Genomic DNA, 42,081 nt, shown 5'->3' on the forward strand with positions numbered 1-42,081 from the left:
AAGGATGACTAGAACTGAGAAAAGCTTGATTTAATCGCCTTCTCAGTTTAGTCCGCTACTGCGAATTCGCAAAATAGTATCACTATATTATTGCTGTCACAGGCTCTTTTTAGTTTGCCAGTTATTAAACTATTATAGAATACTAAATGCCATCAACATGTTAAGAACCTAATCCCTTACAAAAAAACTCGCCACTATGTGACGAGTTCGTACTTATAATTCAATTTTTTCGCCACTTCGAATTTTATCTGCAAGTTCATTTAGCTTTCTTAAGCGGTGATTTACTCCAGATTTCGATATAGCACCAGTTGAAACCATTTCTCCTAGTTCTTTTAAGGAGATTTCTTGATGCTCGACTCGAAGTTTTGCAATTTCTCTTAAGCGATCTGGTAAATTATCTAGTCCAATTTCTTGATCAATTAATTGAATGCTTTCTACTTGTTTCATAGCGGCACTTACCGTCTTATTAAGATTTGCAGTTTCACAATTCACTAAACGATTCACTGAATTTCTCATATCCCTAACAATTCGCACATCTTCAAACTTCAATAATGCTTGATATCCACCTATTAAACTAAGAAAATCAGATATTTTTTCGGCTTCTTTTAAATAAGCGATGCTACCCTTTTTGCGTTCTAAGTGTTTAGCATTTAAGCCATAGCTATTCATTAACTTAGTTAAACCTTCAGAATGATTCTCATATTGGGAGAATATTTCTAAATGATAGGATGATGTTTCAGGATTATTTACAGATCCTCCAGCTAAAAATGCGCCTCTCAAGTAACTTCTACGCATTTCATCATCTTTAATCATGCTAGCATCAATATCATGAACGAAAATACCATTTTTTAAAATACCTAGTTCGTCCAGAATTTCTTTCGCACGTACTTTTGTACGACAAATATAAATATTATTTTTCTTTAATTTCATTTTTTTACGCACAAGAATTTCAACTTCTACATTAAAAATGCGTTTAATTAATGAATAAATTCTTCTAGCAGTCGTAGCATTTTCTGTTTGAACATTAATTACGAATTGTTGATTAGATAGGCTAAGTGCACCGTTCATACGAATTAATGCGCTAAGCTCTGCTTTAGCATTGCTTTCATCAACTTCAATGCGTGTTAATTCATTTTTCATATCTGACGCAAAACTCATCACATTTCCCCCTCTAATCAAATTTATATATACATGTAATTAACATCCTATATTGTTACACGTTATTCTACGCATACATGATTACACATATGCTCTTTATCATACCATAGTTATACTGCCGATTAGAAGTGTTATTTTTCCGGTCTAAATTGAATCGTACTTGTCAATTCAAGGGCTAAATCATAGATTAATTTCGCTAACACTTTCGTATTATGACGCACTAAATGGTCATCTAAGATTTCAACTAAATTCGATGACGTAATGATCTTAATATTATGATCCGTTATTTTATGTTCATCCATAACAACTGGTTTGGCATTACGCTCTTTATAACGTTTTAAAACATTATCATCGTATTTATCATTACTACAAATGACATAATCGATAAAGTCACTGCCAGCATGATTATGTATCGCTTGAATATGATCCATAACATCGTAATCCGATGTTTCTCCAGGTTGAGTCATAACATTAGATATATATAATTTAGGCGCATTTGAGCGTAAGATAGCATCCGACATACCTTTAACACATAAGTTTGAAATCACACTAGTATATAACGAACCAGGTCCGAGTACGATTAAATCTGCATCTTCTAGTGCGTCAATCGCTTCTTCCATAGGCTCAACATTTTCAGGCTCTAAAAAGACACGCTCAATACGTTTGTTTTTCTTTGGTATTTGAGATTCACCGCGTACAATTTCTCCATCTTCTAACACTGCATTTAACATCACATTCGTGTTCGTAGATGGAATCACTTTGCCTTTAATATTTAATATTTTACTTAATTCTTTTACCGCATGACCAAAGTCATTCTTAATATTGGTTAAAGCAGCTAATAATAAATTGCCAAGTGAATGTCCTTCAATTTGATTTTCTTTGAAACGATATTGAAATAACTCTTCTATGACTGGTTCTGCATCACTTAATGCTGCAATAACATTTCTAATATCGCCTGGTGCCGGTATATCCATTTCACTACGGATTTTACCAGTACTACCACCGTCATCCGCTACAGTAACGATGGCTGTAATATCGATGGGGTACTCTCTTAATCCCCTTGCTAATACTGATAGACCTGTTCCACCGCCTATAAGTACAATCTTTAATTGTTTCATTTTTTCACGCCACTTTCGATATGTGCATCTCTATGATGAACATAAACATTATAATCAAATATGTCTGTTAATTCTTCACTAATACGTTTAGCTAACGCAACAGATCGGTGTTGACCTCCTGTACAACCTATTGCAATCACTAATTGAGATTTACCCTCTTTTTTGTAACCAGGTATCATAAATTTCAATAAATCCATTAATTTTTCGAAAAATATTTCAGTTTCTTTCCATTTCATAACATAATGATAAACGGGTTCGTCTTCTCCCGTCATCGGTCTTAAGTCTTCAACATAATAAGGATTTGGAAGGAAACGAACATCGAACACTAAATCTGCATCTTTTTGTATGCCATGTTTAAATCCGAAACTTGAAACATTAATACTAAATGATTTAAAATTGTCATCTTGGAATTTTTCTTTAACCTTTGTTTTAAGCTCTTTCGTCTTCATTTGTGTTGTATCTACGATGTAATTAGCAATTGAGCGAATATTACTAAGCAATTGCTTTTCTTCTAAAATTGAATCTATTAATGACATTTGACCATTTTCATTCAAAGGATGTGCACGTCTAGATTCTTTATATCTCGAGATTAACTTTTCCGTTTCCGCTTCTAAAAACATGACATCTACAATAACATCATTTCTACTTTTAATTGCATCAATTTCTTCCACTAACGACTTGAATAATTCTTTCCCTCTTAAATCAATCGCGATTGCTACTTTTTGCAAAGAAGGATTTCCTTGTTCCATTAATTCAACAAATTTGGGAAGTAATATCGGAGGTAAGTTATCAACACAGAAGTAACCAATATCTTCTAAACATTGGATAACTACGGATTTACCAGCACCTGATAGACCTGTTACTACTAATAGTTCACTTTTACTCATTTCATTTTCATTATGGTTCGTCATTTTGACACCGCCTAGTTTATCTTTTTAACGTAAATATACGTTCACGACTATAGTTAATTTACCTTCATAATATCATATGAACGACTTATCGTAACGATTAATGCGATATAAGTAGTTAGTAGTTTGCGCACCCATAAAAAAAGGCTAGAACCCATGTTTAAATCACAATCAAATGTGATGACACGTTCTAGCCTTACTTAATTATGCTTCTTCTTTATCTTTTAATTCTTCAATGTAATCAATAGCGCTCTGAGCTGCTATACTACCATCACCAGTTGCTGTTACAATTTGTCGTAAGCCTTTATCTCTTACATCTCCAGCAGCAAAAATACCTGGTACTGTTGTACTCATATTGTCTTCCGTTACAATATAGCCCATGTCGTTTGTAATTCCTAAATTAACAAATGGTGCTGTTAATGGTTTCATACCAATATAAATGAATACACCATCTGCATCTAACGTTTGTTCTGAGGCATCTTTAGTTGAAACAAGTGTTACAGAGCCTACTTTACCATCTTTTTCGTTAATAGATTTTAATGTGTGGCTCCAAATAAAATCAATTTTGTCGTTTTTGAACGCACGATCTTGTAAGATTTTCTGCGCTCTTAATTCATCTCTTCTGTGTACAATGGTAACTTTGTCCGCGAATTTAGTTAGGAATGCTCCTTCTTCAACTGCAGAATCACCGCCACCTATTACAAATAAGTTTTTATTTTTAAAGAAGGCGCCATCACACACTGCACAATAACTTACACCACGTCCACCTAGTTCTTGTTCTCCAGGGACACCAATTTTTTTGTATTCGGCACCTGTTGAAATAATCACAGCACGTGCTGTTATTTCTTTATTACCTAGGTTAATTTCTTTATAGTCACCTTTATCTTCAATAGATTTGATATCTCCATATTGATATTCGGCACCAAATTTTTTAGCGTGTTCAAACATTTTGGTAGATAAATCCGGACCTGTAATCATTTCAAATCCTGGGAAGTTCTCTACTTCTTCTGTGTTAGCCATTTGGCCACCAGGCATGCCTCGTTCAATCATTACTGTGCTTAAATTTGCACGTGATGCATAAACTGCTGCAGTCATACCAGCAGGTCCTGCGCCGATAATTGCAACATCATAATTTACTTCTGTCATTTCTATGCCTCCTACGTTTTTAATATCATGCGCATTATATATTATTATTTGAAATCTTTAAATTTATATGCTCAATAATTGATTAATCGCACTATCTAACTTGTAACGCGATACATTAAACAATGTCATGATTTTCTTTTTAGTTACATGACTATGATAATAACGATGATATAAATATGCATGTGCAGCTACATATCTATCAACTTCGCTTAAATCAACTTCATTCGCAATTAATCCTTCGCCTTTATCAATCCAACTTATAAATAATTCCGTATCCTTGTGTATTTCATCCATTTCATACAAACGCACTAAACCTTTATGAATGAAATCTAATTTGTTTAAATGTAAACCTTGAACTAAATACGTAAGGTAAAGTTTCTCATAGTCATTCATTTTTTCTAAAATAGACCAAATCTCTTGCGTCATTAATATTTCTTTACCATTTAATTGATTTAATAAAAAGACACCATAAAGTCTATAATGACTATCATCATCTAATAACAATGGTAGTATCTTTTGATCAAAAGCTTGTTTACTCTCTTCTAGTACCCAAGGTGCATAACCAACATCTACTTTAGATATTTGAAGTAATTTATCCCAAAAGAATTGACTCTGTTCTTTATTTCCAAGGTAATAATAATTAAAACTCAATGCGTTAAACATTTGAATTGAAGCGAATTTCCCCTTCTTATATAGAGGTAATAATATTTGTTGAGACGCTTCATATTGTTTTAAATAACTTAGTACGATACCTAATTTAAAACTTTCATCATCGTTCATAGGCATAACTTTACTTAATATTTTAAGATATTTATGATATTTGTCTTTTTCATTGGTATTGTAAAGTAGCAATGTATAGTGACATAACGCGTGTACATCTGAATTATCTTCAGATAGCAATGCTTCAAACATGTCTTTAGCAATATCATATTCACTTAAATATAAATAGCACATGGCTAGTAAGTTGCGAATCACTCTATGCTCTTGAATAACATCATCTTGATTCAATATATACGTACGTGCATCTTGCAATCGTCCTTGAGAAAATAAATATTGGAATAATAGTTGTGTAGCAAAAAGCTGTGCTTCGAGTTGAATTTTTTCTTCACTCATATATGACACTTCGAAGGTCTTTTCTAATTCTTCTCTGAAATCTTTATCATCTGTTAAAATCACATAATTAATACCAAACAAGAAGGCCTTGTTTGGCTCATTAAGGTCGATGTTTAATTGACTAAGCTCATAATAGCTATCTGCTACATTTTGCCCTTCAATAATACTGTCATAAAACAAATGCTCTGCTCGTCTACCTAAATGAAGTTTATTTAAGCAATGGGCATACTTTAACTTTATATCAAAATCTTGCGGTGACAAATCAAGCACTTTTTTATAGTATTCTGCTGCTTTATTGAAATCTTGTGTTTTATATTTTTGATTCGCCATTTTACGATAAAATGGTTCATCAAATTTCATTGAAATAATTTTATCATTGTTTTGCGCCATTCTTTGTCACCTCTCTTTATTTATAATGAATGTGCATAGGATTGCCATATGCAACGGCATCATCTGGTATATCTTTCGACACAATTGTGCCGGCTTTCACAACCACATGATTACCTATATTTACACCTGGTAATATTGTCGAATTCGCACCAATTAAAGTTTGATCACCTATTCTAACTGGACCATAGCGATATTCATCTACTAATACCTCATGCGTTAATATTGTTGTATTATAACCAATTACTGTATTATTGCCAATGGTTATGAGTTGGGGATAAAACAAGTCTGGCATGACCTTATAGGCTATAGCTGTATTATGGCCAATGGACATGTTCAATAAATGGATGTATAGCCATCTTTTCCAACTTAAATTCGGTATAAAGCGACAAATTTCAATAATCATAGTATTCCTAAGAACTCTCGGGAAACGTACAAAACGATAAATTCGCCATAATGGATTAATCTTATGATGACCATCTTTCGTTAATCGTCTCATTATTTTACTTTACCCTTAGGACTAGGCCATGATAATGGGCCTGCCTCTTTATATAATGGTGGTTGATGTTTAATACGACGATAAATCATTAGCGCTAATCCAATCACAATCAAAATGACTGAAACAAGTTGGGCTACTCTAATGTTACTTGTTAACATCAAACTATCAGTTCTTAGACCCTCTACGAAGAAACGTCCAATGGAATACCAAATTAAATATAATGTGAATGTTTCACCCACACGTAAATGCTTTCTAAATGTAATTAAGATGATAAAGCCTAATACATCCCATATTGATTCGTATAAAAATGTGGGATGGTAGTACACACCTTCTATATACATATTACGGATAATGAACTCTGGAATATGTAAGTTTTCAAGAAATGTTCTTTGAACTGGGCCACCATGAGCTTCATGATTCATAAAGTTTCCCCAACGCCCAATACCTTGAGCTAATATAATACTTGGTGCCACAATGTCACCTATTTGGAACGGATTAAGATTTTTTACTTTGCATACAATTATACCGGTAATAAATCCGCCTAGAAGACCACCATGTATTGCTATACCACCATGCCATATCATTGGAATTTCAATAGGGTTTTGCATGTAATATGGCCATTGAAAAATCACAAAATAAATTCGAGCAGTGATGAATCCAAAAATGGCACTATAAAAGATGACATCAACAAGCGTATCTTTATGTAGTCCAACATATTTCAAACTTTCTTGAGCTATAAAATATCCAATGAGAATACCTACAGCAATAATGATACCGTACCATTTTATTGAGAGTGGTCCTAAATTAAATGCAGTAGGGTCAATATAATTCAAATTTAAAAGCATGATCTAGCTCTCCTTGCTTTGATGACCTTTTTTTAGGATTTCTTCATTTAATCGTTGGTTAAACTCTTCTGCAGTATTAATGCCCATTATATTCAGGCGATAGTTCATTGCTGCAACTTCTATAATAACTGCCACGTTTCGTCCTGGACGTACAGGAATCGTTTTTTTAGTGATTTCTGTATCAAGAATTTGTAATGTTTCTTCATTTAATCCAACTCGGTCATACAATTTATCTTTATCCCAATTTTCAAGGTTGATGTTCAAACGAATTTGTTTCTGTGTAAGTATAGAGCCTGCACCAAACAATGTCATAACATTGATGATACCAAGGCCTCTAATTTCGAGTAAGTGTTCAATCAATTTGGGTGGTGTGCCTATTAATTCATCTTTTGTTATTTCACGAATTTCGACATTATCGTCTGCTACAAGTCGGTGTCCTCGTTTCACTAATTCAAGTGCCGTCTCACTTTTACCTATACCAGAATCTCCGGTGATTAATACACCAACACCGTAAACATCGACCAATACACCATGTAATGATGTCGTCTTAGCTAATTCGTGTTCTAAGAACGTTGTTAATCGACTCATCAAACTTGTCGTTGCATCTTTAGATACGATCAGTGGTGTATCCATTTCTTGAGCTGCTTCTATCAACTCTTGTGGCGGTTCTAATCCTCTAGTCACTATGATTGCAGGTGTTTCGGGACGACATAATTTTCTCATTCGTCCGTGACGTTCCTCATCAGGTAATAAATTATAAAACGATAATTCCGTTGTTCCTAATAGTTGGATACGATCTGCAGCATAATGTGAAAAATAGCCAGCCATTTCCAAACCCGGTCTTGATATATCTGTATTTTTAATCGGTTTATGTAATCCTTTTTCACCTGTAAATAATTCTAATTTAAGTAATTTGACTAATTTCTCTGTCGTTAACATGAGTTCACCTCAAAATTTTCACTTGAATTCATTCATCTATTATCATATCAAAAATAAAGACAAGATTAATATAAAAAAGAAGAATTCCTAAGATATTTGTTTCGTTCACATTTTACAACACACTCAAAAGGGAGTGGGAGAGAATTCTTAATAAATTCGTCGTCCCACCCCCGCAAGGGTGACTAGAACTGAGAAAAGCTTGATTTGAGCGCCTTCTCAGTTCAGTCAGCTACTGCGAATTTGCAAAATAGCTTCATTAGATTATTTTTGTCCCGGACTCTATATGGGTCTCGAGTGTCAGGAAAACTTAATTTGTAAGTTTTATGATTTAATGCCCCATTCCCAAGCCTACTCATCTTGTAGATTTTGTAGTTAAAATTTAATAACTAAGCCACCTTGTGCATTACTAATCATTCTTCGTCTTTATAGTTTCCTGACGCTAGGTTTAGTTATTCAACTTTATCGCGTTCGAGTACTGTTTTTAAATATTTACCTGTGTATGACGATGATACATTAGCAATCTCTTCAGGCGTACCTGTGGCAACAAGTGTACCCCCACCATCGCCACCTTCAGGTCCTAAATCGATAATGTGATCTGCTGTTTTGATGACATCTAAATTATGTTCTATGATGACAACTGTATCGCCATTTTCAACTAGTCGATTCAATACTTTTAGCAATCGGCTAATATCATCAACGTGTAGACCCGTCGTCGGCTCATCTAGAATGTAGATAGAACGTCCAGTTGAACGTTTGTGCAATTCTGATGCTAATTTAACACGTTGTGCTTCCCCACCTGATAAAGTTGTAGCTTGTTGGCCGAGCGTGATATAACCTAAGCCAACATCCACAAGTGTTTGTAATTTACGGTGTATTTTCGGGATATTTTCAAAGAAATATGCAGCTTCTTCCACCGTCATTTCAAGTAATTCGGCAATATTTTTACCTTTATATGTTACTTCTAATGTTTCACGGTTGTAACGTTTACCATCACACACTTCACAAGGGACATACACATCAGGTAAAAAGTGCATCTCAATTTTGATAATGCCATCGCCTTTACAAGCTTCACAACGTCCACCTTTAACATTAAAACTGAAGCGTCCTTTTTGATAACCACGAATTTTAGCTTCGTTAGTTTGAGCGAATACATCGCGAATATCATCAAATACGCCAGTATAAGTAGCTGGGTTAGAACGTGGTGTTCTACCAATTGGTGATTGGTCAATATCTATTATTTTATCTAACTGGTCAATGCCTTCAATGCTATCATATGCACCTGGCTTAACTTTAGATTTATTTATTTTTTGAGCTAAAGATTTATATAATACTTCGTTTACTAATGAACTTTTACCGGAACCTGATACACCAGTCACAACGGTCATTACAGATAACGGAATATCAACGTCCACACCTTTTAAATTGTTACTTCTTGCACCTTTAATACTGATTTTGCGATCTGTCACTTCTCGACGATGTTCAGGGACATCAATACGTTTCTTACCGCTTAAATATTGACCTGTTAAAGATTTTTTGTCTTTCATCACTTTGCTTGGTGTACCACTAGAAACAATTTCTCCACCGTGATTCCCCGCACCAGGACCGACATCTACAAGGTAGTCCGCAGCACGCATCGTGTCATCATCGTGTTCAACAACTATAAGTGTGTTACCTAAATCACGCATTTCTTTCAGTGTACTTATTAATCGGTCATTATCACGTTGATGTAGACCAATAGACGGCTCATCAAGCACATATAGCACACCTGTTAAGCGTGAACCTATTTGTGTGGCTAATCGAATTCGTTGTGCTTCACCACCAGAAAGTGTACCTGATGCACGATTAAGTGTTAAATACTCTAATCCAACATTATTTAAAAATGATAATCTTGAAATAATTTCTTTTAATATTTGATTTGCAATTGCACTATCTTGTTCGGATAGTTCAATATTTTCGTAATAATTTAATGCATTTTTAATAGAATATTCCACTACTTCACCAATGTTATATCCACCAACGTAAACAGATAGTGCTTCTTTGCTTAGGCGTTTACCATGACATGTTTCACATGGCAATTCTGTCATATATTTACTCATCATTTCACGTGTATATTCCGATGGTGATTCATGATAGCGACGGTCAATGTTGGCAACAACACCTTCGAACTTCATTCTTCGATGACGTGTACCTCCATTTCGACTGTGGAAAGAAAAATCAATTTCTTTATCTCCTGAACCATGCATTAATATATTTTTCTGTCTGTCAGTTAATTTTTTATAAGGTTTATCCATATTTATTTTATAAACGTCGCATACGCGTTTTAATAATGTTGGATAAAAATCAGAACTTGTTGGTTCCCAAGGTTCAATAGCACCTTCATTCAAAGTTTTGTTAGGGTCTGGTACCACTAAATCAAGATCGACAGTCAGTTTTTGGCCTAGACCGTCACAAGTTGGACATGCGCCAAACGGACTATTAAAACTAAACATTCTAGGTTCTAATTCACCGATAGAGAATCCGCAAATTGGACAAGCGTGATTTTCAGAGAATTTAAGATCTTCGCCATCGATCACATCGACAGTAATATTACCTTCCGCTAATTCTAAACCTGTTTCTATTGAATCTGCTAAACGTGTTTCAATGCCTGATTTTACGACTAATCTATCTACAACTACCTCGATAGTATGATTTTTATTTTTATCTAATTCTGGCACTTCATTAACATCAACAATTTCGCCATCGACTCTCAGACGTACATAGCCCTTTTTACCAATATCTGCGATAAGTTTCTCATGGCTACCCTTTCTATGAGATACAATGGGTGCTAAAATTTGAATTTTAGTACGTTCCTCAAGCTCAAGTATACGGTCAACCATTTGTTGAACGGTTTGTGATTCAATTTCAATATTATGATTTGGACAATATGGCTTGCCTATTCGTGCGTAAAGTAAACGTATATAATCATAAATTTCAGTTACAGTCGCTACAGTAGAGCGAGGGTTTTTACTTGTTGTTTTTTGATCAATTGAAATTGCTGGAGATAATCCTTCGATGGTATCCACATCTGGTTTATCCATTTGACCCAAAAATTGGCGCGCATATGCACTTAATGATTCGACGTATCGTCTTTGACCTTCAGCATAAATCGTGTCAAAAGCTAAAGATGATTTACCTGATCCTGATAAGCCTGTCATAACAATAAGTTTATTTTTAGGAAGTTCTATATCTACATTTTTTAAATTATGTGCGCGTGCGCCTTTTACTACAATACTTGGTCCCTTCATTTAACTGTCACCCTTCTGCTTTTAATTCAAATAACATATCTCTTAATTCCGTTGCTCTTTCGAAGTCTAAATCTTTAGCTGCTTTTTTCATTTCTTTTTCTATATTCTCAATCGTTTTTTGTCTTTCTTTTTTAGTCATTTTCTTAGGTAGTTCAGTTTGTTGTTTGTCATTTGTTTCATCATTATCTACGGTAGCACTAATAACATCATGAATCTTTTTGTTAATTGTTTTTGGCGTGATACCATATTTTTCATTATGTGCCATTTGTATATTACGACGTCTTTGTGTTTCATCAAGTGCATATTGCATTGAGTCGGTGATTTTATCAGCATACATGATAACTTCACCTTTCTCATTACGCGCCGCACGACCAATGGTTTGAATTAATGAACGGTTTGAACGTAGGAAACCTTCTTTATCCGCATCTAAAATGACTACTAATGAAACTTCAGGTATATCGATACCTTCCCTTAGTAAGTTAATACCTACAACAACATCATATGTTCCCATTCTTAAGTCACGAATGATTTCAATACGCTCTAACGTTTTAATTTCTGAGTGCAGGTAATTCACTTTAATTCCCGCTTCTTTCATATAAGTGGTTAAGTCCTCACTCATTTTCTTAGTTAATGTAGTGACTAGGACACGTTCGTCCCTATCAATGCGTTCTTGAATTTCACTAAGTAAATCATCAATTTGATTCTTAGTTGGTCTCACATCAATCTTAGGATCTAAAAGACCCGTTGGACGGATAATTTGTTCAACCATCTCATCAGTATGTTCAATTTCATATGGTCCTGGTGTCGCTGAGACATATACTAATTGATTTGTTTTTTGTTCAAATTCTTCAAATTTTAATGGTCGGTTATCCATCGCACTTGGCAAACGGAAACCATGATCAACGAGCACTTGTTTACGTGCGCGGTCACCATTGAACATGCCTCTAATTTGAGGTAATGTCACGTGAGACTCGTCTATCATGACTAACCAATTATCACCAAAGTAATCTAGCAATGTATAAGGCGTTGAACCTAAAGGTCTTAATGTTAAGTGAACAGAATAATTCTCTATACCCGAACAGAAGCCCATTTCTCTCATCATTTCTAAGTCATAATTTGTGCGTTGCTCTAAACGTTGTGCTTCTAATAACTTGTTCTCATCTTTTAATTCTTTTAATCGTTCTTCTAATTCTTTCTCGATACGCTCTATTGCGATTTTCATTTTTTCTTCACGTGTTACGAAGTGAGAAGCAGGGAAAATAGCGAAATGCTCGCGTTCACGAATGACTTCCCCTGTTAAATAATTGACTTCTCGAATGCGATCAATCTCATCGCCAAAGAATTCAACGCGAATACACATCTCTTCGCGTGAAGCTGGGAAAATTTCGACAACATCACCACGTACTCTAAATGTACCACGTTGGAAATCAATATCATTTCTAGAATATTGTACATCCACAAGTTTACGAAGAAGTTCACTTCGGTCCATCTCCATACCAACTCGAACACTTACTACTAAATCTTTATATTCTTCTGGGTTACCTAAACCATAAATACAACTTACACTGGCAATGATAATGACATCATCACGTTCAAATAATGCACTCGTTGCAGAATGTCGTAGTTGGTCAATTTCATCATTAATTGAGGCATCTTTCTCAATAAATGTATCGGTTGAAGGTACATAAGCTTCTGGTTGATAATAATCATAATAACTAACAAAATACTCCACCCTATTCTCCGGGAAGAACTCTTTAAACTCACTATAAAGTTGTCCTGCTAGCGTTTTATTATGTGCAATGATGAGCGTTGGTTTACCCACTTCTTTAATTACATTACTCATCGTGAATGTTTTACCTGTACCAGTCGCACCTAACAGCGTTTGATGACGCTTACCTTCTTTAACACCTTCCACTATTTTCTCGATTGCTTGTGGCTGGTCCCCTTGCGGATCAAACTCAGAATTCAATTTAAACGGGTAATGTTCCACCATTTTGACAAGCGCCTCCTTGAATTAAACATTCATTTCTATTACTTTTTTAAAGGTTTTATTTACTTATATTTATGTACTAAACCGAAGTTTTGATCTTTATAAATTGCATAGTATATTACAATCATATTGTAATGAGATTAACAGTGACACGCACACGTCGTACTTATAAATTGATATACTTATTAATTACCTATTATTGAAATAATATGCTCACTTAAGGTTATTTTATCAAATATACAAAGAAAAATACAAACGTTTGTTCGCTTACGTTTGTATTTTAAAAAATGTATCGCTATTTTGTATTCCACTCATGTATGTGATTTATTCATATCTCATCTATTGATGCCACGCACTTATATATATTTATTGTCTTTACGCTTCAATGTACATATTGTGTATTTACACTATAAATCAACTGACTTTTACATTCAAAAGTTCTGTTTCATAATGTTTATTCTTGATGCTTATGAAATTCAAGATTATCTATGATGACGTATCCAGCTAATAAAGAAACGACATCAATAAAAATAATCCACTCATTATGAAAGAAACCTTTATAAATAGAAGCTGCTATCAAAATAAGTGTAACAATCACACCAACCCACTTGCTTCGTGTTATGACACTAAACAACACAACTAGTACACATGGAAAAAATGCAGCTAGCGCGTACCAAATCATTCAACTCACCCATTTCTTCGATTTAAAATCGCCATTGTAGTTTCTCGCAATTCTGCACGAGGAATGAAATTCTCTGTCAACATTTCTGGTATTACATTTTCAATAAAGTCATGAACAGAACTTAAATGATCAAATTGCATAATTGTTTCTAAACTATTTTCATAAATTTCAAAGAATAAGTCTTCAGGATTACGTTTTTGAATTTCTCCGAACGTTTCATATAGTAAATCAATCTTGTCGGCCACAGATAAAATTTGACCTTCTAGTGAATCATCTTTACCCTCTTGAAGTCGTTTTCGATAAATATCTTTGTAAGGTTCAGGTATTTCTTCATTAATAAACGTGTCCACCATATCTTGTTCAACTTGTGAAAATAACATTTTCAATTCTGTTTTAGCATACTTAACTGGTGTTTTGATATCTCCAGTAAACACTTCCGCAAAATCATGATTCAATGCTTTTTCATATAAACTTTTCCAATCAATGGTATTCCCATGATATTCTTCTACAGTTGCTAAATATTGGGCAATCTTAGTGACTTTGAAAGAGTGCGCAGCAACGTTATGTTCAAAGTATTTAAATTTACCTGGTAAACGAATTAATTTTTCTAAATCTGAAAGTCTTTTAAAGTATTGATGAACACCCATATTACCTTACCTCCATGCTTTATTAAATAAAGATTATACTTACATTTATTATATCAATCAACATTTCTATGAGAAGTGTCAATTCTTTATACATTGTAGAAGGTTAAAATAGTATAAAAATAAGACGCCTCAGTATTGTTCACGCTTAAATGAACGATCGAGGTGCCTTATGTATACAATTTATCAAATGGTTATATTGTGGTGTTTTAAATTGAATTTGAGGCTTTCATCATTTTATCGAATACTTTGGTTAGCAATATAGCATGTAAAAACACAAGGGGTTTAGCTGCAAAGCCTATTAGATAACGTGGTTTCGGTTTATTACTATCTATGGCTTTTGAAATCGCTTTTGTAACGACCATTGGATTTGAAAGCAAATTAGAATGATATTGCTTCTTCATACTTTCAGCCACTTTCATCGCAGTAGCTTCATAGGCACCGCCTTTTGCAGAATCAGCTAATTTATCAGCGGCGATGATACCCCAATCTGTTTTAATCCCACCTGGTTCAATAATAGATACTTCTATCCCGAATGCTTCGACTTCCATTCGTAAAGCATCGCTAAAAGCTTCTAATGCATATTTCGTAGCATGATACCAAGCGCCAAAATATGTTGTAAGTCGTCCACCCATCGATGAAATGTTAATGATATGTCCTGACTGTTGCGCTCTCATATGTGGTAAAACAAGCTGTGTAATACGTGCTAAACCAAATAGATTTACTTCAAATTGCTGTTTCGCTTCTTCAATTGTGACGTCTTCGATTGCACCATATGAACCATAACCGGCATTATTTACGAGAACATCAATTCTTCCTTCGTTTGCGATGATTGTATCGATGGCCGTTTTCATCGATGCTTCATTTGTTAAATCTAATTTTAAAGGGGTTACTTGTTTTAAATTTTCAAGGCTTTCTATTCTACGACCAGCGCCATAAACGATATTACCCTGTGCTGCTAGATATTCAGCCGTTTTATAACCAATACCACTCGTTGCTCCTGTAATTAAAATGACTTTTCTCACCATTAATTCCACCTTATTATTTTATTTTGAAATTACGATTATGCGTAAAAAATCGCAAATCAATTATTAAAATAGTCGCTTACACTAAGCGTACTTCAATACATAACAATTATTTCATTTTCTTTTATTATCCAATATATACTAGTTACATAGAAATGTATTGTGATAAGTATTTTAATTAAAGATTAAATTGGTTTCCTATACCTCGTTCATTCATTTAATCGTTCTATTATTTTCTAGGAAATGACATTACTTATAAAATAAAGAGTTCAATGACTATGCTAAATCACATAGCCATTGAACTCTGACGACTGAATATATTAAAAATAGTATCTAAACATATTTATTAGTGAATAAAGTTATAACTTGAAGTATTGGTAATTGTTCTATTAGTGACATGGTTATAGTGTCCGTTCCAGTTCATTTCTGAAACATATACCGAACCATCTTGATTCACATGTTCCACAACACCTACATGACCATAATAACCTGCAGTTGTTTGGAAAATTGCACCTACTTCAGGACGATTATCTACTGTTAATCCAGCATTTTTCGCTGAGTATGCCCAGTTATTTGCGTTACCCCAATAACTTCCAATTGCGCGCCCTAATTGTTGGCGACGATCAAATGCATAGTATGTACAATTTCCGTAACTATAACGGTTACCTTGATTGGCAGTTGTAATATGTTGATATGATACTGGTGAATTTACTGATGATTGGTATGTGTCATTCGTTGTAGGCGCAGGTGCACTTGTAGGTACAACATTGTAACTAGACACATTTGTTGTGCTAGCACTTACTGATTGAGCTACTACATCTGCTTGATTATAGCCTGTTGTTTCTGTATACGTTTGTGCATAATTAATCTCTTTATTTTCTAATTTTGCTGCACCTTTGTCACTTACCGCTATTAAATCACCTGGATAAATTAATGACGTTACACCTGGATTAAGGCTATAGAGTTGTTCTAACGATAAATGATGTGATAAAGCAATTTGATATAACGTATCGCCAGCTTTAACTTTAACGATATCTTTATCTGTTAACCCTAAGTTTGTTTCTTGTGCCACTTGGCCATCATAAGCATTTGCTTGGTGTGATGTTGTATGTGTTGAAGTTGTATGTGTCGTTTCTTGCGCATTAGCTAAACCACTTAAACCTGCTAAAGCCGCAATTGAAGTAAATGTTACTGTAAGCGTCTTATTTATCATGCTGTCATTCCTTTGTCGTTTTATATTATTCTTAATTTATACTCTAGCACACCGCATTTCGTGTGTGTTCAATGTTATCGGCTTGTAATATAAAGGTTAAAAAGGACTTCAAGAACATGTAAAAAGACGTACTCTAGTAATAATTAATATTACATTTTACATTTATTTAGCTACTATTTATGTTTTATAAATAATTTGAGCCTGGGACATAAATAATATGATGATTCGCAGTAGCTTACTGAACTGAAAATGCGCTTAAAGCAAGCTTTTCTCAGTTCTAGTCATCCTTGCGGGCGGGGCCCCAACAAAGAGAATTTCATCAAGAAATTCTACAAGCTAAGCAAGCTGGGGTCGGGACCCCAGTACTGAGTATTTCATCAAGAAATTCTACAAGTTAAGCAAGCTAAGAGCGGAACAACGATATAAATTTTGAAAAAATTATATTTTTGTCCCGCTCCCTAATCTATCATTCAATTTTATTAATTATCGCTATGATTCATTGCTTGTCTTAAGTATGCTTCAATAAATGGTTGAATTTCTCCATCCATAACAGCATCAACTTTACCAGTTTCTTCATTAGTTCGATGGTCTTTCACCATAGAATACGGATGGAATACATACGAACGAATTTGACTTCCCCATCCAATCTCTTTTTGTTCACCACGTATTTCAGCCATTTCACGTTCTTGTTCTTCCAATTTTAATTGGTATAATTTAGCTTTCAACATTTTCATAGCTGCTTCACGGTTTTTTATTTGTGAACGTTCGTTTTGGTTATTGACTACAATGCCTGTGGGATGATGGGTAATTCGGATGGCAGATTCAGTTTTATTGATATGCTGACCCCCAGCACCAGACGCTCTAAATGTATCTACAGTAATATCATCAGGATTGATTTCAATTTCGATTTCATCATTATTGAATTCTGGAATGACATCACATGATGCAAAAGATGTATGACGGCGTCCTGATGAATCAAAAGGTGAAATTCTAACTAATCTATGAACACCTTTTTCTGCTTTCAAGTAACCGTATGCATTGTGACCTTTAATTAATAGCGTTACGCTTTTCACACCAGCTTCATCACCCGGTAAATAATCTACGGTTTCAACTTTGAACCCTTGTTGTTCACCGTAACGCTGATACATACGCAGTAACATACTAGCCCAGTCTTGAGATTCAGTACCCCCAGCACCTGGGTGTAATTCTAAAATTGCATTATTAGCATCATGTGGCCCATCTAATAATAATTGTAGTTCAAATTGATCAACTTTCTCTTTGAAGTCGTGTACATTCTGTTCTAAATCATCTTTTACATCGTCATCTAACTCTTCTTGCAACAATTCCCAAGTTGCAGTCATATCTTCAACTTCTTCATCTAATTCATGGTAACCATTTACAACTGATTTTAATGCATTATTTTTATCAATAATGTCTTGTGCTTTATTTTGATCATCCCAAAAATCAGGTTCAGTCATCATTTCTTCATATTCTTGTATATTTGTCTCTTTATTTTCTAAGTCAAAGAGACCCCCTAATTTGCGTTAAGTTCTGACGATATTCATCTATATTTCGCTTAATTTCAGATAATTCCATTTTTATCTCTCCTATTCTTTGTCCTTTGCACTTTTTAAATGGATATGTAAAAAGTAGGAGCGTAGATTCAGTTCCACAACTCCCACTTATTATTAAAAATTAAAGCTATTCTTCTTTACCGTGGCAATTTTTATATTTCTTACCACTACCACATGGACATGGGTCGTTACGGCCAACTTTATCACCTTTAACAATTGGCTGTTTCTTAGCTTTTTCTTTGCCATCCTCAGCAGAGACATGTTGTGCTTTTCCAAAGTCAGTTGTTTTTTCTCGTTCTATATCTTCATCAACTTGAATTACTGATTTAAGAATGAATTTAGATGTATCTTCTTCAATATTTTGCATCATCATGTCAAATAGTTCATGACCTTCATTTTGGTAATCACGAAGTGGATTTTGTTGTGCATATGAACGTAAATGGATACCTTGACGTAATTGGTCCATTGTATCAATATGATCCGTCCAATGCGTATCGATTGAACGTAATAATATCATACGCTCAAATTCTGCCATCTGACCACCGATTTTTGCTTTTTGACTTTCATAAACATTTTCGATTTTAGCCCAAACCACTTCGAAGATATCTTCAGGATCTTTGCCATTAATTTCTTCTTCTTTAAGATCGCCTTCTTGTAAAAAGACATCATTAACATAGTTAATAAATGGTGCATAGTCCGGATTGTCATCTTCTTCACTAATGTGATAGTTCACACCACGCTGTAATGTTGAACGTAACATAGCATTAACTAATTGTGAGCTATCTTCAGAATCGATAATATTGTTTCTTTCGTTATAAATAATTTCACGTTGTTTACGTAACACTTCGTCATATTCAAGTATACGTTTACGTGCGTCAAAGTTATTACCTTCAACACGTTTTTGAGCTGATTCAACAGCACGTGATACCATTTTAGATTCAATAGGTGTTGAGTCATCCATACCTAATCGGTTCATCATTTTTTGAAGTCTTTCAGAACCAAAACGAACCATCAATTCATCTTGAAGTGATAGATAGAAACGACTATCCCCTCTATCACCTTGACGGCCAGAACGACCACGTAATTGGTCATCAATACGTCTAGATTCATGACGTTCAGTACCAATAACAGCTAAACCGCCAATTTCTTCTACACCTTCACCTAATTTAATATCGGTACCACGACCAGCCATGTTTGTCGCTATTGTTACAGCACCTTTTTGTCCTGCATTGGCAACAATTTCAGCTTCACGTTCATGGTTTTTGGCGTTTAATACATCATGTCTAATGCCACGTTTTTTTAATAAATTAGAGATATATTCACTTGTTTCAACTGCAACAGTACCTAAAAGAACGGGTTGGCCCTGTTTATGTTTTTCAACAACATCTTCAACAACTGCATCAAATTTGCCTTTTTGGCTAATGTAAATTAAATCTGATTTATCGTCACGTTGAACAGGTTTATTCGTAGGGATTTGAGTAACCGTCATATTGTAAATATTACGGAATTCTTCTTCCTCTGTTTTCGCAGTACCAGTCATACCCGCTAACTTATTGTACATACGGAAATAGTTTTGGAAAGTAATAGATGCCATTGTTTTAGATTCATTTTGAATTTTAACGCCTTCTTTGGCCTCAATAGCTTGGTGAAGACCTTCTGAGAATCGACGACCAGGCATCGTACGTCCTGTAAATTGGTCAACAATAAGTACTTCTCCATCGACAACCATGTAATCTACATCACGTTGTAGTGTTACGTGTGCTTTTAAAGCTGTATTAATGTGACTAATAACTTCCACATTTTGCACGTCATATAAATTTTCTATTTTGAACATGCGCTCTGCTTTGTCTGCACCTTGTTCAGTTAAATGAACTGCTTTTGTTTTTTCATCGTATTTATAATCATCTTCTGCTTTAAGCATTTTAGCGAACACATTAGCTTGCGTGTAAAGTGATGTTGATTTTTCCGCTTCACCAGAAATAATTAAAGGTGTTCTAGCTTCATCGATTAAGATCGAGTCAACCTCATCAATAATCGCAAAATGTAAAGGTCTCATTACGCGCTCTTCGGCATAATTCACCATATTATCTCTTAGATAGTCAAATCCTAGCTCGTTATTCGTACTATACGTAATATCTTGTGCGTAGGCCTCACGCTTTTCAACCGTTGACTTACTGTTTAAGTTCAATCCAACTGTTAAACCTAAAAATTCATATAGCTCTGCCATTTCCTCACTTTGAACACTAGATAAGTATTCATTAACTGTGATAACGTGTACACCTCGACCTGCAAGTGCGTTTAAATAGGTAGGCATCGTAGCCGTTAATGTTTTACCTTCACCTGTTCTCATTTCGGCAATATCGCCTTTATGAATTGCGATACCACCCATTACTTGTACTTTATAAGGCGTCATATTGAAGACACGTTTTGCCCCTTCTCTTACTAAGGCATAGGCTTGTGGTAAAATTTTATCTAAATAGTCATTTTGTTTTTTTACATCTTCAATTTCTTGTAGTTCTTGTTGAAATTGTTTTGTTTTATTTTTAATTTCTTCATCAGTTAAGATAGCCATATCTTCCTCTAGTGAAAGTACTTCATCGGCTATTTTACTTAGACGTTTAGTTTCTTTTTTATTGCCGTCAACAATTTTTGATAAAAATCCCATTACGTCCGCTCCTTTAGCTTAAAAACTGTTTGGCTTACAACAATTTATCATATCATTTATACTTTTAAATTTATACTTAAATACTCATATAAGCACAATGCTTAATTGCGTACAACTTAAATAACTTACTTTCTATTCCCTCTATTTTGAATCGCTAAGCCTAATTTTTCAAATATCCAATTACTTCATTACATTAGCACAGCATGATAATAGCGTCCACGAATTACTATAATATAAGTTACAAAAAGAGTGGAACAGAATCCTTATCGAATTCACTGTCCCACCCTTATCACAATGACTAAAGCTAAATAGCTCATTTTATGGTCACATTTTTAACCAACCAATGACTACAAACCTAGATTGTAAATTTTATAATGTTATTGAATTTATAGTAACTTAAAGTTAATCAACTGAGTAAAAACCAATTATTCAGTTGTTTCAATTAATCCATATTTACCATCTTTACGTTTATAAACAATGCTTGTACCATCTGTATCACGATCAGTGAAGATGTAGAAATCATGACCTAATAATTCCATTTGTAATACAGCTTCTTCAGAATCCATTGGTTTTAAGCTAAATTGTTTAGAACGGATGATTTCAATATCGCTATCATTTGTAGCTTCTGCATTAGCCTCACCATTCGTTTCTGGTGGTGCCTCTTGAACTTCTGCTACAAACGCTTCTGGTTCTCCATGCGTTTTATGCTTACGATTAACACGTGTTTTATATTTACGAACTTGACGCTCTAATTTGCTTGTCACTAAATCAATGCCTGCATATAAATCATCGTGTCTTTCTTCAGCTCTTAATGTAACATTCTTCAATGGAATTGTTACTTCAATTTTAGTTGTTGAATTTTGATACGTTTTCACTTTAACATGTGCGACTGCATTTGGCACATCATTAAAATAACGTTCAAGTTTACCAATTTTGTCCTCAATATAGTTGCGGATGGCATCTGTAATAGTGAGGTTATCTCCATGAATTTCAAATCTAATCATAGCTATCTCTCCTTTAACCTCTTATGTTGGTAATTCTTACTATTATAATACCACGTTTAACCTATCTTGAAAACGTAAACACTTTGAATTTTCTGACATTTTTGTCATATAATTTACACCCTGCGTGATGAATTGTTAATCCTGTTGTATAAATATCATCAACGAGTAAAATTTCTTTACCCGTTAAATCTATATCCTCTTTTATAAAGAAAGGATTCATCGCTTTTGCTCGTTCTACCTTACCTAGTTTTGATTGTTTAGGACGCAATTCAGTCCCTAATATATCTACATAGTTGACGTCCATCTTTTCTAGCACTGTTGCAACTGGATTAAAAGTCCTTAGTTTATCACGTGCTAATGGTGATGGTATAGGAACAATTAGATCATACGTTGTCTGTGGTAATTGAAGTTGTGACGCTAAAACCTCAGCTAAATAATAATCTCTCATAAGCTTGTATTGGTGTATGATGTCTTTCATTATGCCAGTATATTGATAATCGCAATAAAGTTGATCCATTAATGTAAAATTCTTAGCTAAAAATTGACAATCCAAACATTTGCCTTCTTTATTGTTATTGTCATTTAAACACTTAGGACAACGTTGCTCATCTTTAATTAATCGTACGCTCTCCCACATTTGTAGACATGCCTGACATAAGCGTTGAGGTACACGATAGAAGTTGAATACACTTAGTGGTTCATCTAGATGTACACCACACTGTATACACTTAGGCATTCACCCACCCACGTTGGATACCTAGTCGATTCATTTTTTTAATTTCTCTTTTTGCTTGTATCATAGCGATGCTCACACCTTCATGCATAAATACCACGTTTCCAGTGGGCGCTTCCTGTTTACGTCCCACACGTCCAGCAATTTGTATGAGGGCAGCCTGTTCAAAAGTATGTGCATTGATAACAATGACATCTAATGTCGCCATAGTGAATCCTCTTTCTAAAATTGTTGTAGTAAAAACAATGGTATGTTCACCATTTCGAAGTGCCTGAACTTTATCAAATCGTAACGCATCTTTACTTGAAACACATATTAAATCCGGAAAATAATAGCGATAGCGTTTATATGTTTCTGTCATTAATTCAATATTATTAAAGAATACTAATGTATAGCGGTTTGCATTGATTTGATTGATTAACATTTTCTTTAATTTAAACTGTATATGTTTAACGTTCAATTTGAAATATGAGAACCTAGGCACGGGTAGTAGGTGTTTATGAAAACGTGCTGGTAAAGTGATGATTTGCGCAGTTGATAAACGCTTGATTAGGGATTTAGGAGGGGTTGCCGTCATAAAAATGTGGCTATGCTTTTGTTTGGATGACAGTTGGATTGCATTCATTAAGTGCGGATCCATAGATAAGGGAAATGCGTCAACTTCATCGATAAAGATAACATCGAAATGGGATTTGAATCTAAACAATTGATGGACTGTTGCAATAATGAAATGACCATTATAGTGCTGTTGACTACTTTGATGTAAGACGTCAATTTTTTCTGAAATAAATGCCGCTTTAATACGTAAACTAATTTCCACTACAACATCTACTCTTGGAGATACTATAGCAATGTTATAACCACGTTGACGCGCCACACGAATGCCTTCAAACATCATTTCAGTCTTCCCAGCGCCAGTAACAGCATACAATAATAAAGGTTGGTGCTGATTAATTGCTTGTACAATCGCATTTGACGCATATTGTTGTTGTTCTGATAGTTGAAAGGGTAACTCATAATATCCATCAGAAATCGTATGCTCACTTTGCGTAATTCTAAATTCTGTAATATTGTCCATACGGCCTAACTGTATGCAATACCTACAGTATATAATACGCTTGTCTGAAAAAGATGTTTCATATTCGCACATATCATGGATATTAGTATTACCACATTGAAGACAGCAATACCCATTGTTTGTAGCGATTATACCAGGCGTGACTTTGATGACTGTTTCATCAGTCAACGTAACGTCAGGGCCTACTAATTTTCCATATGATTTGATTGACTATCACTCCTTATTTCATATAAAAAAGCCTAAAAGCATTTAGAATTCGGATATAAGACATGACGCGTTTAATTAAAATAGAACCCCCCACATGCTTTGTTTGCTGATTTCCATTTCTGAAATACCTTTCAACAAAGGAATTCTATCTTAAGCTTCTGGCGGTATGCCGTAATCTTGCTACCACCAATGCACATCAATGCTCATTGTCTTAATCCTTATTTACTCAACACTTTTAGACTTGAATTGTTATTAATTAATTTCGATTTTTCTTGGGAAGTATCCTAAACCTAATCCACCTGACCCTAGATGAGATGCAATAACTGGTCCAAATTCTGAATATTGCACATTGATGTTTGGATACGTCTCTTTTAAATGGTTATAAAAGTCTTTGCCTTCATCAATTTTGTCACCATTGATTACAAAGACAGTCACGTCGTCGATGTCTTGAATAATTTCAAAGATATTATCTTCTAATGTATTAAATGCACGTTTTTTTGTACGTACTTTTTCAAATGGATGAATTTTGCCATCCTTTTCAAAACATAGTACAGGTTTCATTTTCAATAATGTTCCAACCCACGCTTGCGCACCAGTGATACGTCCACTTTTTTGTAGATTCTTAAGATCATCAACAATAAAGTAAGCACCTGTTTGCTCACGGATTTCTTCTAATTCTTCGATAATTACTTCTGGCGTAAATCCTTTGTCAATAAGTTCTTTCGCGTATATTGTATAACTTCCTTCAATCATCGCTGCTAATTTAGTATCAAACGTATGAACATTGACACCTTCTACCATTTCTCCAGCTTGCGTTGCCGATTGATAACTACCACTTATACCACTTGATAAAGTAATCACAATAATATCTGTGTAACCTTTATCTCTTAATTTCTCATAGTTCTCAATCCATTCTCCAATAGCCGGTTGGCTTGTTGTAGGGAACGTCTTAGATGAGGCCATTTTATTATAAAAATGTTCAATCGGTACATTATCATTCTCAGTAAACGTTTCTCCATCATCAAATGCGACACTTAATGGTGCGATAGGTATCTCATACTTGTCCATAAAGTCTTGTGGTAGATACCCTGTTGAATCTGCCATTACTGCGATTTTCATAGTAGTCCTCCTCAATTATACTCAAAGTTATTATAAATTATTTTTATTGAAAAAGAAATTCATAATCAGATATTTATTCATTTAAAAATTAGCGTGTATAATGAAAGTTAAACATCTGTTCTTTTTATTGGAGGTGAACAACTTTGAACGATCCTATTATTACAATCAAACAGGAACATATCATTGAAAATGTCATTAATAAATCTAGATTCATTGCACATATAAAACCTGTCTCATCGGAGGATGAAGCGAAAGCTTTTATAAATGAGGTTAAACAACAACATAAAGAAGCTACGCATAACTGTTCAGCTTATACAGTTGGCGATCAAATGAACATTCAGAAAGCAAATGATGATGGCGAACCAAGTGGGACTGCTGGTGTACCAATGCTAGAAATATTAAAAAAATTAGACGTCCATAATGTTTGTGTTGTCGTTACACGATACTTCGGAGGCATTAAACTTGGTGGCGGTGGCCTTATTCGTGCATATAGTGGTGCCGTAAGGGATGTAATTTATGATATTGGACGCGTAGAATTGCGCGATGCCATCCCCACTACCGTGACCATTAATTATGATTTAACTGGAAAGTTTGAATATGAATTAGCCTCTACAACGTATTTTTTAAGAGATACTACGTATACCGATAAAGTCAGTTATCAAATTGATGTCGTACAAACGGAATATGATGATTTTATTGCATTTTTGAATAAGCACACAGCTGGTAATTTTGAATTGCATGAAGCAGACGTTAAAAAGTTACCCTTTGATATACCTACAAATTAATAAAAACCTTGTTTGTGTAACACTACCTAATCATTTAAGTAGCCTCACAAACAAGGTTTTATTTTTTATGATGTTCATCAATGTCATTATTGACATGATGTGATTCATTCTTCTTTGTAATTAAATTGAGTATCGGGCGATAACTATCATCAATCAATCCCGTAAATTCAACAATCAATTCAATTGTAATCACGATTAATATGAACATTAGGAGTACACCTAGAGGTTGTGACAAGTATAAAATAATACTTGATAAACTAAATAATATCGCTATTGAATAGATTAACAATACCGTTTGTCTATGGCTGTATCCCAATGCTAGAAGTTTATGGTGCAAATGAGACTTATCCGCTTGCATAATGTGTTGGCCATTACGCATTCTTCGAATCATTGCAAACAATGTATCGATAAATGGTACCGCTAAAATTACAATTGGGAAAAATAGCGAAATGAATGTAATGTTTTTAAAGCCAAGCAACGATAGAAAACCAATAATAAACCCAATCAATAGCGCACCACTATCACCTAAAAAGATCTTAGCAGGGTGAAAGTTAAAGCATAAAAATCCTAATAATGAACCTATTAACACACTACAAATCATGATAATGAATACATTCGCTTGTAAAATTGCAATAAACGCAATCGTAATAAGACCAATTGCGGATACGCCTGAAGCTAATCCGTCTAATCCATCAATTAAATTAATGGCATTCGTAATCGCCACAATCCAAATAATTGTAATGGGGATACTCAATATTCCAAAATGAATTGTTGGCCCCATCGGAAAAGATATGAAATCAATCGTAATACCATAAAATGCAACGATTGAAGCGGCGACAATTTGTCCAATTAACTTTAAAATAGGCTTTAAATCATAAATATCATCAATTAATCCTACTAAATACATTACAATAGCCCCTAAAACTAAGGGCTTAACTTCTCTTTCAATAGGATGGCCAAGCCAAATTCCTATTAAGAAAGAAAGTAGTATAACAGTACCACCCAATACTGAGACTGGCTTTGTATGTACTTTTCTGAAATTTGGCCTATCTACTAAATCGAATTTAATAGAGACCTTTATAATAATAGGTGTTAATATTAAACTGATTACCAATGTCACAGCAATAAGTAGTAAAGTATACATCAGTTCACCTTCAATAAATCTCTTTTTAATTTGTCATATTTGCTAGTTATCTATTCATTCTATTTAAACAACTTTTAATTCATTTTTGTATTGGACTATAGTTGTAAATTACTGACACATCATCATAATGTTCAGTAAACTCCAACTATTTTACCCTATTTCTCTATGTTTATCCTTAATTTTCAATTGAATGTAAATTTTTTGTAAAGATATTATAACTTATATCATATCATTTCATTATTCATTTGAATACGAAAGTATATATATTCTATCTAATTTGTTTGTTATATCTGATACAACTTAATGACAAATGGTAAGTTTTCACTTACAATAACTAATGGTTAAATTAAAGGAGTCGATTCCAATATGATTGAATCTATCATTTACAATATTGCAGTTATGGTAGCGGGAATATATTTATTCCATCGGCTACAATATTCCGAAAATAAAATCATGGTCTTTTCTAAAGGCTATGTCACGGTGTTGATGACTATTGTTGCCCTACTACTTGCAGCTTACCCAATTCCATTCCATCAAGAATATTTAGTTCATTTAACGTTTGTCCCATTATTATTTCTAGGTCGTTTTACGAATATGGGTTATACCTTAGTTTCAGCAGTCATTGTTGCCCTAGTTGAAGTATTTGCATTTGGAAACTCACTTCTTTATGGCGTAGTACTAATCGTAATAGGTATCATCGTCAGTATGGTTGGCCCATTCTTGAAACAAAATGATATTGTGGCTTTAGTTGTTTTAAATTTGATTAGTGTCATTATTTTACTTATTTTATCCATCTTCAGCCCACTATATGACCTTACTGAAATCGCATTTTTAGTTCCTATTTCATTCGTTTTAACCATTGCTTCAGCAATTACATTTGTTGATATGTGGCACTTCTTTTCATTAGTTACACGCTACGAAAATGAAGATAAGTATGACTATCTTACTGGTTTAGGAAATGTGAAAGAATTTGATAGACATTTAAATCATGTATCACAAATCGCCGAAGAGAAAAAAGAAAGTCTTGCCTTATTATTAATTGATATCGATGGTTTTAAAGATGTTAATGATACGTACTCACATCAATCTGGAGATGCTGTGCTCAAACAAATGTCACAGCTATTAAAGAATTATGTTCCTAAACAATTCCAGATTTTCCGTAATGGTGGTGAAGAATTTTCAGTTGTTATCCGTGATTATTCATTGGATCAAAGCGTTAAATTAGCTGAAAATATACGAACTGGTGTTGAAAAGTCTTCATTCCACTTACCTAACAAGGAAGTTATTAAATTATCTGTCTCTATTGGTGTAGGTTACTTAACGCAAGATGATCATAAATCGCAACGCAAAGTCTTTAAAGATGCCGATGATATGGTCCACGTTGCTAAAAATGAAGGTCGTAATCAAGTAATGTTTAATCCAATCATTAAATTATAAAACTAAAAGCAGTCAACATATTAGATAATCAAAGTAGGATTCATATAGGTTATCTCATTATGTTGACTTTTTTATGATATCTATCTTAATGTTGCGTTATTTTTCATGTTAACAGGGATTAGATGTGGTAGGAATACGAAGCGTACTATTGCAAGTTGCGTGTGCAAGTTGTACACTTCAAATTGTCTATGAAATTAAATTTAATTATCTAAAGTACTGGAGGTGCCGTTTATGTCAGATTCAATCACTATTATCGATGAAAATAAGGTGATTGATGTAGTTTTAATAGCTGGTAGAATCCTTCTTGAAGCTGGTGCAGAAACGTATCGTGTAGAAGATACAATGAACCGTATTGCACATAGTTACGGTTTAAATGATACATATAGTTTTGTAACGTCAACAGCCATTATCTTTTCACTTAATGACCGCACGAATACAAGACTAATTAGAATTCGTGAACGTACAACGGATTTAGAGAAAATTGCACTAACAAACAGTTTATCTAGAAAAATTTCTAGAAATGAATTAACCATTGATGAAGCAAAATCTGAATTGATTCATTTACGTCGTGCATCGTTACAATACTCATTTCTATTAAACTTTTTTGCAGCTGCAATTGCCTGTGGATTCTTCTTATTCATGTTTGGTGGTGTAGCTTCAGATTGCTGGATTGCTGTTATAGCTGGTGGGGCCGCTTTTTTAACGTTTAGCTTAGTACAACGATTTATTCAAATTAAATTCTTTTCAGAATTCGTTGCCTCAGCGGTCGTTATCACAATTGCAGCCACCTTTACTAAGCTCGGTATTGCAACGAATCAGAATATCATTACCATTTCTAGTGTAATGCCACTTGTACCCGGAATATTAATCTGTAATGCGATTCGAGATTTAATGGCTGGTGAATTGTTAGCCGGAATGTCTAGAGGCGTTGAAGCTGCATTAACTTCATTTGCCATCGGTGCTGGTGTAGCCATCGTTTTATTAATTATTTAAGAAAGGCTGTGTATAAATGTTATTTTATTTATTCCATTTCACAATTAGTTTCATTTCTACAGTGCTCTTCTCAATTATCTTCAATGCACCGAAGCGACTACTCGCAGCATGTGGATTTGTAGGCGCTGTTGCATGGACCATATATCAATTCACTGTAGATATGGATTTAGGAAAAGTTGGCGCCGCATTTCTTGGAAGTTTAATACTCGGATTATTAAGTCATGTTATGAGTCGTCGTTACAAACGTCCTGTGATTATTTTTATAGTGCCAGGTATCATTCCGCTTGTACCTGGGGGTACCGCATATGAAGCAACACGTTATTTAGTGTCAAATGATTATACACAGGCAGTAAACACTTTTTTAGAGGTAACACTTATTTCTGGTTCTATCGCGTTCGGAATTTTAGTAGCTGAAATCCTCTACTATATTTACACACGCATCAAGCAGTATTATGATAAAATTAAAGGTAAAACATATAGAAAATCATACAATATGAATAATAGAATCTAAGGGGATGTCTTGCTATGAAAGCACAGATTATAGACAGATTATCACGTTACGTCAAAATCGATACACAATCTAACCCAGAATCGTCAACCACACCTTCAACTGACAAACAATGGGATTTATTACATTTATTACAACAAGAACTTGAAGCCTTTGGTCTAGAAACAGACCTTGATGACAATGGCTATTTATTTGCGACGCTAGAAAGTAACATTTCTTCCGACGTTCCTACTGTTGGATTCCTAGCACATGTTGATACGTCACCTGACTTTAATGCTAGCAATGTGAATCCTCAGATTGTAGAAGCCTACGACGGTAGTGCAATCAAACTTGGCGATACGGGTCGTGTATTGAGCCAAGAAACTTTTCCAGAATTAAAAAAACTTAAGGGCCATACACTCATGATTACTGACGGCACATCATTGTTAGGCGCAGATGATAAAGCTGGTGTTGTGGAAATTATGGAAGCAATTAACTATTTAATCGAGCATCCTGAAATTCAACATGGCCGTATTCGCATAGCATTCACACCTGATGAAGAAATTGGGCGTGGTCCGCATCACTTTGATGTTGAACGCTTTGATGCAGACTTCGCTTATACAATGGATGGCAGTGAATTCGGTGAGTTACAATTCGAGAGTTTTAACGCTGCAGAGGCAAAAATTACGACACATGGCGTCAATGTACATCCAGGGTCAGCTAAAAACATCATGGTCAATGCAATATCATTAGGCCACCAATTCCATAGTCTTTTACCTGCAAGTGAGGTTCCAGAACGTACAGAAGGTTATGAAGGTTTCTATCATTTAATGAAATTTGAAGGTAATGTTGAAAAAGCGACATTGCAATATATTATTCGTGATCATGATAGAGATGCCTTTGAATTGCGTAAAAAGAAATTATTAGAAATTCGCGACGATATTAATATTCATTACGAAGATTTCCCAGTCGAGGTGACAATCGAGGATCAATATTATAATATGGCTGAAAAGATTAAACCACACCCATATATTATTGATATACCTAAAAAAGTGTTCAAAGATTTAAATATTGAACCTAATACAGCACCTATTCGCGGTGGTACTGACGGATCACAATTATCCTATAAAGGTTTACCAACACCTAACATTTTTACAGGTTGCGGTAATTTCCATGGACCTTTTGAATATGCATCAATCGATGTAATGGAAAAAGCAATACAAGTCATTATCGGTATTGCACAAGAAGTCACACATCATCATAAATAGATATCACAAATTAGGGAACCATGATGACCGTATGGGTCATTGTGGTTCCCTTTTGTTAGCATTTATTCATTTATCCATGGTTCAATGTCGTTTTTAATAATCTAAGTGCCTGAACAGTGAAATGTCTGATTTGTATGCCCATTTTAAAGTCTGTGTAGCTTTCTGGCATCTCAATAAATGTATTAAACATTGCTGTAACATGATATTGATCAAAGACATTAAATTTGTCGTCCGTCGCGCAAATAGCAATTGCTGGTTTATGATGTTTATGTGCTAACTCCGCAATTGTTAAAGTCGTTGTTTCAAGTAAGTGGTCTTCCTCTTTTACACCTTCACCAAAGATAATTAAATCAGCTTGAGATACGAGATCATCTAAATGCGTGATTTGATTGACTAATTCATGACTTGTTAATATCTCAGCATCATACAATCCACTTAATAATGCTGCAATACCACCGCCAGCGCCCCCTCTTTCGATTGGACCCATGGCAATTTTCATTTCATTTTTAACCAACTCACTAAAGTACCAAATTAAATTATCGATTTCAGCGGCCTTTTCTCGTGTCATTCCATAACCTTCATGCGTCTTCATAATTTCACTATGTTTACCATATAATTTACTAGAAAAGTCAGACATCACCTGAATATGTGCATCTTTAAAATTTTGAGGTATCTCATAAAAGTCAATACGTCGAATAAATTTGATAATTTGAGCCCCTTCGCGCGCATCCAAAAGTTCTCCTTCATCATTATAGAATTTCGCACCTAAGGCTTGCATCATACCGATACCACCGTCGAAACTATCGATACCGCCTAGTGAGATAACAATGTTCGCAGCGCCGTTATTCAATGCATCTAGAATAACCTCTCCTAAGCCATAACTTGAGCGTTGTTCGATTGGCTTTTGACCTTTAACAAACAAATTACCTTCAATTATAGTTAATCCTTGTTCAGTTTGACCATAGATTGTTTCAACTTCATTCATATCTGCATCATGGACATTCACTCTATATTTTGTACCTGATTGCCACAAGAATACCGAATCCATAAGTTCATGGCGACCATTAAATAATGGCACTTGTACAATATCAGCATCTTCAATTTGACTGGCAACCGCTTCTTCAACGAAACGATTTGCTTGATAACTCGAAATGATACCGTTAAATTCATCCATTGCTACTAATACTTTCATCTGTTAATCACCTCATGCCATTTTCTTTATTTATATATTGATTTAGATGTTATATATTCGACTTCACTTTCACATTATACATGGGTTGTCTCTACTTTTCATAATAATAGCAGTTATAATAACATAAATAAAAAACAGGGGTGACGCAGAATTCACTTTGAATTCATGTCCCCCTGTAAGGATGTTGCGCACTAAGAGAAGCCTGATATGGCCATCTTCTCAGAGTCGCCGGCTACTGTCCTTTTAAAATATAGCCTTAAACGATGATTGTTATTTGAATTTAATCTTTACTTTCTTAATTCGTAATCTATTATTCTTCAGCTTGCGCTAATGAAGATACGTTAATATCACTATGACTCGCGTTCCACTTTGCTTCTCCATCAATAAAATAGAATGCTTGTGGAGATTCATGTTTCACATGGGTCTTTTCAGCGATATAGTCAGAAAGTTTTCTTTCTTCTTGAACGACTAAGTAATAGCCATCCATATCTCTTTCATATAAAAACTTGTTAAATTGATCGTATGCATCTGCTGAGATTGGACAAGTATCACTATGTTTTAATACAAATACATATTTATTGTCTTTAAGTACTTGTTCAAACTGGTCAATCGAACTCAGCTTTATAGCCATTCTATTCACCTCTAAAATTATTTATGTCCATATTGCATTTTATAATCATTATAAACTACTCAATGGGTTCAATTATACACATTTCATTGTCCATTGTTAACCAAAAATTTTAATTTTAATAACTGTGTCTACTTATTGCTTTTTTAACTTTTTCAATTCTTCGTAAAATCCACTATTATCCTTACTTAATTCTTTACCCGTTTTCGGTAACTTTTCTACATCAATTTTAGAAAGTTTTTTCTCTATCTCGATGGTTGTTTCTCGCGTATCATAATAATTCAATAAATTATAATACATTTCAATAGCATTTTTACGCGCACTGTTAACTTTTGGATCAGTAATATTCGTTTGATTCAATTCTGTTATTTGCTTCTCAATCAATGGCTTAATATGATCATCTATTGCTTTATTAGAAGTCATATCATCACGCTCTAAATATTTTTGTGCTGCTTCTTTCAACTTCTGATTGTTATTTTCAATTTTAGATGTTAATTGATTTGCATCTTCTTGGTTCGTTGCTTTTTGAATTTGTGTTTCTACCTGTGAGCGATTGCTTTCAAATAGTTTAGTATAATCCAATATATCCTCATTCGCCTTGATTGATCTATTACATAAGTCTACAAAGGCTTTAATGTCATAGATGGATTGTTTTTCTTGTTTCACATTTTGCAAATACTTGTCTTTTAATTCTTTAACATCATGATGTTCAGCAGGTAATTGTTTAGCCGATTTTTCATATTTCTTAAATTCAGGAATTAAGTGCTTGTTTATATCCTTCTGCAACGCTTTAAATTCTCTTTTATTCTTATCAGTGGTGTCCGTCTTGCTTAATTGGTCTAATTGTTTCAAATGAATTTTATCCATTACTGTTTTGACGTCTTTCTTCTCATCTTCAACCTTATTTAGTTGTGTTTGGAAATCATTTAAATCTGCACGCTTTTGATTACCACACGATGAGAGTAATACGCCACATATCAACATTATAGAAAGTATTGCTAATTTCTTCATAAATGCACTCCTATCACCACGTATTATACCTAAAGCTATTTATATTGAAAATGATTTGTGTTATAGTATTTCAGAATTTGACAAAACTTACCATTTAAAGGAGATACGTATGTACGCAACCGTTCAACCTTTTATTCAAGATGACGCACAAAGCGAGTATGATACATTATATCAAACTACGAAAGCATCACTATTCAACTTGCTAGATTCTCCTGTAAAATTCACACAACATATCGGAGGTACACGTCATTTTAATTATGCAACTGAACCTATTCTAGATGTTTTAGTGGGTGTAAATAACTTACATGATATCACAGCTTTAGACGAGAAACGATTGAATTATTTAGGCTTTTATCGTCTCCATCATCCTTATAAGAAGAAAGTGATGATGGCAAAGTTTAATAATATGATTGATTTGAAACAAACCATTCGCCTACATATCATTCAAATGGATACCCTGTTATTCAAACAGTACATTGATGTTGACAATGCACTTGCAACATTGCCAGATATTGCGCATCATTTTTCAGAAAAAAAACATTCTATCATTCAACATATTAATTATATAAGACCCTATGAAAATCAAAAACAGAAATACTTCGAAGACATCTATCAAACGTTATAAAACGTTGTCGTCTTCGCAAATCATCTACAAAATTGCTATAATAAAAGGTAGATTATAGAAGAGAAGAAAGGATGTACTTATGTTAAAGCAAGAAGACATCTTACAAGATTTAAAGTCCTTAATATCTGAAGACATTATTAAAGTTAATGAACCACTCAAACGCTATACATACACTGAGACTGGTGGTAATGCTGATTTTTATTTATCACCGACGAAAAATGAAGACGTGCAAGCTATTGTACGCTATGCCAAAGAGAAGGCTATCCCTGTTACTTATCTTGGAAATGGATCAAATATTATTATTCGTGAAGGTGGCATTCGTGGCATTGTAATTAGCTTATTGTCATTAAATCACATCAATGTATCTGACGATGCTATTATTGCAGGAAGCGGTGCGGCAATTATTGATGTGTCACGTGCTGCTAGAGACCACGTGTTAACAGGATTAGAGTTTGCTTGTGGTATTCCTGGTTCGGTTGGAGGCGCCGTTTATATGAATGCTGGTGCATATGGTGGCGAAATCAAAGATTGCATCGATTACGCGCTTTGCGTTAATGAACAAGGTGATTTAATTCAATTGACTAATAAAGAATTAGAATTAGATTACAGAAATAGTATTGTTCAAAAACAACATTTAGTCGTACTTGAAGCTGCATTTACACTTGAACCAGGTCAACTAGACGATATTCAAGCTAAGATGGATGACTTAACTGAACGTCGTGAATCTAAACAACCGCTTGAGTACCCATCATGCGGAAGTGTATTCCAACGTCCACCTGGTCATTTCGCAGGCAAATTAATACAAGATTCAAACTTACAAGGCCACCGAATTGGTGGTGTAGAAGTTTCAAAAAAACATGCCGGATTTATGGTTAATGTAGACAATGGAACAGCTACAGATTATGAAGATTTAATTCATCATGTTCAAAAAGTAGTAAAAGAAAAATTTGATGTTGAACTTCATCGTGAGGTTCGTATTATCGGAGAACATCCTGAAGAATAACAACATGGTACGTTGATAGGAGACGATGAATGATGCCAAAGGTCTATGGTTCTCTTGTAGATAATGAAACACGATGTATACACTATCATACATTTTTAGATGTAATCGCTATTAAATTTAAATGTTGTAATACATATTACCCGTGTTATCAATGTCATGAGGAACATGCGTCACACCCCATTAAACGATGGTCAGAACAAGAATTCAATGTAAAAGCGATTATGTGTGGTGTATGTAAACATGAGATGTCTATTCAAGACTATATGATGACAGAGCTATGTCCGAAATGTAAGGCACATTTTAATAGTCGTTGTAAATTTCACTATCATTTATATTTTGAATTATAATAATAATGGCTTAGTAACGATTGACAGATGGTTACTAAGCCATTTTTTGTTTCTTATTTATTTAATTTTTCAATAATGTGATTTAATTCATCAATTTGTTTGATTGTCGTAGACGTTGATCCTGCGCTAAAGTACCATAGTTTAGGATCGAGTTCATAAACATTACCATGTTTAACGGCATTCACACCTTTAATTACATCATTAGATAACGTTTGTTTCGCGCTTGATTTACCACTCACAACTTGTCCTCTATCCATCGCTAGAATAATGTCAGGATTTTTAGTTGTAATATACTCATTATTAATATTTTGACCGTGTGGGCTAGCTTTAACATGCGTATCAGTCGGTTTAAAGCCTAGTGTATTATAAATTAAATCACCAAATCTACCACCTGGACCGAAAGTTGATAACTCACCTTCATTAACTAACAAGTACATCGTTTTCTTATCTATTTTTTCAACTTTTGCTTTTGTATCTGCTATTTTTTTATCCAGTGCATCATTTAAAGATTTTACTTTATCTTCTTTACCATAAATTTTACCTAATTTTGTTGTTACTGATTTCATATCATTAATATAATTTTTCTCGCTAGCACCAACATAAACAATTTTGGCGTTTGGCGCAGCTTTTTTCAATTCATCTATATTTTTCACTGTTGCTGTTCTTCCAGAAATATAAATCACTTCTGGTTTTGCTTTAGCTACTTTATCAAAATTAATTTGCATTAAATTACCCGTATTGATGTATTTCTCATCTTTAAATTCTGAAAGAAATTCAGGTAATGCCGCATTTTTCTCACCTTTAGGTAAACCAATAATTTGGTCTTGTACACCAAATGTTTTCAATACATCGACAGCGCCGTAATCAAAGACAATCGCACGCTTTGGATGCTTAGGAACATCCACAGTTTCTTTAACCTCTTTAGCGTCACTTTTATCTTTCTTCTCGCCTCGTGTCTTATAATTATTTTCTATTTGAACGATGTCTTTATTTTCATCTTTTTTTGTGGCACCATGATCGCTATCTGAACTTTTGCCACATGCCGTTAAAACTAAGGTAAGACTTAATACTAAAAACACAATTATTTTCTTCATCGTTGCAACATCCTCTTGTTGTCGTATTTAAGTGATAACGATTATCAATATCACTTAAAAATATATTACTTTATTATAAAATATTTTTCAATAAAAAGTTGCAAGCTATGCTGAATATGATATTGAAGTATAAGCTTTTTTTATACGTGATAGGACTAACTTATTTTCAAAATAAAAAAGTCAATGAATGCATTTGTACACGCATTCACTGACTTTTAGTCTAAGCATTATATTTTAGATGCTTTGAAATGGCCTATTAATCTACGACTTCTTCTAATTCATCAATTTGTTTAATTGTAGTAGTAGATGAACCTGATGCAAAGTACCATAATTTTGGATCTAATTGATATACTTTGTCATTTTTAACTGCTTTAACATTTTTAATAACGTCGTTGCTTAATACTTTTTTAGCAGTAGATTCACCACCAACAACTTCACCACGGTCCATTGCTAAAATAACATCTGGATTGTGCTCACTGATGTATTCATTGTTAACATTTTGACCATGTGAACTATTGCTTACGTTTTTATCTGCTGGTTTGAAGCCTAATGTATCAAATACTAAACCACCAAATCTTCCACCAGGACCATAAGTTGATAGTTCACCTTCGTTTACTAATAAATACATTACAGTTTTATCAAAGTTCTTAGTTTCATCTTTCATTTCAGCGATTTTTTCATCTAACTCTTTGTTGATGTCTTTAGCTTTATCTTCTTTGTTGTAAATTTTACCTAAGTTTTCAGTGTTTTTCTTCATGTCTTTAACTAGATTTTTCTCATCAGCACCAACGTAAACGATTTTAGCGTCTGGGGCTGCTTTTTTGAATTCATCTAAATTTTTCTGATTGGCAGTTCTTCCTGAAATGAATATTACTTCAGGTTTAGCGGCTGCTACTTTATCGAAATTCACTTCTTTAAGATTTCCAGTATTTACGTATTTATCATCTTTAAAGTCTTTTAGGAAATCTGGTAATGATTCATTATTTTCACCTTTTGGTAAACCTTTGACTTTATCTGCCACGCCTAATTCTTTAAGTACATCTAAAGCACCATAGTCTAAAACAATTGCATTTTTAGGATTTTTAGGAACTTCAACTGTGTTGCTAACTTTCTTAGCATCACTACCATCGCGTTCTTCTCCTGAAGCTTCAAAATTATTTTTGATTTTTACAGTTTCTTTTGAATCTTTGCTATCACTTTTAGATCCTGAATCGTTACTACTTGATCCATTACTACAAGCTGATAAAACTAATACTAAAGATAATACTAAAAATAAGACTGTCTTTTTCATATGTACGACTCCTCTAAAAATTATTTAACCTTTATGCTGCGTATCGATGGACTTCTCTCTTGTCTACGTCTTCTAATAGCATCACCCCTTTAAAATATGAGGTTAAATGATTTAATTACAAAGTGAGTCAAATGTGATTTCATCGTAATACAGACAAATGCGTTGCCCTCTGATCTCTTCAATATGAACATCCATTTCATATAATTGCTTTAGAATCTCGGTCTGAATAACATTATCCCTTGTATCTGCTTTGACGATTTCACCATCTTTTAATGCGATGATATCGTCTGAATAACATGACGCAAAGTTGATGTCATGTAGAACAATGACTATTGTTTTGTTTAAGTCTTTACAAAGACGGCGTAACGTTTGCATAATCTGCACAGAATGTTTCATATCTAGATTGTTTAACGGTTCATCTAATAAAATATAATCCGTATCTTGCGCAATAGTCATTGCAATATACGCACGTTGTCGTTGACCACCAGATAACGTTTTAATATTTCGATGACGAATGTTTTGAAGCTGCAATAAATTTAGCGCATACTCAACTTGTTCATGATCTTCCTTCTTCATACGCCCTTTTGAATAAGGAAATCGACCAAAGTTTACTAATTGTTCAATCGTTATATTCATATCTGTATGATTCGTCTGTTTTAAAATGCTTAACTTTTTAGCTAAATCATCACTTTTATAATCATCGACTGCTTTACCTTCAATCTTTATTGAACCCTTTTCAAACTCAAATAAGCGACTTACCGCAGATAATAAGGTACTTTTACCAGCGCCATTGGGTCCTATAAGAGAGGTGAGCCTTCCTTTCTGAATATCAACGTTAATATTTTTTAAAATTGGCTTATTCTGTATCGCTTTATCTAAATTTTTAATCTCAATCAATTTGCACTTCTCCTTTTGACAAGTAAGTAAATGAAGTAACTACCACCGATTAAATCAATGATTAAGCTAAACTCTGTTGTAGCTTCAAATAAATTTTCAACAACCCATTGTGCTAAAAATAAACTAATCCAGCTAATTAAAATGGTTGCTGGCAAAATATATTTGTGCTCATACGTCTTCATTAATTCATGTGCTAAATTTACAGTTAATAATCCTAAGAATGTAACCGGACCAACCAAAGCCGTTGAGATAGAGACCAATAAAGCCACTAATATAAGAAGTAAACGCGTCATTGTCTCATAAGATACACCTAAATTGATTGCTTGCGCTCTTCCAAGTAGTAATACATCTAAGTATGGACGCAATATCACTGTAATCACAATTAAAACAAGTAATAAGCATGTTGAAATAAGGACAAGTTTAGAGTTAGATGCCTCAAAACTTGCAAACATCGCACTTTGTACTGCTAAGAACGACTCAGGATCCATAATCAACTGGATAAAACTCGTAATACTTCGGAAGAATGTCCCTAAAATCACACCTACGAGTAAAATAAAATATACTGAGAAGTTCCCTAATTTGAACATGCCTTCAAATAGCAATAATGAAAATAAGACCATAGCAATTAGCGTCACAAAAAAGTTCAAGTATACATTAGTGACAACTGCAGCTTGTGTACCAACTAAAAAGACTGGCAACACTTTTACAAATAAATAAACAGAATCCAATCCCATAATTGATGGTGTTAATAATCGGTTGGTTGTAATCGCTTGAAAGATAACAACTGATGCCCCAATCGCACCACCTACAATGAGGATAAGCACCAATTTTCTCAACCGACTTTGAAATTGATACTGAAAAATCTCATAGTCTAAACCTACTAATAAGTAAAATGTTGCCATGCAAATTGTCGCAATAATTAATATGGTAATTTTCTTGTTAGAACTAATTTGCATAATGCTTTCTACCTTTCATTAGTAATATTAGGAATATCACTGTTCCGAAGACACCAATAGTCAATCCGATATTAATTTCATAAGGATAGACAATCAATCTACCTACGATATCAGCGAACAATACAAATATTGATCCTAGCATGAGTGTATGTGGAAGTGCATTTTTTAAATGGTCACCTCTATACATCGAAATAATATTTGGTACAATCAGACCTAAAAATGGTAGCGTACCTACAGTAACAACCACTAATGCCGTCAGTGCAGCTGTAATGAACAATGCAATATTTATAATTTTTTCATAGCTAACACCCAAGTTATGACTAAAATCTTTCCCCATACCAGCAATCGTAAAGTGATTTGCGAAGATAAACGCAATAATCAGTAGTGGCACAACAAGATAAAGGACTTCATAGCGTCCACTTGTTATAATTGCAAAGTTGCCATTCATCCAGTTGCCAATGCTTTGCAATGCGTTAGTTCTTAAGGCAATAAATGTCGTGAAACTGGATACAATACCACCAATCATAATTCCTAGTAATGGCACAAAGATAACTTCTTTAACACGAATTAAATTAATTAATTTCACAAATAAGAATGTCCCTGCCAAACTCAATCCAACCGCAAATAATAATTTAATTAATATATGACCTTTTGGGAAAAAAATAAGCGAAATTAAAATACCTAACTTAGCCCATTCCATTGTTCCTGCCGTAGTTGGACTTACAAATTTATTTTGCATCATCTGCTGCATAATTAATCCTGCTAATGCGAGCGAACTACCAGAAAGAAGAATACTAACTGTTCTAGGTATACGACTTGAAAACAAAATATTTTGCTGTTCTTCGCTTAAGTGGAAAATATCTGAAAGAGAGAGCTGACTCACCCCAACAAATAAGGAGACTATAGTTAAACATACTAATACGATAAGTAAAACATAACCCTTAAATAAAAATTTCACTATTTATTCTCCTCGTCTTGCTATATGTATTGAAATGATAGTCGTTATCAACGATAATGATTATCATTGTCGCTATAATCAATATTAAAGATTACTGACCTGAATTTCAATAGTAATTTGAAGATATATTCATATTTATACATGAATCGAAAGAAATAATGTAGATTGTACGAACCGAACACATAATAGATAACACGGTTAAGTTGTTTCATCATGATGGCCAACAATCAGACGTATCACAAACAAAAAGAGTCCGCGGCATAAAGTGCCTGAATAAGTGAAAAAAGACTATTTCTATTGAAATAATATAGAAATGGTTTCAACCATATCATTTACATGGTATGAAATATCATTTTGGAGAATAAACACTGAAGTTTCTATTGGTAGAATAAGCTGAGTCACATTATAATTTTTTAGTATTTCAATATTAAATTACATATAAATACAACGTATTGTGGCGAGACGCTTGCGTTGATTATTAATGAACATAAGTGCACCTGTACTTGCGTAAGTAGTTCTAAGATAGATGACGAAGTGTAGTTGTGTAGACTCCTAGTGTTTCATTTATTGAGCACCAGCGCTACAGCACTGTTGTAAGGCGTTCTAAGATAGATTACGAAACAGAGTTGCGGAG

General features: G+C 34.0%; 37 protein-coding genes. 8 read left to right on the forward strand and 29 right to left on the reverse strand.

Features of this window, described 5'->3' with window-relative positions; all coding sequences use genetic code 11:
* Window positions 1-213: 213 nt before the first annotated feature.
* The 20 genes from whiA to fakB1 form a co-directional block, all read right to left on the reverse strand.
* Complete coding sequence (whiA, locus tag HMPREF3239_RS04295; RefSeq protein WP_053029911.1) at window positions 214-1,158, reverse strand: DNA-binding protein WhiA; 945 nt, start codon at window positions 1,156-1,158, stop codon at window positions 214-216.
* Between the two features lie 131 nt (window positions 1,159-1,289).
* Complete coding sequence (yvcK, locus tag HMPREF3239_RS04300; protein WP_053029912.1) at window positions 1,290-2,276, reverse strand: gluconeogenesis factor YvcK family protein; 987 nt, start codon at window positions 2,274-2,276, stop codon at window positions 1,290-1,292.
* A complete protein-coding gene (gene rapZ / locus HMPREF3239_RS04305; RefSeq protein ID WP_070854838.1) occupies window positions 2,273-3,187 on the reverse strand; it encodes an RNase adapter RapZ in 915 nt (304 codons plus the stop codon). Before rapZ ends, yvcK begins: the two co-directional genes overlap by 4 nt.
* Window positions 3,188-3,388: 201 nt before the next feature.
* Complete coding sequence (gene trxB, locus HMPREF3239_RS04310; RefSeq protein ID WP_053029914.1) at window positions 3,389-4,330, reverse strand: thioredoxin-disulfide reductase; 942 nt, start codon at window positions 4,328-4,330, stop codon at window positions 3,389-3,391.
* A 63-nt stretch (window positions 4,331-4,393) separates the two neighbouring features.
* Window positions 4,394-5,833 carry a tetratricopeptide repeat protein gene (locus tag HMPREF3239_RS04315; protein ID WP_070854839.1) on the reverse strand — a complete coding sequence of 480 codons (1,440 nt, stop codon included), beginning with the start codon at window positions 5,831-5,833 and terminating at the stop codon, window positions 4,394-4,396.
* A 16-nt stretch (window positions 5,834-5,849) separates the two neighbouring features.
* The gene (locus HMPREF3239_RS04320; RefSeq protein WP_070854840.1) at window positions 5,850-6,329 is read right to left on the reverse strand and encodes an acyltransferase; all 480 of its coding nucleotides are present in this window, start codon (window positions 6,327-6,329) and stop codon (window positions 5,850-5,852) included.
* Window positions 6,329-7,174, reverse strand: a complete 846-nt coding sequence (gene lgt, locus HMPREF3239_RS04325; RefSeq protein ID WP_053029917.1) for a prolipoprotein diacylglyceryl transferase — start codon at window positions 7,172-7,174, stop codon at window positions 6,329-6,331. Before lgt ends, HMPREF3239_RS04320 begins: the two co-directional genes overlap by 1 nt.
* A 3-nt stretch (window positions 7,175-7,177) precedes the next feature.
* Window positions 7,178-8,113 carry an HPr(Ser) kinase/phosphatase gene (gene hprK / locus HMPREF3239_RS04330; RefSeq protein ID WP_053029918.1) on the reverse strand — a complete coding sequence of 312 codons (936 nt, stop codon included), beginning with the start codon at window positions 8,111-8,113 and terminating at the stop codon, window positions 7,178-7,180.
* Between the two features lie 449 nt (window positions 8,114-8,562).
* Window positions 8,563-11,397, reverse strand: a complete 2,835-nt coding sequence (gene uvrA / locus HMPREF3239_RS04335) for an excinuclease ABC subunit UvrA (protein WP_070854841.1) — start codon at window positions 11,395-11,397, stop codon at window positions 8,563-8,565.
* A gap of 7 nt (window positions 11,398-11,404) precedes the next feature.
* Window positions 11,405-13,390: an excinuclease ABC subunit UvrB gene (uvrB, locus tag HMPREF3239_RS04340; protein ID WP_070854842.1), complete on the reverse strand. Its 1,986-nt coding sequence runs from the start codon at window positions 13,388-13,390 to the stop codon at window positions 11,405-11,407.
* Between the two features lie 451 nt (window positions 13,391-13,841).
* Window positions 13,842-14,069 (reverse strand): CsbA family protein, encoded by a 228-nt coding sequence (locus HMPREF3239_RS04345; RefSeq protein WP_053029921.1) that lies wholly within the window; start codon window positions 14,067-14,069, stop codon window positions 13,842-13,844.
* Window positions 14,070-14,074: 5 nt separating this feature from the next.
* A complete protein-coding gene (locus HMPREF3239_RS04350) occupies window positions 14,075-14,716 on the reverse strand; it encodes a YfbR-like 5'-deoxynucleotidase (protein WP_070854843.1) in 642 nt (213 codons plus the stop codon).
* Between the two features lie 206 nt (window positions 14,717-14,922).
* Window positions 14,923-15,741, reverse strand: a complete 819-nt coding sequence (locus HMPREF3239_RS04355) for an oxidoreductase (protein ID WP_070854844.1) — start codon at window positions 15,739-15,741, stop codon at window positions 14,923-14,925.
* 343 nt (window positions 15,742-16,084) lie between these two features.
* Window positions 16,085-16,948 carry a COG3942 and LysM peptidoglycan-binding domain-containing protein gene (locus HMPREF3239_RS04360; RefSeq protein WP_176747946.1) on the reverse strand — a complete coding sequence of 288 codons (864 nt, stop codon included), beginning with the start codon at window positions 16,946-16,948 and terminating at the stop codon, window positions 16,085-16,087.
* Window positions 16,949-17,430: 482 nt separating this feature from the next.
* Window positions 17,431-18,547 (reverse strand): peptide chain release factor 2 gene (gene prfB, locus HMPREF3239_RS04365; protein WP_176747945.1). Its coding sequence is split into 2 segments (ribosomal slippage): window positions 17,431-18,474 and window positions 18,476-18,547, totalling 1,116 coding nucleotides; the frame shifts between segments, so codons are not numbered across the junction.
* A gap of 105 nt (window positions 18,548-18,652) precedes the next feature.
* Window positions 18,653-21,190, reverse strand: a complete 2,538-nt coding sequence (gene secA / locus HMPREF3239_RS04370; protein ID WP_053029924.1) for a preprotein translocase subunit SecA — start codon at window positions 21,188-21,190, stop codon at window positions 18,653-18,655.
* Window positions 21,191-21,615: 425 nt separating this feature from the next.
* Window positions 21,616-22,194 carry a ribosome hibernation-promoting factor, HPF/YfiA family gene (gene hpf, locus HMPREF3239_RS04375; protein ID WP_070854846.1) on the reverse strand — a complete coding sequence of 193 codons (579 nt, stop codon included), beginning with the start codon at window positions 22,192-22,194 and terminating at the stop codon, window positions 21,616-21,618.
* Window positions 22,195-22,255: 61 nt separating this feature from the next.
* On the reverse strand, window positions 22,256-22,930 hold the full coding sequence (locus HMPREF3239_RS04380; RefSeq protein WP_053029926.1) for a ComF family protein: 675 nt from the start codon (window positions 22,928-22,930) through the stop codon (window positions 22,256-22,258).
* Window positions 22,923-24,005, reverse strand: coding sequence for a DEAD/DEAH box helicase family protein (locus tag HMPREF3239_RS04385; RefSeq protein WP_070854847.1), 1,083 nt, complete (start codon window positions 24,003-24,005; stop codon window positions 22,923-22,925). The genes HMPREF3239_RS04380 and HMPREF3239_RS04385 overlap by 8 nt, the downstream gene beginning before the upstream one ends.
* A 459-nt stretch (window positions 24,006-24,464) precedes the next feature.
* Complete coding sequence (fakB1, locus tag HMPREF3239_RS04390) at window positions 24,465-25,331, reverse strand: fatty acid kinase binding subunit FakB1 (RefSeq protein ID WP_070854848.1); 867 nt, start codon at window positions 25,329-25,331, stop codon at window positions 24,465-24,467.
* Between the two features lie 143 nt (window positions 25,332-25,474).
* On the opposite strand from fakB1, the gene HMPREF3239_RS04395 reads away from it, so the two are divergent.
* Window positions 25,475-26,116, forward strand: coding sequence for a YigZ family protein (locus HMPREF3239_RS04395; RefSeq protein ID WP_070854849.1), 642 nt, complete (start codon window positions 25,475-25,477; stop codon window positions 26,114-26,116).
* A gap of 58 nt (window positions 26,117-26,174) precedes the next feature.
* Here the strand turns inward: HMPREF3239_RS04395 and HMPREF3239_RS04400 are convergent, their stop codons facing one another.
* The gene (locus HMPREF3239_RS04400) at window positions 26,175-27,260 is read right to left on the reverse strand and encodes a glycosyltransferase family 4 protein (protein WP_070854850.1); all 1,086 of its coding nucleotides are present in this window, start codon (window positions 27,258-27,260) and stop codon (window positions 26,175-26,177) included.
* Window positions 27,261-27,626: 366 nt separating this feature from the next.
* Here HMPREF3239_RS04400 and HMPREF3239_RS04405 point away from each other — a divergent pair, with 366 nt between their 5' ends.
* From HMPREF3239_RS04405 to pepT, 4 genes are all read left to right on the forward strand, one after another.
* Entirely contained in the window at window positions 27,627-28,697 is a 1,071-nt protein-coding gene (locus tag HMPREF3239_RS04405; RefSeq protein WP_053029931.1) for a GGDEF domain-containing protein GdpS, read from the forward strand.
* Window positions 28,698-28,928: 231 nt separating this feature from the next.
* Window positions 28,929-29,690, forward strand: coding sequence for a threonine/serine exporter family protein (locus HMPREF3239_RS04410; protein WP_053029932.1), 762 nt, complete (start codon window positions 28,929-28,931; stop codon window positions 29,688-29,690).
* A gap of 16 nt (window positions 29,691-29,706) precedes the next feature.
* Window positions 29,707-30,201, forward strand: coding sequence for a threonine/serine exporter family protein (locus tag HMPREF3239_RS04415; protein ID WP_053029933.1), 495 nt, complete (start codon window positions 29,707-29,709; stop codon window positions 30,199-30,201).
* Between the two features lie 14 nt (window positions 30,202-30,215).
* The gene (gene pepT / locus HMPREF3239_RS04420; RefSeq protein WP_070854851.1) at window positions 30,216-31,445 is read left to right on the forward strand and encodes a peptidase T; all 1,230 of its coding nucleotides are present in this window, start codon (window positions 30,216-30,218) and stop codon (window positions 31,443-31,445) included.
* A 70-nt stretch (window positions 31,446-31,515) separates the two neighbouring features.
* On the opposite strand, the gene HMPREF3239_RS04425 is transcribed toward pepT, so the two are convergent.
* The 3 genes from HMPREF3239_RS04425 to HMPREF3239_RS04435 form a co-directional block, all read right to left on the reverse strand.
* Window positions 31,516-32,637 (reverse strand): glycerate kinase, encoded by a 1,122-nt coding sequence (locus HMPREF3239_RS04425; RefSeq protein ID WP_070854852.1) that lies wholly within the window; start codon window positions 32,635-32,637, stop codon window positions 31,516-31,518.
* A gap of 310 nt (window positions 32,638-32,947) precedes the next feature.
* On the reverse strand, window positions 32,948-33,268 hold the full coding sequence (gene ytxJ / locus HMPREF3239_RS04430) for a bacillithiol system redox-active protein YtxJ (RefSeq protein WP_053029936.1): 321 nt from the start codon (window positions 33,266-33,268) through the stop codon (window positions 32,948-32,950).
* Window positions 33,269-33,400: 132 nt separating this feature from the next.
* The gene (locus HMPREF3239_RS04435; RefSeq protein WP_070854853.1) at window positions 33,401-34,276 is read right to left on the reverse strand and encodes an EMYY motif lipoprotein; all 876 of its coding nucleotides are present in this window, start codon (window positions 34,274-34,276) and stop codon (window positions 33,401-33,403) included.
* 109 nt (window positions 34,277-34,385) lie between these two features.
* Between HMPREF3239_RS04435 and HMPREF3239_RS04440 the strand changes: the two genes are divergently transcribed.
* From HMPREF3239_RS04440 to HMPREF3239_RS04450, 3 genes are all read left to right on the forward strand, one after another.
* Window positions 34,386-34,901, forward strand: a complete 516-nt coding sequence (locus HMPREF3239_RS04440) for a GrpB family protein (protein ID WP_070854854.1) — start codon at window positions 34,386-34,388, stop codon at window positions 34,899-34,901.
* A gap of 79 nt (window positions 34,902-34,980) precedes the next feature.
* The gene (gene murB, locus HMPREF3239_RS04445) at window positions 34,981-35,904 is read left to right on the forward strand and encodes a UDP-N-acetylmuramate dehydrogenase (RefSeq protein ID WP_070854855.1); all 924 of its coding nucleotides are present in this window, start codon (window positions 34,981-34,983) and stop codon (window positions 35,902-35,904) included.
* Window positions 35,905-35,936: 32 nt separating this feature from the next.
* A complete protein-coding gene (locus HMPREF3239_RS04450) occupies window positions 35,937-36,251 on the forward strand; it encodes a CHY zinc finger protein (RefSeq protein WP_070854861.1) in 315 nt (104 codons plus the stop codon).
* A gap of 53 nt (window positions 36,252-36,304) precedes the next feature.
* Here HMPREF3239_RS04450 and HMPREF3239_RS04455 read toward each other — a convergent pair whose 3' ends face one another.
* The 5 genes from HMPREF3239_RS04455 to HMPREF3239_RS04475 form a co-directional block, all read right to left on the reverse strand.
* Window positions 36,305-37,345, reverse strand: a complete 1,041-nt coding sequence (locus HMPREF3239_RS04455; RefSeq protein ID WP_070854856.1) for a ferrated catecholamine ABC transporter substrate-binding lipoprotein SstD — start codon at window positions 37,343-37,345, stop codon at window positions 36,305-36,307.
* 256 nt (window positions 37,346-37,601) lie between these two features.
* Window positions 37,602-38,636, reverse strand: a complete 1,035-nt coding sequence (locus HMPREF3239_RS04460) for a ferrated catecholamine ABC transporter substrate-binding lipoprotein SstD (RefSeq protein ID WP_070854857.1) — start codon at window positions 38,634-38,636, stop codon at window positions 37,602-37,604.
* 111 nt (window positions 38,637-38,747) lie between these two features.
* Entirely contained in the window at window positions 38,748-39,533 is a 786-nt protein-coding gene (locus tag HMPREF3239_RS04465) for an iron ABC transporter ATP-binding protein (RefSeq protein ID WP_070854858.1), read from the reverse strand.
* Window positions 39,530-40,489 carry an iron chelate uptake ABC transporter family permease subunit gene (locus tag HMPREF3239_RS04470; protein WP_070854859.1) on the reverse strand — a complete coding sequence of 320 codons (960 nt, stop codon included), beginning with the start codon at window positions 40,487-40,489 and terminating at the stop codon, window positions 39,530-39,532. The genes HMPREF3239_RS04465 and HMPREF3239_RS04470 overlap by 4 nt, the downstream gene beginning before the upstream one ends.
* The gene (locus HMPREF3239_RS04475; RefSeq protein WP_070854860.1) at window positions 40,479-41,447 is read right to left on the reverse strand and encodes an ABC transporter permease; all 969 of its coding nucleotides are present in this window, start codon (window positions 41,445-41,447) and stop codon (window positions 40,479-40,481) included. The genes HMPREF3239_RS04470 and HMPREF3239_RS04475 overlap by 11 nt, the downstream gene beginning before the upstream one ends.
* Window positions 41,448-42,081: the final 634 nt, after the last annotated feature.

The sequence above is a fragment of the Staphylococcus sp. HMSC34C02 genome, from assembly GCF_001838705.1.
In the GTDB taxonomy this organism is placed as follows: domain Bacteria; phylum Bacillota; class Bacilli; order Staphylococcales; family Staphylococcaceae; genus Staphylococcus; species Staphylococcus borealis.

Coding starts and splice junctions, on each gene's coding strand:
- whiA (WP_053029911.1), bottom strand. CDS start 1,158: ATGAGTTTTGCGTCAGATATGAAAAATGAATTAACACGCATTGAAGTT.
- yvcK (WP_053029912.1), bottom strand. CDS start 2,276: ATGAAACAATTAAAGATTGTACTTATAGGCGGTGGAACAGGTCTATCA.
- rapZ (WP_070854838.1), bottom strand. CDS start 3,187: ATGACGAACCATAATGAAAATGAAATGAGTAAAAGTGAACTATTAGTA.
- trxB (WP_053029914.1), bottom strand. CDS start 4,330: ATGACAGAAGTAAATTATGATGTTGCAATTATCGGCGCAGGACCTGCT.
- HMPREF3239_RS04315 (WP_070854839.1), bottom strand. CDS start 5,833: ATGGCGCAAAACAATGATAAAATTATTTCAATGAAATTTGATGAACCA.
- HMPREF3239_RS04320 (WP_070854840.1), bottom strand. CDS start 6,329: ATGAGACGATTAACGAAAGATGGTCATCATAAGATTAATCCATTATGG.
- lgt (WP_053029917.1), bottom strand. CDS start 7,174: ATGCTTTTAAATTTGAATTATATTGACCCTACTGCATTTAATTTAGGA.
- hprK (WP_053029918.1), bottom strand. CDS start 8,113: ATGTTAACGACAGAGAAATTAGTCAAATTACTTAAATTAGAATTATTT.
- uvrA (WP_070854841.1), bottom strand. CDS start 11,397: ATGAAGGGACCAAGTATTGTAGTAAAAGGCGCACGCGCACATAATTTA.
- uvrB (WP_070854842.1), bottom strand. CDS start 13,390: ATGGTGGAACATTACCCGTTTAAATTGAATTCTGAGTTTGATCCGCAA.
- HMPREF3239_RS04345 (WP_053029921.1), bottom strand. CDS start 14,069: ATGATTTGGTACGCGCTAGCTGCATTTTTTCCATGTGTACTAGTTGTG.
- HMPREF3239_RS04350 (WP_070854843.1), bottom strand. CDS start 14,716: ATGGGTGTTCATCAATACTTTAAAAGACTTTCAGATTTAGAAAAATTA.
- HMPREF3239_RS04355 (WP_070854844.1), bottom strand. CDS start 15,741: ATGGTGAGAAAAGTCATTTTAATTACAGGAGCAACGAGTGGTATTGGT.
- secA (WP_053029924.1), bottom strand. CDS start 21,190: ATGGGATTTTTATCAAAAATTGTTGACGGCAATAAAAAAGAAACTAAA.
- hpf (WP_070854846.1), bottom strand. CDS start 22,194: ATGATTAGATTTGAAATTCATGGAGATAACCTCACTATTACAGATGCC.
- HMPREF3239_RS04380 (WP_053029926.1), bottom strand. CDS start 22,930: ATGCCTAAGTGTATACAGTGTGGTGTACATCTAGATGAACCACTAAGT.
- HMPREF3239_RS04385 (WP_070854847.1), bottom strand. CDS start 24,005: ATGGACAATATTACAGAATTTAGAATTACGCAAAGTGAGCATACGATT.
- fakB1 (WP_070854848.1), bottom strand. CDS start 25,331: ATGAAAATCGCAGTAATGGCAGATTCAACAGGGTATCTACCACAAGAC.
- HMPREF3239_RS04400 (WP_070854850.1), bottom strand. CDS start 27,260: ATGTATACTTTACTACTTATTGCTGTGACATTGGTAATCAGTTTAATA.
- HMPREF3239_RS04405 (WP_053029931.1), top strand. CDS start 27,627: ATGATTGAATCTATCATTTACAATATTGCAGTTATGGTAGCGGGAATA.
- HMPREF3239_RS04410 (WP_053029932.1), top strand. CDS start 28,929: ATGTCAGATTCAATCACTATTATCGATGAAAATAAGGTGATTGATGTA.
- HMPREF3239_RS04415 (WP_053029933.1), top strand. CDS start 29,707: ATGTTATTTTATTTATTCCATTTCACAATTAGTTTCATTTCTACAGTG.
- pepT (WP_070854851.1), top strand. CDS start 30,216: ATGAAAGCACAGATTATAGACAGATTATCACGTTACGTCAAAATCGAT.
- HMPREF3239_RS04425 (WP_070854852.1), bottom strand. CDS start 32,637: ATGAAAGTATTAGTAGCAATGGATGAATTTAACGGTATCATTTCGAGT.
- ytxJ (WP_053029936.1), bottom strand. CDS start 33,268: ATGGCTATAAAGCTGAGTTCGATTGACCAGTTTGAACAAGTACTTAAA.
- HMPREF3239_RS04435 (WP_070854853.1), bottom strand. CDS start 34,276: ATGAAGAAATTAGCAATACTTTCTATAATGTTGATATGTGGCGTATTA.
- HMPREF3239_RS04440 (WP_070854854.1), top strand. CDS start 34,386: ATGTACGCAACCGTTCAACCTTTTATTCAAGATGACGCACAAAGCGAG.
- murB (WP_070854855.1), top strand. CDS start 34,981: ATGTTAAAGCAAGAAGACATCTTACAAGATTTAAAGTCCTTAATATCT.
- HMPREF3239_RS04450 (WP_070854861.1), top strand. CDS start 35,937: ATGCCAAAGGTCTATGGTTCTCTTGTAGATAATGAAACACGATGTATA.
- HMPREF3239_RS04455 (WP_070854856.1), bottom strand. CDS start 37,345: ATGAAGAAAATAATTGTGTTTTTAGTATTAAGTCTTACCTTAGTTTTA.
- HMPREF3239_RS04460 (WP_070854857.1), bottom strand. CDS start 38,636: ATGAAAAAGACAGTCTTATTTTTAGTATTATCTTTAGTATTAGTTTTA.
- HMPREF3239_RS04470 (WP_070854859.1), bottom strand. CDS start 40,489: ATGCAAATTAGTTCTAACAAGAAAATTACCATATTAATTATTGCGACA.